We start from the raw sequence: 57,671 nt of genomic DNA, 5'->3' as shown, positions 1-57,671 counted from the left end.
ACAGCAGCCACTACCACTTCTCAAGAATTCAGCGATCTCAACAAGGTACCTCAAGGATTCCGGCAATACGTTCAAGATTTGGCAGCCTTAGGAGTTTTAACTGTAGAATCAAATGTGACAAAAAGCAATGGCAGCACAACGAACCAGTTTGACCCAGCTAAAGTTGTGACTCGTCGGCAATTTGCCCGTTGGCTTGTTGCAGCTAACAATGCGATGCACGCTAACGATGCAGCAAAGCAAATTCGTGTAGCATCAGAAAGTTCTCAACCAACTTTTCGGGATGTGCCAAAAACAGACCCTGATTTTCCGGCAATTCAGGGATTAGCCGAAGCAGGATTAATTCCCAGTTCTCTGTCTGGAGATTCTACAGCAGTTTTGTTTCAACCTGATGCACCTCTGTTGCGCGAGCAGTTAATTCTTTGGAAAGTTCCGCTTGACACACGCCAAGCTTTACCCTCTGCCAATTTAGAAGCAGTCAAGCAAACTTGGGGTTTTCAGGATGCTGGGAAAATCGACCCGAAAGCGTTACGGGCAGTTTTGGCAGATTTTCAAAATGGTGAAAAATCAAATATTCGTCGCGTATTTGGCTATACAACACTATTTCAACCCAAGAAACCACTCACCCGCGCTGAGGCTGCTGCTGCTTTGTGGTATTTTGGTACTCAAAGTGAAGGAATATCAGCTCCCGAAGCTTTGAAGTTAGCACGTCCCCAGAGTTAGTACTGTGACTTTCTTGCTCGTTCCCATGCTCTGCATGGGAATGCCTTCCAAGGGAGGCTCCGCCTGCTGTATTCAGTCAGCCACAAAGAGGCACCTCGCAGGCTTTACTCCCAGGCTCTGCCTGGGAGCGAGAGGAAAACGGAATTTTTGACATCCTCCCCACGCCTAAAGGCGGGGGATTCCAAGAATCACTTCTTGGGCTTTCTGTTTCCACGAGTTGACTTGCTTGAAGGAGTTTCCTCACCCAAGTATTGGTCAGTCTCATCCACAGACGTTAACGTTCCCGTGTGCCCCACGGTACGAAGTCCTCTCTCAAGTATGTTTCGTGCAGCGTTCCAATCCCTATCTTGGGTATGCCCGCAATGGTGACAAGTATGCGTCCTAGTACTAAGAGACTTCTTGACGACCTTCCCACAATTGGAACAATTCTGGGAAGTGTAGTGGGGTGGGACAGCAACCGTGACCACGCCAAATACTTTGCCGAAATACTCAACCCAACTCCGAAACTGAGTCCACGCTGCATCAGATATCGACTTGGCGAGGTGTCGATTCCTCACCCTTACGGGTTCGCCAGTCGCTTCAAGTCGGGGAACCCGCCCAACGCGCTGGCGAACCATGTTTCGCACCTTCAAGTCCTCATACGCCACGAGGTCGTTAGACATCACTACGCACCTTGCCGTCTTGATGGCAAAGTCTTTACGCTGGCGACTTACCTTGAGGTGTTTACGAGCAAGTTTGTTTCTAAACTTCGCTCTGTTTTTAGAACCCTTCTTAGTCTTGGACAAACAACGTTGAAGTCGCTTCAAAGACTTTTCAGACTTGCGGAGATGACGCGGATTTGCAACAGTCTGACCGTCAGAATCGGTGTAGAAGTGATTCAAGCCAACATCAATGCCAACATTGTGGGCGGTTGCTTCCCGTTTCTCCAAACGTTCCTGGTCGATACAAAACTGCGCGTAGTACCCATCTGCTCGACGGACAACCCGCACCCGCTTAAACTGCTTCAACTGGTATTCGTGCAAATCGCGGGTTCCCCACATCTTGAAAGTCCCCGCTTCAAACCCATCGGAAAAAGTGATATACCGTCTATCAGAAGAAAACTTCCAGCCACTGGTCTTGTATTCAACACAACCGTGTGTTTGTTCTTTCTTAAAGCGTGGATATCCTTTCAATCCTTGCTTATTTTTCTTGCAGTTGTCGTAGAACCGAGATATTGCCGCCCAAGCTCGCTGTGCACTAGCTTGACGAGCCATAGAGTTAAGGTTAGCAGCAAACTCGAATTCTTTTGCAAGCACAGCACAATATGCACTCAAATCATATTTGTCGATGTCTTTGTTGTCCATCCAGTATCTCAGGCAACTGTTCCGAACAAACCGGGCAGTACGGATAGCTTCATCCAGCTTTCCATACTGCTCCTTTGTTCCTTCCAATTTTGCCTCAAATACCAGCATCTTTACGCTTAACTCTATAGCGTAATTCTAGCACAGATATCTTGACGGGGAATAAATTCCCCATCGGGTTTCATCCCCATGCATAAATGCAGGGGCTTTCACCCTTCGATTCTCGGTAATGCCAAATTCGCGGCGTCACCTCCTATTCACCAGCTGTATCGAAATTAAGGGCGGGCTGGACAGCCCACCCCACAATTGCAACTGCAAATTACAAAAGAGTAGGCTGAAAGCCCCTGCCCTTCAGGGAGGGGATGAAAGCTACAACGCAGGATTTATCCTGCATTCATCTAAAGTAGCTATATCTTACACAACTGTGTAAGATATAGCTAGAATGTTTTTATGGCAGAACTATCAATCACTTTAAAACTTCCTTTTTATCGACTTAACCAAGTCAAAGCCAGCGAGTTCGAGCGACTTACCGTCCTCAACACTCAGGTGGCAAATGACTTGCTTAAGATAGACAAGGCAGAACGTAGAAAGATAACTAGTTCTGCCTTTAAACACGTGGAAATAGGTTCAGCTTGGATTAACCAAACTATTCGCAATACTAACGCTAAGACAAAGGTAAAGCACTTTAAGCGAATGTGGTTAGAGGTAAATAACCAAAACTTTGAGATATCCAAGCAGGGTGATTTGTACAGTGTTGCGTTTAACCTACTACGAGGTAGAAAAGGACGTATTCCTCTATCTGTCCACTGTGCGTCGCATGCTGAAGTTCTAGACAAAATCATTGCTTGTGGAGTTAAACTAGGCTCACTCAAGCTTTGTAAGTCTAAAAAAGGAATTTGGTATGCACTTGTTTGTGTGTCGATGGAAGTTCCCGATGCAATATCAGTTGAACGTTGGATTGGAGTAGATAGAGGACAAAACAATATTGCTGTTGCTGCACTTCCTAAAAGTTTTGGTAAGTTTTGGAAAAGCGGACGAGTCAAATCGTTGAGACGACAGTTTCAACGTACTCGCCGCAAGCTACAAAGCGCCAAACAGCTTAAAGAAGTCAAGCGATTAGAGCAACGTGAAAGACGTATCATGACTCATATTAATCACGTCATTTCTAAAGAACTTGTGCAATTTGCGCAGGATTTTGGAATGGGGTTGCGGTTTGAGGATTTGTCTGGCTGTCGTCAGACGATGAAACAGAAGAAAAAAACAAAATCTGATGCTGCTTCCAATCGTGATACTTGGGCGTTTTATCAGCTAGAAATATTCACTCGCTACAAAGCGATTCGTTCTGGCGTACCTGTTCAATCAATTCCCGCTCCATACACGAGCAAATCGGATTATCGCAATGGTGTGATTGGTAAGCGTAATGGAGATTGGTTCAAAGGTTTTGATGGGTATCGTTGCAATGCTGATTGGAACGCTTCCCAAAATATTGGTCAATGGGTAGGTTTTTCATGCCCTCTGAGTCTTCAGGACGCTGTAACTGCAATGGTTGCAGTTGACACAGAGGGTGGGGTCGATGACAGTCCCTTAACTGGTGAAGCGTCTAAGGCGGCGGCTTTAGCCCCGTCTTAGACAACCACTAGAATCTCTGTGGCTTTAGCCCAGAGAGTGTCAATGTATAATCAAAACTAACTAATTCGCTACCTCAGCCATCTCAATGATGCGCCCTTCATAGTCCTTGACTAAAAAATTCAATGGCTTTTGGTTACGGATCTTGAATTTTAAGCCCCGCGTTTCCACGCGCATTAAAATCATTTCTAGGCAGTCCCGGTCAAAGCAAACGTGGCGTTGCTGACTTTTACTACCTAAACTCGCCCCCGTAATCACGTGCAGCTGAGTATTTTTCTTTAACTGATACCAAAGTCCTTCGCTAGCATTAGACATTCTGCTGCTGGAAAAGCTGGGAGTGCTAGACAGGTAAAGCGGATCAACTCCCGTTGCACCTAAAGTTTGCTCGTAGTTGTAGTAGTAGTGCAACGGCACTTCAGCTGCTGGCAAATCTAGCAGTCCTTCATACAACTGTCGTGCAACCTCTAAATCTGACACCATAACAGTGTGTACTTTCGGCGCACTAGTGAGAAACATCCACATCGCACCAGCATAGGCTGCTAGTAGCATCACCATGATGCCTTGGGTGGAAAAAAGGCTATCTAACGGTAAGGAAGGTAAAAAAGAGCCTAGGATGAAAGGCTCGTGCAGGAACTGGGACATGCTAACTGCTATAACCATGAACACATCAGAAAATGTATGTATAAAGAGACCCGCTTTAATCTTGTAGATTATGACTTAGTTTAAGTCTGTGTTTCTAGTGTATCAACAGCAGTAAAATATGACCGCTAGTATCAAAAGACTAGCAGCAAGATATTATGCGACGGGCAACCTAATTGCCTTTGCCAAAATAATTTTAGCAACATAGCCTGATTCGGATGGTGCAAATTCCTCATTTTCCTGAAGCTCATCACCCACTGATTAAGTCACTGTTTCATCACAGTGACCAAGAACTGCTGACTCTTTTTCAGCAAAACCCGGATGCAGGTAGATACTTCACGGCGATTTTTTGTCGCTACAACCCGATAGTCTATACGTTGATTCGGCATTCAGCGCGATCGCCTGTGCAAGCTGATTATCTTTTTGCTTTAACCTGGCGACATATCTACTACGAACTTGGTGGACTCGATTTAAACAGCACTCAATTTGCGAAAGACGGTTTGACTGTTCAAAATTGGCTGATTAATATGACAGCTTATTGTATCAACGAGATTCAACTCCCTCCCACGGAAGCGATTCATTATTCTCTCAAGGCGACTTCTCCACCACTGTGGTGTTATGTAGAACAGGCATTAGACCAACTGCCTGCTATATTACGATTGATGGTTTTGATGGCTCAAACTTTCCACTGGAGCGAAACTAGAATTGCCGCCTACTTACAAGCCGAAGGAGAAGCCATCACCCCAAGCGAAGTAGTAAATTTGCTTCAAGAAGGTTACCGTGCGCTAGAAGAGAAATTACCAACAGATATCCGCACTATTTACTTAGGTGAAAATTTTCTTCAGCCTGGTGCTGCGTAATAGTATCTAATAGCGTGTTTAGATTTGGTAAAGTTTTAAATTTTCTGTTAAATTTTCTGTTAAATTTTCTGTTAAACCTTTTACCCAGGCTTCTGTTAAATTTTCTGTTAAACCTTTTACTTAAACCTGAAATCACAAAGGGCATCTATCAGTAGGGAATTTCCAAAAAATAAATTATCAATCTTGTGCGGTGGGCATCTTGCCCGCCCTAACTAAATACGAGGCAAGACGCCTATCTTCACAAGAGGTAGCTGGATACTTTTTTATTTGGAAGTCCCTAAAGATATAAGCGTATGTCCCTTTGCTCAGAGCTTGTACCCAACAAGAGCCAGAGGCTCTAATATCTCGTTACCAGGTTGAACCTGGTAACGAGAGTTTGGAGGCTTCGCCTCCTCACTGTTGCAACTCTTGCAAGATTTTAGTTTGGAAACTTGGTGACTAATTCAAGAAAACTTGACCGTTTTGTTGAATACTCATTGCTTTTGTATCCATTTGCAAATCGGTTGTTTCATCCAACCTGACTTCCAAAACTCCAGCTTGAGAAGAAGGTTGTGTTCTCACCATCAATAGTCCGTTATCCTGCCGTTGGAATGTCACGGTTGTTGGTGTAGCTAAACGTTGCAACAGCACTTCTGACTTACCTGGTAAGGTTCGCGGTGCTGTATCACCAATGGCTTGATAAGTGATAGGCGCAGCTGTATCGTTCACCAGCCTGACAGTGACTCTGCCATCTCTCAGCGCAATTATGCTGCTGGGGGCTTGGCGTTGTTCTGGCGCTGGTGGTGTGATCACAGAACTTTGTCTTTGTTGAGTGCTAGGGTTACTTTGAGATTGTGAGTTTGTGCTGACAGTATACCCACCTGCAGGTCCTTGACTGGTATACGTCCGAGTTTCTGACTCGGAACTGTTTACGTCTTGTCCGGAACTCGTTGACTGTGTCTGGCTGCTATAGTTGTAGGTTTGGGAGCTACTATCAGAACGGTTGTATGGTGTTTCACCGCCCACACCCTGCCTGATCTGTTCTTGTGTTGGATTAACAGAAGCACTACCTGGAGTCACACCCCCTTGCTGTGCTGATTGTCGAGTGAAAGCATTGGGTGGACATCCTGCTGGAGTGAAGACATTACTATTGTGGGGTTCTTCGTAGAAAATGCTGGGACAAGGGTTAGTTTTGGAATTAGCTTGTTGCTGGGGTTGCCGAGGTGCTGATTGCTGAGCAACTGCTACTTGAGAAATTGCAGGCAACCCAATCAGTAATCCTCCGCAAATAGCCCCTAAAAATTTAGCAGATTTACTGAATTTTTGATATTTCAGGTTCATGTTGACCTCCTGATGAATAATCTAAATTAAGAGCCAAAAATTTTTAAACGCGAAAACTTTTGCAATAAACAACAGCTTCATTTGGGCAAAATGAAGACTGATTTGCCTGTTGCCAGATTCTGCTTGCTTTTTAATAAAGTTTTAAAACTTAACAATTAAAATATAACAATTACTAATAATTTCGCACTCTAACTATAGACGTGAAAAGTAATAGCAGATTGGATCTACATTTCTGCCACAAGTCGTATATAAATAGATATTGTTTAATAAATATTTTTTATAATTAAGATAATTAACTGAAAAGTCAGGAGTCACAAGTTAGAATTTAACTCCTAACTCCTAACTCCTAACTCTTAAATTTGTTAAGCTTCTTCCCAAAGTTTGCGAACGTGATCAGGCAACCAACTAGCAATTTCCTCAATTCTTTCTGGAGATAATTCGTCTTTCGTAGCAGAGAATACTGCCTTAACCACCTCTTCTCGGTCTACATTGGGCTGCACTCCACCTTCATTTGCTACCCGAAATAAAAACCGATCAGAATCAATCTTAAAAATGCCAGGACCTTGCCAAGGTGGACGAACCCGACTTAAGAAGCCCACAATCGGATTTGTATCTTTCCAAAGGTCTACAATTGTGTTTTGCAGCGCTTTATCATCACTTATTTCAGCTGGTTTGTCGGCCAGTTCTTCGGCAACTCGGTCGGCAGCTTCCGTGGTCATCAGGTCGCGCATCACACGGTAAACTACTTCTGTGACGTCTCTGGCGTCGAACACATCTCCCAGTTTGCCTTTGACCATTACCTTTTCTAAAAATGGTCTATCTTTTGCATCGATAGGAGATGATTGTGCTTTATCTAAAGTTTTTGGAGTATTTGCCTCCATTAATCCTCCTCAAAGCATTTATTGATTTTTATATAATGTCTGAAGCTCAAAGTGAATAAGTGCAAATAGCAAACTAGCAGTTTGTAGAACTCGTTAAGAAAGTTTTAAAAGTCGTTATATCAGACTGCTAGAATATATTTTTTGCTTTGCTCACTTGATCAAACATTGCCACTAAATTAGTAGGTAAAGATACTCCCCTGCATCTGCCAGAGGAAACAGCCCTAAATCTACCAGAAGAAACATTTGTTAGGTGTTATACAGAACAAAGTTCAATTAAGACTCAAGAGTAACGGGTAAAGTGACGGTGACAGTACTCCCAATGCCTTGAGTACTTTCTACTTGAATTTGACCGTGGTGTTTTTCGACTATAGCTAGGGCGATCGCCAGTCCTAATCCCGAACCAGTTGCACTTTGTGTTGCTTTAGTTTGAACTGTGTGAGTACGCGCTGGATCTACCCGATAAAAACGGTCAAACAAACGGGGTAGTTCCTCCGCAGGGATACCAATTCCGGTATCCCTCACCTTAAGAAGCAAATGGGCAGTGTTGTAACGCAGCCCAGAAACACGATTTGTTGCCTCGATACGTGCCAATTCCACATCTACGCGCCCTCCAGATGGGGTGTATTGCAAGGCATTGCCAATCAAATTTGTAAATAGCCGCACCAGTTGATCCCAGTTGCCTACGACTGTGAACCAGTTATCAAGTAATTCCGGATGAGTTTCTTCAGCAGGAGGATCAATGAAATCTAGAGAGAGGATAATACCCTTTTCTACGGCTAACAGTTGTTGTTCTTCAACCACTTCCATTAACAAAGCGTCAACAGGACAAGGAGAAAAACTTTCTTTGCTGATACCACTATCCTGTCTTGCCAGAAACAGCAAATCGTTGACTAACTTGCCCAAGCGTTGCGTCAGCCGTTCTACCACTTTTAATTGTTGCCGAAAGTGCGAAGGAATATTGCCGTCTGCCTCTGCTAATTCCAACTCACTCAGGGCGACTTGCACATTAGTTTGAATCAAGGTAATTGGACTTCTGAGTTCATGAGAAGCATCAGCAGTAAACTGTTTAAGACGTTGATAAGACTCGCGCACTGGTTCCATTGCTTTACCTGAAAGAAACCAGCCACTTGCTGCAACAGAAAGTACCATCAATCCAGTACCCCATGCTAAATCTAAAATCAATTGGCGACTGGGTTTTGTGACTTCAAACCAGGGATGGCTAACACGCAAATATCCCAATACTTGCCGACCAATTTGCACTCGTTCTGTCACTTGTCGTAGTAGCAGCGGGGGAGTGGGGGAGAGTGAGGGAGTGAGGGAGTGAGGGAGTGAGAGTACTTTCCCTCCTTCTGTTCCTCTCTCCTTCTGTTCCTCTTCTTTCCTGACGATTTTGACAGTCTCACCTGTCTGGTTGGGGTGCAGTGGAATATTGAGAGGTTGTGAAAAAGTAGACCAAAGCAATTCTCCAGTAGGGCTAAACCATTCTAGGTCTATGCGGTCATCTTCTGCTGTGTCAGTATTGTCACGAAAACTGGCTTCTACATTTACACCGAGTTGACCCAAGCCTGACTTAACAGGTTCGATGACAAGCGATCGCTCTACCACTTCCACAACATGATTCAAGGTATCATCAATCCGCTCAACCAATGTGCTGCGGACGTACAAGTATACCCCACTAGCAAAGAGCAGCAGTAGTATAGCGGTTATGGCTGTGTACCATAGGGCAAGACGGCGACGAGTAGCTTGAAACATAGATGCTTCCGACTTAAAAATAACAATAAGATTTATGATTTCAAGAATAACCTTGCTGTAGCGGCAAAGTAAGAGAATGTTTCGCAAATAAGGAGTTAGGTATATGGATACTGACGAGACGATTTTCACTACCAATTGGGTTACTGTCAAGAAAACACCCAGAGGATTTGATTATTTAGAAAGAAAGGGGAAAGACTCAGTTGCAGTATTTCTGTTGAGAAGAAATGACGTTTCTCCTGTAATATATGAAGTTTTAATTAGACAGCTACCTCTTTGTATTGATAGCACAGAATTTGACGGACAAATGAAGCTTTTTCCTTGTCCTATCACTGGCGCATTAGATGAAGGTGAATCGCCAGAAGAAGCAGCAATTAGAGAAGTTTATGAAGAAGCAGGTTTTTCTGTTAAGGTTTTATCACTTGGTAAATACATCGTTGGGACTCAAACCAATGAAATTTGCTATATGTATTATGCCGATGTAACTGGTATAGAGCCAGATATCGCTCAACAGGACGGTACTTATCATGAATCTATTAGTAAAAATGAATGGCGTCCTTTCGAGTATTTAAATAATTGTGATTATTCAGCTTGTCAGATAGGCTATTTCAGATTGCGAGATATTTTTTATATATAATATATTAAAATTTATCATTGACACAAAAAACAATGGTAATCTCTGATTGATAAGAAACTAAATTTTACAGTTCGAGCTATGACAGCAGGAAACCAAAACTCAATTAAAGAGAATCGAGATTACCTTATAAAGCAAAGTGAAATGCTACAAGCCATCATTAATCGTATGGCTAGTAATTCGCTTGCTGTAAAACAACTGGCATTAAGTATCTGGACTGCTTTGATGGGATTTGGTTTTACTAATAAAAATCCACCTTTGTTTCTTCTAGCAATCATCTCCTTTTACAATTCTAGGCTTACTGGATATGTATTACCTCTACCTAGAAAGGCGATTTCGGGGTAATTTCAACCGCTTGACTGAGTTGTTGTGCGGTTTTGATGATAGTGCGTTAGATAATATACAGCGATTGAAGGTAAATTTTATAAAGCTGGAACGTTCCTGAACTAAGAGTCCATCTAGCCGTTTTGACTCGGGTGTCCGTATCGTTCAACCTAACTTTCCCAATCCGTCCGCAAATTTCCCTTTCTCTTTGCCTTGAGATAGAAGCAAAGCATCTTTTCCTCTACTATGTTTAGTATGCTATCCCAGCTCTGTCGGGCTACACCTGCCTGCATCCAGGTCATCATGCCAAAATCAAAGAAGAACGCACATCATCAAATCAATCTCAATGACCCTCAATACTATCTCAACCGAGAGTTAAGCTGGTTAGAGTTTAATAGAAGGGTGTTGCATGAAGCCTGCGATTCACGAACACCGCTCCTAGAACGCCTCAAGTTTTTGGGAATTTTTAGCTCTAACCTGGATGAGTTCTTCATGGTGCGTGTTGCAGCACTCAAGCAACAGGTAGAAGCGAAGGTTAGTCAGTTACCTTCCGATGGTCGCACGCCACAACAACAACTCGATGAAATTAGCTCAACACTGCGTCCGTTAGTAGCCAAACAACACGAACAGTTTGAGAAAGTTTTGCGACCTCAGCTAGCAAAGCACGGTATACATATATTAGATTACATAGATTTAAGCGAAAGACAGAGAAATTATTTAGACAAATACTACGAAGAGCAAGTCTTTCCCGTCGTGACTCCCCTTGCTGTTGATCCATCGCATCCTTTTCCCTACATTTCCAATCTCAGCCTGAATTTGGCTGTTGTAGTCAAAAACCCAGAAACAGAAGAAGAATTGTTTGCCAGAGTCAAAGTTCCCACAGTTTTGCCGCGATTTTTGGCTTTACCGCCAGATTTGGGAATTCATGATGACGGAAAACCAGCAGTGTGGACTGGGATACCTTTGGAACAGGCGATCGCCCATAACTTAGAGTCCCTCTTTCCAGGGATGAACATACAAGAGTACCATACCTTCCGGATAACCCGTGACGCTGACCTGGAATTAGAAGAAGATGAAGCTGATGACTTACTGTTGGCTATAGAACAGGAACTGCAAAAACGGCGCGTTGGTGGATCTCCTTTACGCATAGAAATACATTCTCAAACTCCTGAATCCATCAGAAAACGACTGTTGGAGGATTTGGAATTAGAAGAAAATGATGTTTACGAAGTAGACGGTATCATAGGACTGAAGGATTTGATGTACTTCATGTCATTGCCCGTCCCAGAACTCAAAGATCCACCGTGGCAATCTGTAGTACATCCCCGCTTACTAAGGATTAAAGAGCCAAACATAAACCCAGATGTACGGGAGATAGAAGAAGGAAAAGATTTTTTTACAGTCATTCGGGAAAAGGATTTATTCGTACACCATCCCTATCAATCCTTTTCGAGATCTGTGGTGCGGTTTATTACCCATGCTGCCCATGACGCGAATGTGCTAGCAATCAAGATGACTCTTTATCGGACTTCTTTTGACTCGCCGATCGTAAATGCCTTGATTGCGGCGGCGCAAAATGGCAAGCAGGTGTCAGTACTGGTGGAACTTAAGGCGCGATTTGATGAAGAGAATAATATCTACTGGGCAAAGCGTCTGGAAAACGTCGGAGTTCACGTAGTTTATGGTTTAGTCGGGCTGAAGACTCATTGCAAACTTATTATGGTGGTGCGGCGCGAACAAGACCGCATTTTTCGCTATGTGCATATTGGCACTGGTAATTATAACCCGAAAACAGCCCGACTGTACACAGACTTGGGATTGTTCAGTTGCAATGAAGATTTGGGAGCCGATGTTACAGATGTTTTCAATTTCTTGACAGGATACTCACGGCAAAAGTCATACCGAAAACTTTTGGTTGCACCTGTGACGATGCGCGATCGCTTTGTTTCGATGATTCACCGGGAAATTGAAAATGTTCACAATGGCATGAGTGGGCGGATTGTTGCCAAAATGAATTCATTGGTAGACCCGGAAATTATCTCGAAATTATATGAAGCTTCCCGTGCTGGCGTGCAAATTGACCTGATCATACGTGGGATTTGCTGTTTACGCCCAGGGATCAAAGATATTAGTGAAAATATTCGCGTTATTAGTATCGTTGGTCGCTTTTTAGAGCACTCCCGTATTTTTTATTTCTATAACAATGGGCAGGAGGAAATCTATATTGGCAGTGCCGACTGGATGCGGCGTAATCTGGATCGTCGGGTAGAAGTCATTACCCCAATCATAGATGTAGATATTGCTAAGGATTTGCAAGAAATCTTAGGAATTATGTTAGCAGATAACCGCCAAGCTTGGGAGTTACAGCCAGATGGCAGTTATATTCAAAGAAGTCTTGGTGAAGACAGCCCAGAAGCCAGTTCACAAAAAATTCTCATGTCTATGGCTTTAACCTCGAATGGAATCGCCACTTCAAATATAGTAAATACAAAAAAAAGTTCCTTATATCTTGACGGCTAGCTTTTTATAAGTTTTCTTAAAAGCTCTCATTTTTCTAAATTATCCAACTCGTTGCCATAGGTTCAATACAATTTATTCAACCATTGGATAGAGTGAGTGCAGGCATCTATTCCCATAAACTGTAAAGGTTATCATAAGTCGTTATTCTTTTACATGGATGTTGATGTTGTCCTGTGAGCCTTCTACATTGCGTGTTCTAGTGGTTGACGATCACGAACTGACTCGTTTAACCCTAAAATTAGCCTTTTCTAGCCAGAAAAATCTTCAAGTTGTTGGTTTAGCCAGTAATGGTCAAGAAGCCGTAGAAATGGTTAAACGCTGTCACCCCGACGTGATAGTACTAGATTTACATATGCCAGTCATGGACGGTTGGAGCGCCTCTGGTCATATTAAAGCAATTGCTCCAAATACCCAAATCATTGCTTACTCGTCAGTCGAAGACACTAAGTGTCAGGAAACCAAAGAAATCGGTAGCTTGGATGCTTTTTGTAAAAAAGATACACCAACAACCGAACTCATTGCTTTGGTTAAAAAGTTAGGACAGGGTGCAGCTAATCGTTCAGTCGCGGGATAAATGATACAGCAAAGTAGCTTGGGAAATCTAAAACAAGGTCAACTCAATGGACTAAAGAATATTGAAGTGTTTAGAGGCGTCGGTAAAGCCGTAAATTAACGGTTTGCCGACGCAGTTTTGTATCAATTGTGTTGCTTATTGAGACTCAACTAAATTTCTGTTTGTCCAAAGGTGCGTCTAAACTCATCAATAAGCTCATCCATTTCTTCCAAAGCCTGATTCACGTCAATTCTCAAAGTTCCCAGGTTTGGTTGTTCTAGGAGATTCAGTAAATACTCTCGTTGACTTTGAACTTTAGCTACTCGTTGTTTTATAGTTTGTGCATCCATTGTTATCTTCCTGTCTTGAACTCTCCTCTACTTTAATCTACGGTAAGCCGCCTTTTGAAGTGTAGCGCAAAGCAGCCTTTGAATCACCTATGATCTTCCCTAACTTGTTCGTGATCACCGATGATAGAAAAACTAAGGTACTAGGAATTCATCACGAACTAAAATCATGTTACGCCAATTTTCTTTGGGAACGCTAGGTATAACCATCGGCGGTATTTTAACTATCATCGGTTTTGCTGCCTACGCTGCTGACTATGCCACACTAAATCTTGCAGGTTTTTTTTACGGAATTCCTCTTCTACTAGGAGGACTTGCACTCAAAGCTAACGAACTTAAGCCTGTACCCTTCAGTGAACCTACGACGCCACAAGTGTTAGCACTGAGAAATCAGCAAGCAACTTCTACTCAAAATCAAATTCGCCTAGACATTACTCGATATTGCTACGGTCAAGACGGGCATTTAGATAAAGCGCTTTCATTTCTAAAGCTTGGTTCCACAGACAATGATATACCAGTTGTCACAGGGTTGCGAGAAACAGAAATCAATGGAGCTTATACTTTAATTTTGGAATTTGATTCGCCATTACTACCAATTGACGTATGGCAACAAAAGCAGGAAAAAATGACCAGTTTTTTTGGTCCTGGAGTAGAGGTAAAAGTGACACAGCCAGAACCAGAAAGAATTGAACTGGCGCTGATTACGAATAAAAAATAGTTATGATTAAGAAGAATGCAGAACGCAGAACTCAGTAATTAGAATATCCCCACAAGGAGAACCCTCTTGATTTGAGAAGGAAAACTTTCTTTTTCTCTCGCGTTTCAATTCGGGGGCACGCCTACCAATACTCAGGAACCAGAGTTCTTAATTCGTAACGAGAAAACGCGTTTAGTATTCTGACGAATGATTCTGATTCCTGAGTTCTTTCTTGGTCATTAGTTTTTAGTTGTTTACTAATGACTAATGACTCATCTTTACTTTTCTAGACGAACTGCGTACCATTGCAAATACTGCCCAGAACCAACATCCAACTCGCAACTCGTGTCGATTAAATATTTTGCTTGCGCCTCTGTTGAATCAAAAGAGCGTAAATCGAGTGGCAAATCCTCAAATTGAAATTTTTCTAAAATTCCCTTGAGCTTCTCTAACAACTCTGGAGCAGAAAGAATTTGTTCTGGTTGGTTCGTTTCTAAAAGAACAAAATAATCCTGCTGATACATTAATGAATCTGGCATATACAAACAAAATTTGATGAATTTTAGATATGTTTTTTTTAAGAAAAGATGTCTTTTATAACTTTTTATCTGTTTTGTAAAATGATTAGCATTTATACAATAATATAGCAGTCCTATTTGATTTGTGAAAAGAAAAAGCTCAGATACCCGACTTCGCCAAAGTTGTCGGGTATCTTGGTGTTCACCTGCCTCCTATGAGTGTTGTGTTCAATGCAAGGTGTTGGAGGGCGATCGCGCTTTTCTGCCCCTGAGTCCTATGCCTTCGGCACGGCTTCGCCGAACGGACACGCTGCGCGTTCGCCCTTGGCGTGCGCTTTGCGCTTACGCGATCGCATGACTGCGGGCACTTCGTTGCCATCGCCCTGTGTCGCTTGTGTTGCAAAGTGGATTTAGAAATCGAATGTTGTGCGAAGCACACCCACATACTGCGTATCATTTCTGCTGTTGTTTTCCGGGTTAAGAATTACCCACAAACCAGGAGTTACCGAAATGTTGTCGTTCAGTCGCCAGCGGTAGAATGCTTCGATGTGGTAAGCGTTGTCTTCTTCTTTACGGACATCGCTGCTAGACACGCGTGGTGGCACACCAAAGAGAATTCCCGGCAGGTTGCCTCTACCTCCCACATCCGGAAACGACACGCCGATCGCCCCAAACCACACATTGGCATTGTCACCCTTGTTTACCAAGAGGGAATCTGTTCCACCCGTACCATTGGAAATGTCACTCAAACCAGAGTTCTCAGCAGTTGCCCAAATATATCCACCCCAAGCATGGATTTGGAAATTCGGCGAAAAGCGATAGTATCCCTGCGCACCGACAATGTTGCCGGAAGTGGCAATGCGGTTCCCAAAGGGAGAGCCTGCTAAGGCGCTACCTGTGCCGCCTGTAAGACCAACGTTACCACCAGGGGTATAGCTATGGGAGTAAGCGATGCCAACCGCCCCTTGCTTGCCGTGATACACCAAGTGCGCTAGCGCATTGTAACCGCCATCAAATACCCCATTTTTTTCAAATGGAAGATTGGGGTTATCCGCCAAATAGCCCAGAGTCAAAATCAGGTCTTTATTGATGTTCCAATTAACAGCTGCACCACCGCCGCCTCGCCGGAAGAGGGGACTGTATTCCCCAAATAGTGAGGGAATCCCGTTTCCGTCATCTGCGATAGAGGCAGGAGTTACGGTTTCTGTGATGTCGGTGTAGCCGATGCCTGTGGGACCTACTACAAAGGAAACAGAATCGCTTACGGGAAAGAAGTAACGGACGTGGGGAATAGAGACATCGTTGTTGCTGTCAGTATCGAAGTTCAGTCGCGTCATCCCGGTGCCCGTCACTGAGGCAATCTGACTTGTGCCATTGGAATTCAAGAAGTTCCCGAACTCCAGACGGACTCGCAACAAATCTTTGCCTGTGAAGCTGCTTTCAAAGTTGAGACGACCTCGATCTGCAAAATAGGTTTGGGAGCGATCGCGATCGCCACCTACTCTGTTACCAAAGGTATCGCTAACGGCGGTGATAATTTGAGCATTCAATTTGGTCGTGGTAGAAAACTGCTGCTCCTCCAGTGTTGCTGTACGTGCCTCCAGGGTATCTATCCGCCCGCGCAGAGTTGCCAGTTCTGGCGCAAACTCCTGTTGCAATTTTTGCAGTGTTGCCAAATCTTCTTGCCTGACTAAATCAGTAGTACCCGCTGCAATCAATTCGTTGAGCCGATTTAAAGCCGCATTCAAACCGGCAGCAAACTCATAGCGAGTGAGCGATCGGTTTCCCCGGAATGTGCCATCAGAATAACCAGCAATGACACCATAACGCTCAACTAAAGACTGTAATGCTTGGTATGCCCAATCAGTAGGTTGCACATCTGATAACTGAGAAACAGAAGGTATTTGAGCCATTGCCTTATTGTTGACGGCGTTCTCTGACACCTTTGGGGAATTTGCCACTGGCATCAGGCTGGCAGAAATATCAGTTTGTCCTAAAAGATTGTCAGCTACAAGCTCTTTAGTGTTTGCATTAGTTGCAGAGTTAGAGTCAACTCTTTGGGCTAATTTAACGAAATTAGTATTTTGTTTATGAACAGTAATCGGGTTATTTACAACTTCAATTCTTCCATCAATGTCTTGAGCACATAACGTCTCAATACCAATTAAATTGATTGTCAGGCTTGCCACAATCAGTTGCATTATTTTATGCGTTTTTATCATTTTTTTAGCCTTGACTTAATAAGTCTTATCTTGTTTCTAATAGGACTTTTTAAAAAACTAGGCTCAAAATCGTCTCAATTTTAGAAGGGGCGAAGCTTTGATATCAATTTCGTCTATTGTCACGCTCGTTTGAGTCACTTTTGCCCCTGTTGACGCCTTTGCCTTATTTACAAAGGCTTTGAGGTTCCAGAAACTTCTAAAGTCCCACTAAACATTCACCGAGTAAATTACCACTTACACTCCAACAGAAAACTTCACCTTCAATGACTAGTTGGCAGTTACTGAAGATGAGGTTTACTATTGATTTCGCTTGGCAAAATCGCTGGAGAAATGACTATCCAGTGAAGCTATCAGCAAATTCGAGACTCAATAAATCTAGCTTGATTCCGTTACATTTCTTAATTTTTATTGTTATATTTTAAAGAGTTCTATTTGCTTTTCTACTTAAGATATAAAAAAAATTATATCTTATGAACATCTAACTTTAGAGTGATAGAAAACCGATTGTTTTTATATTTTATTTATATTAAACAAACGTTAGTATAGGTTGATTAAGACAAACCGTTAGTCAAAAAATTGGAGCAAGCGATAGGTTTACTTGCTATTTCCTACCATGTCATCTCCAATCACTTAAACGTGTAGACAATTGTCTATAACGTTACAAGCTGACAAGTGCATTTAACTTGCACTTTTTGTGGGCTAGATTCCTTACACCGAACAATTCCAGCAGGAAAATTAAATATTGGCTACTGATCTAGCCAAAAAACGATGGAGTTGTTGAGTGCAGGCTTATGGTACATAAGCAGGAAACCTGGCTCTCAAACTCCTGCCCTATATCAAGCTGTATAAGTAAGTCGGCGCAAATAATCATCACTGGTTTGTAGTAGCGCTTTAGCGCTGTTCGCGCAGCGTGGCGTCAGCCATAGCGCTACTACGAGCCAAATACAGAGATTTTACTTTTCTTTACATAGTTTGGTTTTTTCTTGCCGACTTACTTATAGCGGGCGGCATTGCTGCCAAGATTCTACCCCTCATCCAGCAAGGGAATTTCATGGAAGCATTCCTGCAGAAAGGGCAGATGAATTCTCTACTTAAGCAGATTCCTGTTCATCTGATCTGAAATCGAGAAGTTGAACTCATCCGAGTTGCTGTGTGTGCTGACCAACTAACCTCTAGCTAAAACGTCTTGAGGATGAGCTCAAAGAGCGAGTGCCTGTCCTTTAGGACTTACGGGGACGCTGCTTTGTGCAATTCGTTAGCTCCTCCCGAATGAGGCACGGGACACGCACTCGCGTTCGTGCCACCCTGAATCTTAGCTCAGTCTCAAGCCAGTCTAGTAAAGATTCTTACCATATCTACCAGATATAACCATGTCCTCCACTACTACTCGTCGTAAATCCAACACCTTCTATGTCATCCTGATTGCTGGTGCTGCCGCTCTTGGGGGTTTTTTGTTTGGTTTTGACACTGCTGTAATCAACGGTGCGGTTGCTGCTCTGTCCAAAGCCTTTAACGCCAACAGTGTACTGACTGGTCTTGCTGTGTCCCTGGCTTTGTTGGGGTCTGCGGTAGGAGCCTTTTATGCCGGGAAAATCGCAGACCGTTATGGTCGAGTCAAGGCAATGGTGGTAGCTTCGGTGTTATTTACCATCAGTGGCATTGGCTCTGGGATTGCTTTCGGAATCTGGGATTTTATCTTTTGGCGAGTATTGGGTGGGCTTGCAGTCGGCGCTGCTAGCGTCATCGCGCCAGCTTACATTGCCGAGTGTTCTCCCACCCATTTACGAGGAAGGTTGGGATCTCTCCAGCAACTAGCGATTGTGGTTGGTATTTTCATTGCACTGCTATGCGACTACTTTATCGCTGTATCAGCAGGTTCAGCTGAGTCGCCATTTTTGTTTGGAATAGCCGCTTGGCGGTGGATGTTTTGGACGGAAATCCCTCCAGCTGTGCTTTACGGGATGGCAGCTTTAATGATTCCCGAATCGCCCCGGTACTTGGTTGCCCAAGGACGGGAGCCAGAAGCTACTAACGTTCTGACCAAGATTTTGGGAGGTGACGTGCGCTCAAAAATCGAAGAAATTCGGCAAACAGTTATGCGAGAGCGCGAGCCTAGGTTTTCTGACCTCTTAGGGAGAAATGGCGGACTCCTGCGTATTGTTTGGATAGGAATAGGCTTATCTGTACTCCAGCAATTGGTTGGTATTAATGTAATCTTCTACTACAGCAGTATTTTGTGGCGCGCAGTCGGGTTTTCAGAACAAAATTCCCTAACAATCACGGTGATCACAGGAGCCGTAAACATTATTACTACGCTAGTGGCGATCGCCTTCGTGGATAAATTTGGTCGCAAGCCGTTGCTCATTCTAGGGTCAATCGGCATGACTTTGACCTTGGGGACGTTGGCTTCTCTTTTTGGAACCGCTCAACTCGATGCTGCTGGCAACCCTACTTTGAGCGGTTCAGCGGGTATTGTGGCTCTCCTCGCAGCCAACCTCTATGTGTTTTGCTTCGGTTTTTCCTGGGGACCAGTGGTCTGGGTGCTGTTAGGAGAAATGTTCAATAACAAGATCCGAGCTGCTGCACTTTCAGTCGCTGCTGCAATGCAATGGGTTGCGAATTTCGTCGTTTCCACGACATTTCCTCCCATACTGCAATATTTTGGGCTAGGTGCTGCTTATGGTCTGTATACAACGGCGGCGGCTATCTCGTTGTTTTTCGTTCTCTTTTTTATTAAGGAAACCAAAGGAATTGAGTTAGAAGATATGTGATTCGCATCGAACTTGTGGGACTTCGTAAAAAGCTGGGACGAAATAAGTCTAAAGATAAAGCAGTATATAACACTCACTCCTAATGCGTGGCAAACATTAGACAAGATTGCGGAATGTGAGTTCCATCTGTGTCCATCTGTGTCCATCTGTGGTTAATTATTCTTTTTTTTGGAATGAATGCAAGAAGTCTATTACAGTAAGTGAGCGTGAACTCATTAAGCGCTGGGCGAGGGAGTGACAAGAACTGGGACACCCTCAGTGGAGAATCTCCCAGTTCTTGTCCGCCATGAATCCCACACTCCCCAAAGCGGGTGAGATGTGGAGCTTCTAGCAAGCTAGCTAAAGTTCTGGTAATCTCTGATCAAAAGCCGATGGCGGGATTTGAACCCGCGACCGCTCGATTACGAATCGAGTGCTCTACCACTGAGCCACATCGGCAGACATTAAAAGATAATAGCTCATGACACAACCAAATAGCAAAAATCGTATGAAATCAGAACAATATGCCCGTCTTAAGGCAGAAATAGCAGCCCCCTATCGTGGCTTACGGCAATTTATCTACATTGCTTGTGGTGCTTCTGGCTTTATCGGCGCACTCATCTTTTTTTCTCAGCTACTTGCAGGACGCGATGTTGACAGCGCTTTGCCTAACTTGGCACTTCAAATAGGAATTATCACTTTAATGGTTTTTCTTTGGCGTTGGGAGCAGCGCAGACAACGACGCCCCTAAAGCCCTTTCAGAAAAATCAATTACAAGCTTTTGCGATGGTGCAAAGCGTCCGCTGAGTCCTCCGGTGCCGCCAGGCTTACGCGATGGGATCTTATGCCTTTAGAGAAGTAAGCTAATAAAAATACTGTTATCCCCATCATACCAAAGTTCCAGTAAGTCGTAGTTAGAGCGGTTGTGCCGATAATAAGCAAGCAAAATAAGCTGTATTTAACCTTCATTCGTACTTACTTTTTCTATTTTTCTAAACAAAAGATTCAAGCTTTTTCCACCAAAGGTCTGCGTTTGGAAACTAAGAAATGAAAATTAATGGCTGAGACACTTGCAGATAGGAAGTGCATAATTGACTTTAAAAAACAATACCTAAGATAGGCTCGGGTTTTGATTTAGCTCACTGACAAGACGTTTTGGAGAACTTTCGTGCATATCCACAAGTTAAAAAGAGAAGTACTCTTGGCTCAGCCTAATTTTACTTATTCCTACCTCTCTTCTCTATCAGCCTTAAGCTCACGCACGCATTCTTGTGCAACACCCACAACAAGTCCCAAACTGGCACCAATTAAGGTATATCTATTGTGCAAGTCTTGGTAGTACTGACCTTCAAATTTAAGTTGATTAAAGCCACGCTGACCAATTTGAGCAGCAGCTAAACCGATAACTGCGCCAATTAGACCAGTCATAACACCTGAGAAGATGATTAACCTGATATTCATAGAACAGTAAATACTAAACAGTGAACAGTTAGCAGTTATCAGTTAACAGTCAACACGTGGTTGTTTACCCATAACTGATAACTGATAAGAGGACTAGTGGTGCAAGAAGAAAGAGTAAAACAGAAAGGCAACAGTGATCGTAAACAAAATGTGGTTTATCCAATCGTCTAAATTCCATTTTTTGAACATCTGTGTTACCTCTATAGACAAACGTTAATCTTCTTCTACCCCATGACATTATTCTACATTCAAGGCTTTTTCTGGAACTGGTAACTTTACAGTTAATAATGTTAATAATGTCGAAGTCGCATGACCGATTTCAGCCAATATGAAAAAAGAACAGCCTGAGTGCTCAACCCAGGCTGCGTGACGAACTCAACACCTCACTCCTCTTGTGGACTAGCTTGAAATGTAGAGAGAGCTTGTTCCTTGTCCTGCTGAGACTGTGGATGCTGTGTCGAGGTGGGCTTGCCAGGTTTACCCGGTTTCAAGAAGCCCTCTTCTAGGTTCTTAATCACGACATACAGCACTGGAACTAAAAACAAACTTAAAATTGTCGAAATCAGATAACCACCAAACAGCGCTGTTCCCAAAGACCAACGGCTGATTGCCCCAGCGCCAGAAGCTATCACCAAAGGCCAGAAACCGACTAAACCAGCAAAAGCAGTCATGAGAATTGGTCGCAAGCGTTCCTCACAAGCGCGGATTGCAGCCCTAGTAGCATTCATCCCTAACGCTGCGGACTGGTTAGCAAATTCCACAATCAGAATCGCGTTCTTACTTGCTAGACCAATCAGCATCACCAGCGCGACTTGGGCATAGATGTTATTGTTAAGCGTCGGCCAAACACCACCTTGCTGGAAAACATTGGCGCGGAACACGACTGCACCAAGTGCGCCTAAGATTGCCAGAGGTACAGTAATCATGATGATCGTGGGATCGATGTAGCTTTCGTACTGCGCCGCTAACACCAAGAAGACCATGACAAAGGCTAAGCCAAAAATAATCGGTGCAGCACCGCCAGAGGACCTTTCCTGAAAGGCGGTTCCTGTCCAGGCAAAGCCAAATCCTGGTTGCAAAACTTCGTTGGCAACCGCTTCCATTGCTTGAATTGCCTGTCCGGTACTATAGCCTGGTGCTGGACCTCCTTGAATTTTGATTGAGGGATAGACGTTGAAGTGAGTGATGACAGGCGGATAGGTAAATCTTTCCATTTGCACCACAGAACTCAGTTGGACGAGATTGCCATCCTGGGAGCGTACGTATAAACGACCGAGGTCTTCAGGATTGGAGCGCACTGTCCCCTCTGCTTGGGCGTAAACGCGATACAGCCGTCCACCAAGCACGTATTGGTTGACATAGCTTGCACCGAGGTAGGTCTGCATGGTGCTGAAAATATCACTGACCCGGATGTTTTGTGCCTTGGCTTGGTTGCGGTCGATGGAGATTTGCATCATCGGGGTATCAAAGGTGAATTGGGTAAAGACACCTCCGAGTTCCGGTCGCTTTTGAGCCGCTGCGATCACGTTTCGGGTATTCTCGATCAGCGCTTGTATGGGCAGGGCTTGTCTGTTTTGGATATACATCTCGAAGCCACCTGTACTACCCAAACCATCCACGGGTGGGGCATTGACAGCGATCGCTACTGCTCCCGGAATTTTTTCGCGCAACCCTTTATTAATTTTTTTGAGAATGCCAAAGACGGAATGCTCAGCACCATGACGCTCTTCCCAACTTTTTAGCTTGACGAAAAACAGTGTCTTGTTGCTAGCGTTCCCCTCAAAACCAAAACCAGCGTTACCGACAACATGCTCAACTTCAGGCAGTGGCAGCACCACTTCCTCAGTAATTTTCTTAACCAGATCAACGCTGTAGTTGAGAGATACACCTGGTGGCGCTTCGACAATCGCAAAGAAATAGCCTTGGTCTTCTTCGGGGATAAATCCCTGGGGAGTTGTCTGGTAAATCCAACCTGTTGCTACTAAACCCGCAACAAACACTGGAATCACCAGCCAGCGAATCCGGATCAGGAATTCCACAATTTTGACGTATCCCCCCTTGAACCAATCAAACACCCGGTTAAACCAGCGGAAAAACAAGCCCAAGGGACCGTGGACTTCCTGCTGTCGCCGCATGATGATGGCTGACATACTCGGAGAGAAGCTGAGGGCGTTGAAAGTCGAAATGGCAATGGAGAAAGCGATAATCAGGGCGAATTGCTTGTAAACGATACCAGTTGTGCCAGGAAAGAAGGTCACGGGGATAAATACTGCCATCAGTACCACAGATGTGGCGATGATTGCCCCGGTGAGTTCCTGCATTGCATCTAGGGCGGCTTGCATTGGTTTCATGCCCTGCTCAAGTTTGGCAGCGATCGCCTCCACCACGACAATCCCATCATCCACCACCAGACCTGTTGCCAGGATGATCCCGAATATTGTTAACTGATTTAAGGTAAACCCAAGCACATACGCAATTGCGATCGCTCCAATCAGCGATACGGGGATCGCAAGCGAGGGAATGATGGTCGTCCGCCAGTCTTGTAAAAAGATGAAGATGACGAGGAACACCAGCGCGATCGCCTCCGTCAGGGTTTTGAAGGCTTCATCGAGAGAAGCTCCTACGAACAAAGTATTATCTAAGCCGATCGTCGCCTTTAATCCTGGCGGAAAATTGGGTTGCAACTCCGCCATTTTTGCTCTGATGGCGTTTGCCGTATTCCAGGCATTCGTGCCGGGCAGTTGGTAGGCTAACAAAATGACTGCTGGTGAACCGTCAAATAGCGTCGTTGCGCTATAGTTTTCCGCCCCAACTTCGGCGCGACCGACATCTTTTAACCTGATCAGCGTGCCATCCTTGCCTGTTTGCACCACGATGTCTTCCGCTTCTGCGGGAGTGGTAAACCGACCGTTGGCTCGCAGAGCAATTTCATACTGCTGATCGGTTGGGGTAGGCTGCTGACCAATTCTCCCCGCACCAACTTGAATATTCTGTTCCGAAATGGCATTAAGCGCATCCTGTGCCGTCAAATTTCTGGCAGCCAAGGCATCGGGATCGAGCCAGATACGCATAGCATATTTCCGTTCCCCGACAATTCTGATCGAACCTACGCCCTCGATCCGTTTGATTTCATCAAAAATTTGTCGGTCAACGTAGTTACTTAGGAAGACGTTATCGTAAATAAATTTACCATTTTGGTCTTTTTCTGAATAAAAAGCATAAGCCAGAGTAATCGTTGGAGACTGCTTCTGGGTTGTCACACCAATGCGGTTGACTTCCTCAGGTAAGCTGGCTTCGGCGATCGCCACGTTATTTTGCACGAGGACTTGTGCCGTATTCCTATCCGTGTCCGTGGGAAAGGAAACGTTAATTGTGGTGTTGCCATCATTCGTCGTCTGCGAGGACATATACACCACCCGCTCCGTGCCGTTGATTTCCCGCTCTAGCACGGTGGTGACGTTTTCTTCTGCGGTTTTGGCATCAGTTCCGAGATAATTAGCAGTGACGCTCACCTGCTTGAGAGCCATTTCTGGTAGCTTATCTAAGGGGAGGAGGGGAATACAGATTCCTCCGACCAAGAGAATAAGTACAGTACAAACTGTCGTGAAGACAGGTCGTTTAATGAAAATATCCGCAATACTTAGGAGCATAGCCTAGGAGTGATAAGGATCAAGTTGAGAGTGCGATAAATAGCTATTGACCACTCGCTGCGCTCAAACTCAAAATTCTAAATTTAAATAATTTTTTGAATTTTGAATGAGCGAATTTTGAATTTTGAATTCCCCGCATGGTGATCTAAGACTCAGGTTGAATCGGAGAACCATCTTTGAGAATCTGAATTCGCGTCACTGCAATTTCATCGCCTGGCTTGACTCCATCAATTACCTGGTAGCTTTGACCTTGGATGGGTCCCAGCTTCACTGGCTGACGCCGCACAGTCTGTTTTGACCCTGTTTTCTGAGCTACAAAGACAAAGTCCTGCGCCCCGACAGGAGGAGGTACAGCAACTGTGGGAAGCAAAACACCTGGACGTTCGCTCCAAATGACTCGTGCGCGGACAAACTGCCCCTCGCGTAAGCTGCCCCCCTTGTTGGAAAAGCGAGCTTTGGTTAAGACCGCTTGGGCACCCGTGTCTACTTCTGGGGAGATAAAATTGATATTTCCGGTAATCAAGCGTTTTTTGGTATTGGGATCAATGAGTTCGACTGGCAGCCCGCGTCGCAGTTGTGAAAAGTACTTGTTCGGAATAGAGATTCGCAGGTAAAGATTATCGTTTTGGGTAATAGTCGTTAGGGTTTGACCAGTATTAACGTAGTCTCCCACCTTAAGCGGAAAGTCACCCACCTCTCCAGTAATTGGTGCCAGCACGCGTTTAAATTGGAAAGACACGCGAGCACCCGCTGTATCTGCCTCAGCCTGTCGGACGTTAGCTTCTGCTTGTTTTAAGCTGGCTTTGGCAGCTTGTACCTGTTCCTCAGTAGCATGCAGCGTTGCGATCGCCGTGTTTAGGTCTCTCTGGGCAATGTCTAACTGCTGTTTTGCTTGTGCCCCAGCAGATACCAGTTGCTGCGCCCTTTGGAACTGAAGTTTTTGAAGTTCTACGTTTGCCGCATCCCTCAGCCGTTGTGCTTCTTGTGCTTTCACTTGCGCCTGTGCCGTTCCATAAGCAGATTTGGCTGAGTTAACTCTAGCAATGGCGCTATTCAATTCCGGACCGGTGCGATCAGGACGGAGCAGCACAATTGGCGTTCCTTGCTGCACTCGATCTCCTGATGAGACGGGAATCGACTCTATCCGACCTTGGATCTCCGGTTGCAGTGAGACTCTCTGTTGAGCTTCCAACCTACCCACGAACTCTGTGACGTCTTGCACTGTGGTAGACTTCAATAACTGCAACTTGACCGGAGTTGGTGGCGGTTCGCTAGCTGTGGCAGTGGGTTTGCTCTTACCGCAGGCGCTGGTGAAAAAAGAAGCTAGAAGCGCTGGAAATAATAATTTACTTGCGAGTAAGACATCAGCTTTTTTAAACATATTTTTAACCTCAAAAGAATTTAACTGAGGTGAAGGCAAAAATGGGTACTTCTTGCAACTATGCGTGAATTCTGAATGTTTAAGTTTTGCTCTTCTCGAACTTTGGTTGCCCAATTGCTTGGATGGCAACAAGGTTTCCTCTAGTTTAAAGACTACAGACAAGCAGACGATTAAAGAAATAATTCGTCATTTTTGAACCAAAGGGAGAATTCCACCACCGTGAAGGATGACAGCCAACCGGTGCAGCCAATGTGTAATCTAGGTCATCGCACTTTAGCCATTTCCCGTCCACCCGCCAGCCTACAACCTCGCCGAATTTTTCAATCACTGTATTATCTTGATTAATGGTGGTATCGAACGAACCACCAACACTTTGATATGTCTGTATTTGTACACTGAAACCAAAGCGACCCTGGCTATATTTTGTCCATAAACCGTCAATCACCCGGAGTTCATCGCAGGGAAACTCCCTCATATCATCCGGAGTGATGGCTGCCAAGTCCGGCTCTTTTGTGATTGTTTGGATGACCCGAATCGTTTCCCAGTCTGCTTCTCGCAGGTTTCCTGCTGCTAACAAATCCTGCAGCTTTTTGTATTTGTGGATATCGGCAACCAGTAGGAAATTGTCCTCTGACTTAGCAATGCGCGAGCTGAGATTTGATAAGAGCTGATTTAATTGTTGTAGCTGCACCTCAATCGCACTTAAACGAGTCGTGACTTCAGATTCATGCACTTCATTAGACATTGAATTCCTCACAAAAAAGGGGTATTTTCAATTTGATTTATAAATAGCTAAATTACATTGCTTGATAGGTAGCGTTATTATAACGGCAAGATTTGATAATACCGAGTTTTTTAATTGCGTTCGTTCCAAAGGGGCGCGAGAAAAGCGCGATTGGCAATGCCTGTGCCCCGAATCGCGATCGCCATGCAGGGCAGATCCTGCGGAGCATCGCCTTCTGATGATTGGGTACCAGTAGACAAGATTGCATGAATCAAGAAAAGAAGGCTCCCTTGCGTTGAGTAAACCAGCAAACAAATTGCATCGCCAGCCAAATCGTTTTCTCCGATGACGATAGCGCTGTGCCAAGATGTAAAAAATCTTCACACCAGCGGTTTATGTGTTTCCTAACAGGTATTTTTATCTAGTTGTTTCTATCTTCACACTATTCGTGCAAGAGGTCTATTGTTAAACAGCGCTTTAATGTTACGACAACCTCCTTAAGGGGAGAATCAGCAGAAGCCAAAGCAGGTGGCACAGTCGGTTGATGCGCAAAAGAGTATTCATCTTTGATGACCAAGGCTGGTCGAGCAACTGTCAGCCAGAAATTTTAGCAACTGTGACTGCTAATCAGGTTTACAGGCTAGGAACGGGAACTTTGTCTTTCCACACCCTAATCACAATAAAGTAGAGGTTTGGCATGTCATTGTCTTGTCCATTCTTGTGGTTCTTGTCACATTCTTGCTATTTCTTAAGGGAGATTTTGGGTATGACTCTTGTGAGGTGTAGCCCTACCTTATTTGCTGAAGACCAGTTGAGCGAGTGAAAGCTTTCCTTGTTTAGCTTCCATCAAGTTCTCAGGTTTAACTAGACAAGATCGTCATTTTTAGCAGTAAGTTAAAATCTGATTCAGCCGTTTCGATGCTCTTCACATCCTGTTTCTTCCCTCAATGCGTAAGTCCTACAATAGTCTGGGTGAAGTGGATGGCAAAAATCAATCAAGCGAAGGTATAACTTTTTCAAGGGTGTACTAGAAGACACACTTGCAAGTGTGGTTGTGTTCTGCAACGTGACCATGCTGCCGCAATCAATATACTTCGTAAGGGCGTCGCACTTGTGGCGGCTGTGGCAGGCGGAAAGTACGCCCTCCGACTAACGTTCACGATTTAAGATAACCAATGAAGCCTGCCCTCTGCCCAGGAAGAACCCCGTAAAAGAAAAGATTGCTACCTCTGGGCAAGGGGGATCTTGCCTTCTAAACGGAAGGCAAGAAACGCGCTTAGGAGTTGGAACCCCTATTGAGCTTGGAGCAATCCTGGTTGAACAAGTTCCGACCTTGAGCCTAGAATCCCATCCGATGAACGCGGTGGGAGTGTCAATAAGATTGGTTTTGTATGTACATATAACTAATAAAATTAATATTTGTTCATTTTATGAAATATATAGAGATAAAAAATAAAAAAAATATTAGGAAATCTGAAATGAGCGCGAATTTACTGAGAAACTATATATTGTTCAAACGGGGTCAGCTTATATAAAGACCCTGATTATAAGCCTCAAACATTTAAAAGGGGTCAAACTATAAATTTAAAGACCCCAATGGAGCGTGAAAATCATAATATACCAAGCGCCAGACTCACAACTTGTCAGTCATGGCGCTTTTAACTTTTTAATTAAGGTATTCTTACCAAATACGGTGAAGGAATGGCTTGGGCGGTCCCTTTACTAACCAGTGCTTGGTAAACAAAGGCAGCAACTTCTGCCCTAGTTGCCTGACGATTGGGATTTAATTGCCCAACTGCGGGGTAATTTACCACGAGTTGCCGTGCAGTGGCTGCTGCTACTGAATTTGTAGCATAGTTGGGAATCTGGGAAGCATCGCTGTATACGGAAAGGACATTCTGAGTATTCGCAGATAAACCCAAACCGCTTGCTAAGGAGACTAGTACCTGCACTCGCGGAATTTGTTGCTCTGGTTTAAAGGTTTTGTCAGGATACCCAGAAACAAAGCCACCTTGGTAGGCAGATTGAATCACCTGGAAACCCCAAAAATTGCGGGTGACATCATTGAAGTTAATGGCTTGGCGTTGGGCTGCTGGTGCAAAGGCTTTGCTCACAATGGCAGCAAATTGGGCACGGGTGACAGGTTCATTCGGTTTAAAAGTCCCATCGGGAAATCCAGCAATAATATTCTTAGAGGCTAGAGCTTCGATGTAGCTTTTTGCCCAATAATTTGCTGCCACATCTTTAAAGGCAACTGGACCGCCTGCTGGTGGTTCAACAGTGGCGGCAACAAATTCGACTTGACCAAGTATGCGCTTCGGGTCAATATCATTGCCAATAGCGACAATAGTATTATTCCCCTTGCTGTTGTTCACGTCGTGGCGAGTGTTACTGCGGATCAAGTTACCGCCGGGATTTTCAGCGGTCCCAAGGTCAGGTGAAGCATTAGTAATCACGACTATGCCATCGCGCTTGTTCTTTTGAATGACATTCTTACGCAGTACAGGCTTAGCTGATTCGGAGATAAACAGACCATCTTGGTTTTCGATGATCTGGTTTCCTTCTACTAGGGGTGTAGAAGTACCACCTATTGCCAAACCAAAACCAGTATCCTGAAACAAATTATTCCGAATTTGTCCTTGGGCAGATTTAGCTACTGAAATCCCGTTGCCTTTGTTTTGAACAAAAACACTATTTTCAATTTTGGGATTACCTTTACCCGTGACAAAAATACCTTCTCGTATACTGTTGGTAAACGTACTATTTATAATTGTGGGATTAGTTGATTCCACCCATATACCAGTGCCACGGTTTTCTGGGTTGGTGACTGTTACTCCTGTGATAACGGTATCGTTATCGGCACGAATAGTCATATTTTGGCGGGCAAAAGTGGGACTAATGTAAATGCCACTACCTGTAATCAATACTGCCTGACCTTTGGTCGATTCGTCACCCCGTAACGTCACACCTTGTTTTATAAAAAGTGGGAAGGTTTCTCCACTTTCTTGGTTATAAGTACCAGGAGCCAGTTGGACAACTGTACCCGGTTGAGCCTGATTAAGAGCGTAGGTGATCGTTTTGTATGGCGTTGCTTCCGCGTTACCGGCACCAGCACTGTCTGTACCAGTTTGTGGATTTACGTAAATAACGCTTGCAGTTGCGGGAGCTTGCGGCGTAACAGTTTGGGCAATAGCTTTGGTGTGGATAGCACCAGCATTGACCTGTGAACCTGGTAGCATAAACCCACCAGAAACCACTAACAAAGCGGTTAATCCTGCAGGCATTGTGAGAAGGCGTCTACCAGTTTGAATGCGAAAATTTTTCTTTTGTGGAGTACCAAATCCCTGATGTGTCATCTTATCTGTGATGTGCTGAAATAGTGTTAGTTGAATAAGGTGTCAATAACAGCAGGCGTTGCTGTAAAACTCATGCAAACTATAGCCGAAGACCAGTAGATTGGGATCTGGGTTCCCTATGTAAAAAACAGAATTTCTTACACTCATTCACATTTAGTTTGCATATTGAGGTGGGTTTGAGGGTGTAGCGTGTAGGCGATTGCGCGGAGCGCAGTGCCCTCGTGCCCAATCGCGATTCGGGGCAGTGGCAGAGCCAATCGCACTTTTGGGATATTTGATGCTTCCCTAACCCAAGATCCCGTACCCTCAACCCTTTCTTCTACACTCAAGACCCTTCATCCGTACACAACTGAAAAACAAACCCAGTTTCTTTAAGAAGAAACTGGGTTTGTGGAAGTTATATAAAGCTGCAACTTATTGCAGTCAAATGTCGTCTAAACAAAAGAAAACTATTACCGAAATTAACGTAATGCGCTATCGATTGTTGTCACTACGTCGCGCGTTATTTTTAGTAATTACTATCTGTCTTCTACTCTCTAGTATTCCTGTCAAGTGATTCACACACCTTCCCAGAAAGCAAACCGACAAGCTTTACGCTCCTTTGTTGGTACTTTCTGCTAACGTTGATAAGGAAATGACACTAATAGAAATTATGCAAAATTACCCTACTTCAGCAGTTGAAGTTGACGGGGAACGTTTGGAAAGTGCCTATCGTCAACTGGCTCGCTTACAAGGAAACCTACAAGATTTGCTTGGTTTTTAGTTATTAGTCTTACTTAAGCGATTTGTCTTTTGTTCTGACTAATAACTAATATGCTAATGTTTCTAATGTTTCTCGCAAATACCGCTGTACCTGTTCGTCAAGGCGAAGCTTCTGAAATTGAGCATCGCGTTCTAATAGCCAGCGCTGGAAACCGGAACTAGCTGCGATCGCGCACTTTAAGCTATTCCAATTTTCAGTATTACCAGTAAATGGGGTATCGCTAGAAGCTTTAATTCCAGCCATAGTTCCTTGTTCCTCAGTTTCAAAGGTCAATATATGAAGCAAACTTTAAAGAAGCCGCTCCTCTTTGAGCGTAAAATGCTACTCATTTTTCCAGGGTAAACTTCTATGGCTGCAAATTCTGTCTCATTAGTCACTAAAACTTGCGCCTACTCACGGAAATTTCACATATACTTCACAATATACAGATAAATTGTAGCAAAAAAGCTTAAATCAACTAAAAGCTAGGCTAAACCTAGCTCCTATGGAATCAACTAAATAACACTTATGAGTAATGGTTAAGCTTGCTCTTGATACCACCACAGTTGAGGTCTTGATACTGCTGCCATATGAGCAGCACGCATTTTTAATTTTTATTACCTAAACAAAAAATTTTTTACTGTTTTATGACTTAAACAAAAAATTTTTTACTGTTTGTTTATTAATCAGATTTTTTTAAACCAACGAACGCAATAGCAAATATTTGCACAAGGTAGCGCCAACAGGAAAGGGTACAGGGTATTAGGAGGGGGACAGAGTGCAGGGAAGTAAAACTTATCTATCACCTGTCACCTGTCACCTATCACCTGTCACCTATCACCTTTCATTAACTCCCTGTCTAGTAGATGAAAGAGTACGGCGCTTGGTCACCATCTGGAAGCCTTCGATGATGTCACCTTCAGCCCATTCATTGTATTTGTCAATGCCGATACCGCATTCGTAACCTGAGTTAACTTCGCGGACGTCTTCTTTCATTCGCTTGAGCGAGTCAAGGACGCCTTCATAGATCACCTTACCGTTACGACGCACTCGCACTTTGCAGTTGCGGGTGAGTTTGCCAGACTGCACGTAACAACCGGCAACAGAACCACGACCAACTGGGAAGACAGCACGCACTTCGGCTTGACCCAAGTGTTCTTCCGCCAACTCTGGCTCCAATAGACCTTCCAAGGCTCCTTGGATATCTTCTATAAGTTTGTAGATGATGTTGTATTCCCGCACATCTACACCAGCCTCATCGGCGGCTTGTCTTGCGCCACTAGCGTAAGTGGTGTTAAAGCCAACAATGACGGCTCCACTAGCTGCAGCTAAGTCGATATCGGTTTGGGTAATTTCACCAGCAGTTGCCATCAACAAGCGGATTTGTACCTCGTTTTGGGGAATTTGCCGCAGCGATCCCACAATGGCTTCTACGGAACCTTGTACGTCTCCTTTCAAGATCAGGTTGAGTTCTTTCAACTCGCCTTCTTGAGCTTGAGCCGAGATACTTGTCAAGGTAATGCGTCCCTGCATGAGGCGGGATTGACGCTGTTTATCGGCGCGATCGGAAGCAATTGACCGTGCTTGTTTTTCGTTGCTGAAGACCTCGAATTCATCGCCTGCTGCTGGTACATCACTTAAGCCCAACACCTCAACAGCGAATGAGGGAGTAGCCGCGTCGACTCTTTTACCTCTATCATCCACCATTGCCCGGACTTTACCGAACGCTGAGCCCGCTACCAACAAATCACCAACGTGTAGGCTACCATTCTGAATCAGCAGGGTCGCAACTGGTCCCTTTGCCTTATCCAGGTGAGCTTCAATCACGGTTCCTTTCGCGAGTCGGTCTGGGTTGGCAGAAAGTTCTTCTATTTCTGCTACCAAGAGAATCATCTCTAGGAGTGTATCGAGGTTTTCACCCTTAATGGCGCTAACGGGAACCATAATGGTGTCGCCACCCCACTCTTCTGGCACCAGAGCGTATTCCGTTAATTCTTGCTTCACACGGTCAGGCTGTGCTTCTGGTTTGTCAACTTTATTGATGGCAACCACGATAGGAACTTCAGCCGCTTTGGCGTGGCTAATCGCTTCAACGGTCTGAGGACGGACGCCATCATCGGCAGCGACAACCAAAATAGCAATGTCGGTCACTCGCGCTCCACGCGCCCGCATAGCTGTAAAGGCTTCGTGACCAGGGGTATCCAAGAATACTACTTGTTGAACCTTGCCATCGTGTTCCACATCTACGTGGTAAGCTCCGATGTGCTGAGTAATACCACCTGCTTCGCCAGATGCCACTTTTGTTTTGCGAATCGAGTCAAGCAGCGTCGTTTTTCCGTGGTCTACGTGACCCATAATTGTCACAACTGGCGGACGGCGATGGAGGTATTCCAGGTCTGCCACGTCTATCATTTCGGTGACTTTGCGGGCTTCTGCTTCTCGTTCGACGGTTTCGACTGGTATTTCCAACTCGTTGGCTACCAAGGTAATTGTGGGAATATCCAAATTTTGGGTGATACTCACCGCCATACCTTTCATGAACAGGATTTTCACAATCTCTGTGTCCGCCATCGCCAAGGCTTCAGCCAGTTCTTGCACTGTCATCGGACCTGTGACTTCCAGTATTTCTGGACGATCGGGCTTTTGTTCCGTTTCGCGGCGACGGTTTTGGTTTTGCTCGCGAGAGGAAGGCGGCTTTTTACCTTTAGCAACTGGCGCGACAGCTGTGGCTGCTACAGGTTGTGTTGGCTTGGCTGCCTTGGGTTTGGGCGGACGGGCGATCGAGAGGCTGACTTGGATGGTCGCTGGTATGTCCAGTCCCTCTTCTTCTAGTAAATCTTCGTCCTCAAACTCATCAACTATCGGCTTGAGACGTTTGCCTTTAGCGGCTACCTTAGCCTTAGCTGACTCTTTAATTTCATCTATTTCTTCTTCCTGCCACTTCTTACCGCCTTTATTAATTTGACGTGGCGGTGTTGGGCGCTTGAGTTCAAGGACTTCATCAGTCGTAGTCGTCGTTACTGCATCATCGTCTTCCTCCTCTTGCCCTGCCTGCGGTTTGGTCGGTGAGACGACCCGCATCGGTTTTGGAGGAGTCGCAATCAGCGATGCACCCGCAGCTACTGGCTGTTCACCAGAACGTACTACTGGTCTTGTGGGTCGTTGCGAGTCTCCCACTATTGCAGGTGCAGAAGGTCTATTCCCCCTTGGCTCAGGTCTACCCGGCGATGGACTAGAACGCACAGGTTTTTCAGGTTTTGCCGATGGAGCAGTCTGTGCTTCCCCTGTTGTCGGTTTGTTGACCTTTTGCGGCTTAACTTGGTCGCGATCGCGTTTGAGGACCGGTTTTTCGCTGACCGTCGGTTGGGGATCATCTGCTGGAGGGTTCGTGTCGTCCACACCAGCAGGTCTTGTCGGCGGGGCAGACAGTTGCGGTTTTGGGGGTCTTTCCGCTTTTGGTTTTGGTACTGCTACTTTTTCTGGTTTTTCCGCTGCGACTTTTTCAACCGGCTGATTTGTACTGCGTGCTTTGTCTTTATCCGCGTCTGTCACAGCACTTTGTTGAGGTGTGGTCTCAGACTGATTCCGGGGTACAGGTCGAATTGGTGCCGTCGGCTTCATTGGTGAGACTGGGGTAGCGAAGGGATTAGGGGGTGAAGGAGGATTAACTTCAGAAGCAGCTTGTATATTGGTAGCAACCGACGCCTCTGGGGCGTTAGAGATGGGGTTTTTCAAAACTTTAGGTTTGCGAATCTCCAAAATTTGTTGTTTATTAGGTGCAGCTGGTCGGTTACGTCCACCATCTTGTGATGAATTTGGTCTATGGCTGTTTGCGCCATTATCCCTTTGCGACGTCACGCTTGTCGCCGCAACTTTTTCTGCTTGAGTCCGAATGCGTTCTGCCTCGGATTCTGTAATCGTGCTGCTATGACTTTTGACCGCAATATTGAGCTGGTCGCAAATTGCTAATAGCTCTTTGTTATCCAAATTCAATTCCTTTGATAATTCGTAAATTCTAACTTTGCCGTTGTTCATCCACTCTTCCCCTTTAATTTACAGTTTTAGCGGATGGTTGCCTGGTTGGCGACATCTCCATCCTTCGATTACTGTGTTAGGTTGCCGTTTCTGATGAATGCCGGTGTGCCTCCATTCAGGAAAGAGAGATGTTTCGGGTTATTGCTTGCATCCCCACCAGAAAAGATGGTTGACGCCGTGCGCTTGAGCGCTACCAGGTTGCCATTCTGTACTTTGTTGTTTTGCTGATTCTGAGTCTTCCACGACACAATCGAGTCAAACTTGTTAGGAGTCCTGCTTCGCCCCTTTGGATGACCAAGAGCAATGCTAACGACACCCTTTTACTATTTTGGCACTACATGAGCGATAAAAGAGGGTGTGTTCATAGCACGATTTGTTCGGCTGTCAACACAATTCCTCTGGAAATTACCGCTACAACGTAGTTTTATTTTAAATTAAGTTTGTTTTTGGTTATTGCTTAGAGATAGGCGCTGCCACAATATGTGGTACAGTGCTTCTGGCACTGATGCACGTAGCGATCGCCCTAGTCTATTTTTTTTTTGAGCCGCTACTAGACAGCTCTGTTGCGGACAAATATAGGCAGAACGCCCCATGCCCTCATCTAATTGTACCTGTCCTGAAGGAAACACGCGGACAATTCGCCAGAACTCTTGTTTTAATCCTACTTGCCGGCAGCTCATACAACGCCGATAATTTGGTTTCATAACTGAGTCGTCTTGAAAAAAGTCGCCCTGAGTGCTACTTTTGAGTCACTTGAAATGACTCTACGCAAGCAAAGGTTCTCCTACGGGCAAAAAACACCTCTAGCCAAAAAGCTCCTCCTTGCTCGGGATTGAGTACTGGGGAAGTGCTGATTGCTTTACTCTTCGTCGTCATTATTATTGTCTTCAAAAATTTCCTCCTCCAACAATTCTTCTTGATTTTCATCATCGAATTCCTCTTCGTCTAAGTCATCTACTTCTGGTGTATATTTTGCTCTTGCAGCTGCAAACTTAGCATCTTCTCCTGCGTAATCATACTTAGCTTTATCTTTGATATCAATTTTCCAACCTGTCAGGCGAGCAGCTAAACGGACATTTTGTCCTTCTTTACCGATCGCCAGACTCAATTGGTCTTCTGCTACCAGTACATGAGTTTGTCTGGTTTCGGGATCCATCAGCCGAACTTCATCTACCCGTGCGGGGCTAAGAGCATTGGCAATGTAGGTTGCAGGGTCTGGAGACCAGCGAATCACATCTATTTTTTCGCCGCGCAATTCGTTGACTACCACTTGAATCCGCGATCCCCGTGCTCCAATACAAGCACCAACTGGATCTACATCGCGATCAAGAGTGTCTACAGCAATTTTAGTCCGAGGTCCGACATGACGGGAAGGGGGATTTGCCTCTCGGGCAACAGCCACAATCCGCACGACTTCATCCTCGATTTCTGGCACTTCGTTAGCGAACAAATAAACCACCAAACCAGCATCGGCTCGAGATACCAGCAACTGCGGTCCCCGTTGCTGACCTTGAGAAACTTTTTTGAGATAGACCTTAAAGGTAGCATTTGCCCGATAATTATCATTAGGCAATTGTTCGCGCTTGGGCAATTCGGCTTCCACTTCCGGCTGACCAAAGCTACTGCTGACCGCCATAATCACCGATTGTCTTTCAAATCGCAAAACTCTTGCTTGTAAAACTGTTCCTTCTAAGTCCTGGAACTCTTCTTGCACCATCTGGCGCTGTTGATCCCGGAGTTTTTGCGCCAAGACTTGCTTGGTTTGCATCGCCGCCATCCGACCAAATTCCCCTTGATCCGGGGTGACATCCAGCACAACTTCCTGTCCTAATTGCGCTTCGTCTCCTCCCATGTCCTGAACTTGTTGCAGAGCAATTTCATGGTCAGAGTTGCTGACTTCTTCAACTATTGTTTTGGTAGCAACAACGCGAAAACCTTCATCATCAACGTCTAGTTGGACATCAAAATTGTCAAAGTAATCTTCATCGAACTGTTTTCGCTCTAAGTTTTGGGCACGACGATAACGTTCGTAACCTTTAAGTAGTGCTTCTCTTATAGCTGATTGAACTGCAATACGAGGTAAATTACGCTCGCGACTTATATTTTCGATTAAATCTTTTAATCCGGGTAGAGTAACCATTGACATAAGCAATCTCCTTATAGCGCTATGCAAAATATGATCAGCTTTTAGCTGTTAGCAGTCATGAGTCATGAGTCATGGGTCATTAGGAACCATAAAAGACAAATGACATACACACCCCTAGGGGGATTTCCCGTAGGGTAGGACAAATCACGAAGAACAAAAAGCTAATAGTTAGTAGCTGATAGCTCTTTTATCGCCGCTCATCCAGCTGCACTCTGGTAATCAAGGAGCGAGGGATTTGGACGACACGACCTTTTTGGTTTAAATAAACTGCTGTCTCATCCCGGCGAATCAACTGACCATTCCACTCTTGCTGTCCTTCGTAGGGTGGCGAAGTCTGGACAATCACAGAAAATCCCTTGAAGGAAATAAACTCTCGGTCGGTTGTCAGTTGTCGCGAAATACCAGGACTGGACACTTCCAACACATAAGCATCTGGAATAATTTCCGTCGCATCTAAGGTAGCTTCTAAAGCACGGCTCATTCTTTCGCAGTCATCCAACCCAGTGTCCTGTTGAGGATTGCGAATGTCTACCCGTAAAATTGGCGGACGTTGGTTCGTGTGAAAAACCACGCCAACAACTTCTAATCCCAGTTCTTCTGCCACTGGGGTCGCCAATTCAATAATTTGTGGGACGAGAGGGTGAGTCATGCGGCTATTCCAACAAAAAAAGTGGGCTATTACCCACTTCCTGCGATAAAGATATCTTCCAAGAAGTCTACAGACGAACTTGTATAAGTTCGCCTTTGATCTAAGTTTAGCGCATTTTTTTTGGACCGAGAAGCAAAAACCGATTTTTAATCAATAGGTTGTAACTCTTTATTCTACACCTTAAAATCACGGGATAGCTGGTAGCCCCGCATTCTTAAATCGGGGCTCAAAACTGACACGAGCAATTTTAATTGCCGTGTTATAGCAGTGATGAGATACATAGATAGCAATATCTAGGAAGCAAATGCTTAAACTGCAATGTTTTTTCCAGAATCCACGGTTGAAAGTACACTGGATAATTTCTGGATAAAGAATCAGGAAAGTTTTCATGTAGGGATTTGTCCCAAGGACGGAGCTGTTCTTTTTGGAGACATGAAAGCGTCGATTTAAACCGCGAGAGTAGTAAGCGAGTCTGAACCCCCGTGTCCTGATGAGCCAGTCCTGAAGGAGGGTTTCCCGACAGCAGGGAACTGGCGTTGCCCGGTAGAGCGGTTCTCCTTTAAGCTGGAAAAGGTTAGCCAGATAGCTATTTTGTGCAAACAAAATCCAGCAAAAAGCTAATCCCAACTTAAGCGCCAGAATCCCCCAAATAAAATTTGGGGGTGTGGCTCAATTTTTCATCCCCAAAACAGTGCTCTCGCTTATTCCCGCAGCAGGAAACGATCACTAGTCTCGAAAAGTAACAATCAGCTTCCTTCTCTACGCACCAGTGCAGCAGAGTTTTTGTCTTGCACAGGCTGAACTGACGGCTGTCTTCGTAGCTGCTTGGTTTGTTCCAGAACTTTCCACACATCCTCTTGTGACAGGCGTTGGACGTAGTTGAGCTTAACTTCCTCTAAAAAGTCAATAAGTAAATTCTGAATTTCTGAGAGGACGTGTTTTTTCTGCATTTCTGTTCCCAAGGCTTCGCTAAAGCGTTCCAAGAGTTGACTCGAAAGTTTGGCTCCAACTGGGTCCTCTGTTGCGCTCTTGATCGCACTGTAAAGATTAGCCGTGATTTGGGTTGCCAGTTGCTCGCTCAGCTGAGTTTGCATCACCTCCACCCCCGGTAAGGAGTGCAGGTTGCGATACATGGGAGCGCCTCTCAACGCGCTTTCGATATTATGGCGCAAAATAGCAGCTATTTCGGGTTGGATTTTTGGCAGCACTTGGTAAACAATTGTTTTTACCAAAATAGATCCAATTGCTTCTACTTCATTAATATTATTGATATCTATGTAGGAACGCAGGTTTTCATTTTGTGACAGCCAATGTTTTAGCTCACCTCGTTGAATAGACCCCTGAACCTGGTTAATAACCCGCACTACGACAATTTCTGTAATTTCTTCGGCAAAATTCGCGACAATTCCTTGATGAATTTGCTGCCGTAGTGGATGGAGATTTAATAAACGTGCGTGGTCGAGGCGAATTAATACAGGTATAACTCGTAAATATCGCCAAAATGGTAGCACCAAAAACAAGTCGTACCAACGCCACAAAATCGCATTTGACCAGCTAAAACCAGGGTGCTGACGTTTGATATAGAAGCTACGTGCCAGTAACTCTACAGCAAATAAAATCACAAATGGTAAGTCAATTATCCAAAACTTATCAATGAATTCACCATTTTCTCCAATACTTCGGTAGTAGTTGGTGATAATTAAAGGACGAATTGTTTTGTTAAAAAAATTAATTTCTTGGTTCCACCCACGTTTTGATAAATACGCCTGACTCCAGAACGTGGAAAAGGCTTGCTTGGAAGATTTTACGCCTATGCGATCGCGCATCCGATTTTTGATTTTTTCCAAGGTACCACTTTTATCAACCGCCGCAAACGGGTTACTGTCAATCATCTCACCACTAAGACGGCTGAGTTCCTCTAGTTTTTCTGTCACCTGAGGCGATCGCAACCCTGTTTGACTCACCTGTTCTGTCAGTGCGTCTACTGTTGCTAGATAGTTTTCCGTTTCTCGATGAGGTTCAATCCCTTTAATTGGGTCGTAGAGCTGAGTCAATTGGGGCAGATTTCGTATGTAAAAATTTCGCCAAGGAACATAACTTAAATCAAATAAAACTAAGCCTAAATTAACCGAGGCAATTATTGCCATCAATCGCTCAAACCATAAGTTACGTTGCGTTAAAGGTTTTACGTTAGCCATTGGCTTTTAAATAAGTAAAGTAGAGATTTTGAATACAATATCTCTAAATTACGTGGTTTTAGGTCTTGCCAACCTATACCTGCTGTTTTAAAATAATATATTTATATATAGATGACAAAATTTATTAAATATGGTATCACAGCCAACTAACTAGAACGCCTACTTCTACACCAGAGGCGTTACCTACAGTGACTCCTACTTCCACACGTGGAACATCACCGACAGCAACGCCTACACCAACACCAACAAGATAATGAACTGCCTTAACTCAACTGGCTTGGGCTAGGTTCTTCTAAAGGTCTACCCTTGGGAGTAGGTAAAATTGGGCGGCGGTCATCGTAAGGCATGGGAATGTATTGTACGCTGGGGCGTCCGCCTTGTGGTTGTGGGTATAAATCCATGAGGTCGTAAATAACACGGGGCAGTCCGACTGTTATGGGCAGCCCTATTTCCGTTGCTTCTTCAACGGTGATTGGGTAATCGTGAGTCACGCGCCCAGTTGTTAGGGCATCGATAATATTTTCGATGTTTTCTGGCTGGACTTTTTGTGTGGGTACTGTATCTTTCAACAGAGTCCGCACAAAGCGCTGTACTTGGTCGATCGCTTTACGCGATAGATCTGCCATAATCAAAGTCTGGTCGTCAACTTCGCCAATGGGCTTCTGTTCAACAACTTTAATGATGCTGGCTGCTGGGAAGTTACCGAGTTGCGGATCAACCGGTCCAAGAACAGCGTTGGCATCCATGACAATTTCATCGGACGCTAGGGCAAGCATTGTGCCGCCACTCATCGCGTAGTGGGGTACAAAAACAGTGACTTTGGAGGGATGGCGAATTAATGCTCTAGCTATTTGTTCTGTTGCTAAGACTAAACCACCGGGAGTATGCAAAATTAAGTCAATTGGAACATCTGGCGGAGTGAGGCGAATTGCCCGCAGAATCTGTTCTGAGTCTTCAATGGTGATGTAACGTGATACGGGAATTCCCAGAAAGCTGATAGACTCTTGGCGGTGAATGAGCAAAATCACCCGGCTTTTACGTTGCTGCTGAAATTCCTGTAGAGAACGCACGCGCCGGTACTCTATCTGACGTTTCTGCCACAGCGGTTGCAGGGAAGAAAGAAGGAGGAAAACCCAAAATAAATCACCTATACCGAAGCCCATATGCTATTCAAAATTAAAATTAATATGCCTAACTTAGGTAAACCTCCTATCTGCTTGCTTTAGTAAAAGCATGTCAGCTAAGGATAGATTGCCAAAATTAGGATGACCGTCCTTATTGTTTCAATTCTTAGAAAATATTGAGTCTATCTAGAGAGTTAGAAGGATTGAACCGCAGAGGCATTAAGGGCGCAAAGGATGTGTCGAGTGGCGGATATTTTTTTAAGTAATCATCAATACATAAATATTAGATGCATTGCCTCAATTAGGGCTGGCATCGCCAAATTTTGATAGTATCGTCATCGCTGCCGGTGACAATAGTCTGCCCATCTGGACTAAAGGCAACGGATCTGACATAGTTGGAATGACCGCAAAGAGTGCAGATTTCTGTGCCTGTACTTATCTGCCAGATTTTGATAGTTTTATCCCAACTACCGCTTGCAAGAAGCTGCCCATTCGGGCTAAAGGCAACTGAACACACTGCCTCGGAATGACCTATGAAGGTACGAATTTCTTCTCCTGTAGTCACTTGCCAAAGCTTGATTGTCCTATCAGCACTGCTACTAGCCAAAAGTTGTCCATTAGGACTGAAGGCTACGGAGTGAACGAAAAAGGAATGACCTGTGAAGGTGCGAATTTCTCTGCCTGTATTCACTTGCCAAAGCTTAATTGTGCTGTCAGCGCTTCCACTAGCCAAAAGTTGCCCATCCGGACTAAAGGCTACTGACCATACTGAGTCCGAATGACCTGTGAAGGTGCGAATTTCTCTGCCTGTATTCACTTGCCATAGCTTAACTGTGCTGTCAGCACTGCCACTCGCTAAGATCCACTCTAGTCCTACAGAAGCTTTGCTCGATGGTGGCAATCTCCGCAGGTCAGTTTCTTGTTCTTGATCCGAGGGGTTTGGGGATATTGGACTAAAGGCTACGGAATTAATCCAGTTACCATGACTAGTTAGTGTGCGGATTTCTCTTCCTGTACTGACGTCCCACAGTTTGATGGTTTCATCCCAGCTTGCACTAGCAAGCAAGTTTCCGTCTGGGCTAAAGGCGACGGCATAAACAATGTTGGAATGACCAGAAAACCAACGACCAAGGGTACGCAGTTGTTTACCAGTTTCTAATTGCCAGAGTTTGATTGTGTTGTCATTGCTACCACTAGCTAGAGTCTGCCCATCCAAGCTAATAGCAACGGCAAGAACCATGCTGGAATGACCTCTAAGGGTACGTACGCATTGCCACCTTTGAGAAGTCACAACAGATGGTGTGAGTGATTGCGGGTTGGGGTGTGGGAAGTGCTGAGTTGGGAGTGGTGATTGGGGTGTTATCACCTGTGTGGGGGGAACCTCATCGATCTCACCATCCAATAAATCCAGCCACTCCTGTACGGACTGGGGGCGGAGATCAGCTTGCAAATCCATCCCCCTCATAATTGCTTGATTGACTGTGTCGCTGATATTAGGATTGAAGTGTTTCGGTGGTTCTAGGGGAATGTTGCGGCGTCGTCTGTCATCAGCATTCCTTGGGATTAATCCGGTAATTAAAGTATACAAGGTAGCAGCTAGCGCATATACATCAATGTATTCTCCCCGTGGTGCTTCCAAGTCATACTGTTCTGGGGGAGCAAAACCAGGAGTGCGATACACTGTATGTCTTTGGATAACATTGGGGATAAATTCTCTGGCAATACCAAAGTCAATGAGCACAGCTTCTGATTTGCCAGCGCGAATCATGATGTTACGCGGTTTAATATCCCGATGCAGCAAGCCTTTAGAGTGAATGACCTTCAAAGCGTCGCCAATTTGCCGGATATACAAAAGCGCTTCAACTTCTGATAACACCCCCATACGCCGAAGGCGGTTGCCTAAGTCTTCACCTTCGATGTACTCTATTACCATGCAAGGCAAATTTCCTTCATCAAAAATGTTTTCTATCTGCACTATATGAGGATGGCGACACACGGCAAGCCGAACAGCTTCATCGCGGAAGTCTTGCTTTAATTTGGTTTGATGAGGTTTCCAGGTAGAGTGATTGAGGATGTCTTCTCTAAGGGTTTTAATCACCCGCAGTTCATCCCGTTCATTTCTGGCAAGATAGGTGATACCAATTCCACCTTCGCCTAGTTTTCTTTCGATGATGTAACGTCCCCCAAATAACGGCTGTCCTGGATTCCAGACCATTAGATTAATTGCTAAATTATGCTATTTATTTTGCCACGGTATGAAAGCTGGGTCAGAGGCGAGTAGGCAATAGGGACAAGATAGGAAAGTGGGCTTTATGACTTTTTCTCTTCCCCTTGTCCCCAAGGCTATTTGTCACTTTATCCCCTTATTTTATTCTCCCACTGCCAACAGTCGTCTTACTCAACTCAACAAACAGCCGACTAGCAAGTTGGTAGCATCTTAAAATTGGTTGAACAAATCAACTTTAAGACTAGCTATGTTTTAATTATCAAACTGAGGGATAAAGTACATAAAAAAGTTCTAATTAGCAAAAGTCAAAGGTTGTAGGCTGAGGAATACATAATTCTTCAAACTAATGACTAGAAAGATGCCTTGATTAATTTAATAATTAAGGATAATTTGCTAGTCATCTAATTTTTTCAAAAATGTTAGGATAGAATCCGGAATCCTACCATGTTATTTTGTAACTACCTATATTCCTATGTAAAGTAAGATTCACCCTCAGCCCATCCATGCAACGGGTCATGCATGACTTCAATTATTTGCTCCTTGTACTTTTATTTTCACATGATCTGGGGTTATGTTAAAAAATTTGAAATTGAAACAAAAATTTACACTCTTGCTACTCGTAATTCTTGTAGTAGGTTTAAGCTTAAGTGGATTAGTTCTTTCTGCTTTGCTGAGGCAGAACGCTACAAATGAAATTGCCTCAAGAGCTTTAACACTCATCGACACAATGACTTCTCTACGTCAGTACACACTTACCCAAATCTATCCAGAACTCTCTGATAAACTGGAAGAGAAGTTTCTGCCCCAAGTTGTATCCGCATACTCAGCACGAGAAGTTTTTGAAATTCTACGAAAAAAACCAGAATATCGGGACTTCTTTTATAAAGAAGCAGCAACAAATCCTACAAATCTTCGGGATAAAGCTGATAGTTTTGAAGCAAACATTTTAGAGCGTTTTATAAAAGAAAAAGATTTAAAACAGGTGAGTGGATTTCGCTCACTTCCTGGTGGCGACATATTTTACATTGCACGTCCACTAACAATTAGCCAACCAATGTGTCTTCAGTGTCATACTACTCCTGAAGCCGCGCCGAAAACTATGATTGACCGTTTCGGCGCAGTTGGTGGCTTCGGGTGGAAGTTGAATCAAATTGTCGCTGCTCAAATCATTTCATTACCAGCAAGCAAAGTCATTGAAAAAGCCCATCAATCTTCTTTATTAATAGTAGGACTTGTGTCTACTGTTTTTATAGCAATAATCCTTTTAGTCAACGTCTTTTTGAATCGACAAGTTATTATTCCTCTCAAGCGGATAACTCGTATAGCCGAGGAAGTTAGCACGGGGCATATGGATGTTGATTTTGATCAGATGTCTAATGATGAAATTGGTAATCTTGCCAAAGCTTTCAAACGGATGAAGTTAAGTTTAGAAATGGCAATGAAAAGAATCAGACGTACTCACGGAGGAAATACAGGAGGAGCAGCAGGAAATTAAGCTTTAAATAAGAAGAACGCAGAACACAGAACACAGATTGTAATTGGCTAGGGATGGGTGCTCCTAGCGATTTTGTTGAGCACCAATTCCTAGATTTTGGTCGGAGGCTTAAACTCTTCTACTCTTGATTGAGTTCGTACAAACGTCATACCGCTAACTACAATTTCCGGGTTGAGAATTCTCCTAAAAAAGACAACTGTGTTCTGAGTTCTTTCTTGTTAATATGTATGAACGCAACTTGGTATGACTCATGAAAACAAGCGTTTTCTAAATTCAAAAGCTGCTGCTGCATCGGCAATTTCTGCTGCCAAAAATTCAACAAATTGGTAGGGTGAGACGTGAGGAGTTTCAGCCAGTGTCTCTTCTACAACCAGACTTGCTATAGGTCCGATGTAGTAAGCTAGCTCTTGCTGACAACGTTGTATGAAAGCTGGATTGAGTGAGGATTGTTGTGGTTGTGTTTGTGGTTTAATTTCAGGAGTTTGCTGCTTTTGAGATGAACTTATAGGCGAACTCACTATTGTTTCTGGATCTTGGTTGTGTGAGTAGCCTCTGGCTCCAGCCTGAGATGGATTTGCGATCACAGTCGTAGGTAAATCAAGTATTGTTGATTGTGGTATAACTTGAGGCTGTCCAAGACGCTGTAATTCCGCGAGAACTTGCTTCGAGGATTGGTATCGCTGCTTTGGCGTATCGGCTAGCAATTTATCGAGTACTTGAGCAAAATCATTGCTGACATTAGTGTAAAAATGCCATCTCCACTCTAAAGAGTACTGATCCATGAGGAACGATGGATCTCTACCTGTGAGCAGTACCACTGCAGTCACACCTAGAGCATAAAGGTCGCTACTTGGAGAACACAATCCTAAGCTAATTTGCTCGCGGGGAGCATATCCCACTTTGCCCACAAGTGACATTTTGCCAACAAAAGTCATGTGGTAGGCATTGCTACCTTCGTTAAGGTCAGCTATCTGCTTTCCGACACCGAAATCAATCAGCACCGGCAAATTTTTGCCCTCAGGCAACATGATGTTGTCAGGAGAAATATCTCGATGGATAATGTTGTGCTGGTGAACATATTCCAACACAGGCAACAGATTCTTTAGCCACTGTATAACTTCGCCTTCCGAAAAAGCTCGTCCCTGGTTTTGCCGTTCTCGCAACAGGGCTGAATATGTTTTACCATCAACAAATTCTTGTACTAAAAACAGCCGACCATCTCCTTCAAAGCAAGCCAAGAAACGAGGAATCTGAGGATGTTCCAAGTGGTGGAGAATTTTTGCCTCTCTTTTAAACAAGTTGCGACATTTTTCTAGAGCATTCTCCCCTGATCCAGTGGGTGCAAATTCTTTGAGGACGCATGCTTCATTGAAGCGACGAGTATCAAACGCCAAGTATGTTCTTCCCAGTCCTCCGTGTCCCAACAGTTGTTGAATGATATAACGATTATCAATCATCGTTCCCGAGGCAATTTCTGGTTTGATTAAAAAAGACTGAGACATAACATTGCACTCCTAACTATCCTAACTATTTCGTTTATCAATAATTTTGAGGTTTTTAAGGTAAAAACTTTATTAGGTAAAAACTTTAATAGGCTTATAGAGCCTAGATTTTCTATCATAACTATATAACAATCCCAATATTTGCTTAGTAGTAGACTGTTACAAAATAGACCATCTCTTCCTTACGACTTTATTCATCGTCACGCCAACCTCTTGAGAATCTAATGACTTATCAGTAGAATTTACAAAAAAAACGCAAAGAAATGATGAACATTTATCAAGTGGCATTAGTTAACCGCTTGTCCACCAACCTTCTGTTGATTGGCAGATTGTTGATTGAGTAAGACGGCGGGTGTTTTCTTGACCTGCGCCTCAAGAGGTGTGACTTTTTCCACTAATTTAATGAACTGCTCGTAGTTAGGTACTTTTGCTAGAGGGACATAACCAGCGTCTGCTGTAATATCTCCAGGCGCTTGGCTCATCGCTTTTTGAATTTGCTGCTGTTGATTGCGCTCTATGGACGGTGCCAAGATAACAACTGCAGGAGGAATCCATCGGCTCGTGTGTAAAATTCTAAACTTGGTTGTACTAAACTCTCGCTGATAAAGCTCAAAATCTGTTTCCGATAATGCGCCAGCATCAACGCTACCGTCAGCGAGCCACTGTAGTACTGTTTTTGGAGTGGGAGCAAAACGGATTTGAGCAAGGGTTAAACCGTACAAATCGTACAAAGGAACATAATAGCCAGCAGCAGAACCAGCTGCTCCTAAAGCAACGGTTTTATTAGCTAGGTCTGCTATTGTTTTTATTGGTTTATCATCTCGGACTATAAGCAAAGAGCGTTGTCTACCACTGCTTGCCTCCATAGAGAACAGAGGAGTGTAGAGTTCTTTGCCGAGGGCAATTGCTGCTAAACCCGGAGGCGCAAAAACAATGTCCCAATTTTTGTGCTGAATTTGCTCTAGAGCTTGCAATTCATTGTAGGCTGGTTCGAGTTCTACAATCGACTGAGTTTGTTTTGCTATGTAGTCTTTGAAGCGCTCGTACTTGTCTAGAGAAATCGCTCCTTCGCCGTAACTTACCACACCTATAGTCAATTTTTCCGATCTAATGTCTTCTTTTTCGTCACTACATCCAGTTCCTAGTAACCCAATAAGTACTAGGAACTGGATGAGCAAAATACGTCGTAGAATAATGGTTTTCATTCTTCAAAGATAATTTAAGATAATTTATCAAACTAAAGACATTTTGATTATCGCTATTTCAAGTACTTAATCTGCTAATTCCGGAAAAAAATTAATTTTTCAGATATATTTTGTTGCTATTTGAAAATATTAGTTGACGAACCTGCATTGTTTCTGAACATCATTAGAAACAAACGCTAATCAACCAATTTAATGACTAGTACCGCAAGGCGGAAGTCACGCATTCAAAAGTCAAAAGTCAAAAGTATTATAGAATGGGCTTTTTAGGGATTTTAAATGGTGAACCAGCGCTGCAGGAGGGTTTCCCTCCGTAGGCGACTGGTGAACCCGAAGGGTTGCCCTATTTACGCCGTGACGTACTAGTGATTTGGACAAGCCATGCTTGTCACTCTTGAATCTTATTTAGAACAGAATAGTCAAGGTTAAACCCTTGGACTTAATCTTGAAAAAGATGTCCATCTTTGGGTAGCCCTTGAGACTCGGTATATTTAGAAGTACCAGTAGGCTGGGAAGTTTGCTCTGTTAAACAGGAAATCGTACAAAAAGAAGGAAAAGACTAAAGTTTAAAGGATGATCTCGTGCAACTGGAACGCTCGAGGGCGAGGCGATCGCGCAAAGCGATGCCCCTTCGGGGCATCGCTATTAGGCTATTTATAAACCAACGTGATTGTTAACCATCAGGTTGCCGACTAAGTTTTCAACTATCTAAGACGCTGTAGCGACAAAGATATACTGGAAATGACAACAAATTATTTGTTATTTGACATAAATTAATGGGCGATACTGGATTTGAACCAGTGACCCCTTCCGTGTGAAGGAAGTGCGCTACCACTGTGCTAATCGCCCAATTCTATTTAATATAACACATAAGAGCGGTAAATTCCAAAGTACAAAAAGCCAATGAAGACATAGGTGTTCTGTGGAGATGTCTGTTGCACAGCCTTTTTGCATAAGGCGCAGAGGGAAAAAATACGGTCAGGGGTTTGAATGGTTATGTCTTGTGTTGACGAACACGAAAAACCGCTATGATATTAAGTTTCAAGGGACGTAGCGCACGTTTTTGTCCACCAATGTTTGTTTAGCATAGAAACAGTGTCAACAACCCGAGTCTGAAGATACGCTTGCTTAAGCGCCTAGGTTTACAGACCATAGTTGACCAGACGCGCGTACCTTGAGTGCTACGTTATTGGCAAGAGTTAAAGTCCTACCAAGCAAGGAGAGTGCTAGTTCCTTGCTCTAGAACCAAAGGATTAAACAGATTTATTGGGTTAAGTCAGTGTCTTTTGGAAAGTACCGACCAATAACATTGTCGTTCGCGTAGCGTCTCCCCTTGGGAGAAGCTAACTTTACTCCCGAAAGGGAAGGCTCGAATGAGCAAAACCGTTATGCGTACAGGGTGAACGATTTGAAATGGTAACTGTCCCATTGAAAGTACATTACAAAAGTACACCGAATCCAGTAACCCCAAGGCGGTAATGGAACAAGGCGACTAAAGGAGCCAGTGCGGTGGGCGGCTCTGCCGACTTGTAGCATCTGGCGTTCGCTTGAGTCGTATTTCCTCTCAGGTCACGCATACACGCTCGTTTCCATACTTCCCACGAGGTTTTATGACAAAGCCTTGGTATTGGCGATCGCTCCCCTTAAAAAATCGTACTGGCTCTGATGTTTTTGCAGCCTTATTTCGCCATACCTCTACCTGTTTGCCTAAAATTGCCACTTTGTTAGAAAGTCCCCACGCAACATTTGACCGTCCCCAATTAGCTCGATATTCTATCTGTGCAGGCGTTCCTCGGATCGTCGATGGAGTTGTGCAAATGTGGACACCACCACTTGGACAAGTTTTACCGTTTCTGGAACAGTTGCTACAAACGAGAACACACGGAGACGCTCGGACGCCGGAACCCCGAGAAATTCCTCCTCACCTTCCCTTCACTGGTGGTTGGCTGGGTTGGCTAGGTTACGACATTGCATGGGAAATTGAACAGCTAGCGCGTTCCAAATATGATACTCTCCCGTTTCCAGTTGCTTTTTGGTACGAACCCGATTGTTTTACCATCTTAGATCACTGGGAGCAAATTCTCTGGCTAGCCGCCAGTGATTTTGCACAATTGGATGAGTTGGAGAACAAGTTGCAACACCAACAGGACAAAGAGAAAATCTTTCCCCCACTCCCCCCCTCATCCCCCCCACCTCCCCATTTCTGGACTTCTCAACAGGAGTATGAAACTGGGGTAAAGCGTGCCAAAAAATACATTCAGGCTGGAGACATCTTTCAGGCGAATCTTTCACTGCGGTTTGAAGCACAGACTGCTGCTTCTGGTTGGGAAATTTATGGTGCTTTGCAGCAGATAAATCCTTCTCCTTTTGCAAGCTATTGGCAAACCCCTTGGGGAGAGGTTATGAGCTGTTCTCCAGAAAGGTTGGTGCAATTACAAAGATGTCCAGACGGGAAATTGCACGTCTCGACAAGACCGATCGCTGGGACGCGATCGCGTGGGATCACTCCAAACCGCGATCAAGAACTAGCACAAGATTTACTGTGCAGCACCAAAGAACGCGCTGAACATATTATGCTAGTTGACTTGGAACGCAACGATTTAGGGCGAGTGTGCGAATGGGGAAGTGTTGCTGTTGACGAATTGCTAACAATTGAGCGTTACAGCCACGTTATGCACCTTGTCAGCAACATCAAAGGTAGCTTAAAATCTGATTGCAACGCCGTTGACTTGATTCGCGCCATGTTCCCTGGTGGCACGATCACAGGTTGCCCTAAAGTCCGCTGCATGGAAATTATTGAAGAACTAGAACCGATGCGGCGTAGTTTGTTCTATGGTTCCTGCGGCTATTTAGATTGGCGGGGTAACTTAGACTTAAATATCTTGATCCGCACCCTGCTATTATCTCCCTCTACAGGAGGAGACAGGGGGGATAAGGTAGACTTGGGGACAAGGAAGACAATAACGAATTCTCCTGTGTTTCCCCATCTCACGACTCCCCACACCCGTACGGGCGCAACGCCTTGCTCTCCTACAATCCCCACTTCCTACTCCCTACTTAACACCGTTTGGGGACAGGTTGGAGCAGGTATTGTTGCAGATAGCGATCCCGAGAGAGAATGGTATGAGTCTTTGCACAAAGCGCAGGCACAACTTAAGGCACTGGCAATGGTTATGAGTCAACAGTGCATCAGTCCTGAATCCTGAGTTTGTAGTTCAGAGTTATTAACTGATGACTCTTGATTTGGGGTTTTTTAGGATTTTCAGTCAAGATTTTGGCGAAATGTGTCCATTATCGTCAAAATTTTTCTATTCAACTGCAAAAATATTTATACTCATCCCTCGATATTAAATGAACTCAGACAACTCGGAAACTTACATAAATCATCCAACTTGGGGTTTGCTCTATAGGATTTGTATGGTAGATGAGAACCAAGAGTTGTTCACAACACTGTATGCCCAACGCTTATTCTTTTTAGTAGCAAGCGACGTCAAAGGTATGAAGTTTCAGCCTATTGGACGTACTGAGGCTAGAATGATGCTGGAAAATCGCTTGCGTAATTTGCGCCGTACAGGACAATCTCAGGAGTACGATCAGCTTCAGAGTGTTTTCCAACGCACCTTCCAATGAGCAGTTCGATTAACGAACGTATTATCGCCCTTCGTTCCTCCCTACCAGATTCAGTCCGGTTAATTGCTGTCACCAAGCAAGTATCCTCCGAAGTCATGCGCTGCGCTTATGCTGCAGGAATTCGGGATTTTGGCGAGAGTCGCATCCAAGAAGCAGCTAGCAAACAGGCTCAGTTGCAAGACTTATCAGATTTGACGTGGCACTTTATTGGACATTTGCAAAGCAATAAAGCCAAAAAAGTCATTGAACAATTCCAGTGGATTCACTCTGTAGATAATTTGAAGCTCGCCCAACGCTTAAACCAATTGGCGCAACAGCTACAAGTGAGCCCTCAGGTTTGTCTGCAAGTCAAAATACTGAGCGATCCTAACAAGTCGGGTTGGAGCATATCACAACTCTTAGCTGACTTAAGCGCCCTAAATGAATGCAAAAATTTACAAATTCAGGGCTTAATGACAATTCCACCTTTGGGATTGAATGATTCAGAGACTCTAAATGTGTTCAATCGCACCCATGAACTCGCAAAAGAGATCCAAGAACAAAACTGGTCTAACATTCAAATGCAACACCTTTCAATGGGAATGTCAGGGGATTATAAACTGGCAGTGCAAGCGGGTGCAACAATGGTGAGATTAGGAACCATCTTGTTTGGAGAGCGTTTGCTCGTTTAGCGAGGCAAACAGAGAAGTTTAGAAGTTCAAAAGTAATATAAGTTACAAAAATTACTGAAATTTTGAACTTCTAAACTCCTTATAAAATTTTGTCGAGAAAAATTTCCTAACATACTGGTTCAATCGGTCACAAAGGATATAGTATTGACAAAAGCAAAAGGAAACAGAATATTCACAGGAAAGCACTTCCCCAAGTCAACTGGTTAAGATATAATCTTGACTCATTGTTGCCTATAAAACATATACAGGTCTTACCACGAGCGTTTGTTCAAACGAAAACCTGTAGTAGATAGTACAAACAGCCAGAAAATAGCTGAATTGTCTGGTATGAGCAGGGGTAAAAATTAATTGAATCAGTTTTTGCCATATTGGTTAAAGTGATTGGCACTAGGAGCGCAAACCATGAACAATATATTTTCTAAACTGAGAGACTTCGTAGGTCTAAATGAGCAAGTAGAATACGAATATTATGAAGAAGAACCAGATACAGAAAATTACCAAAATCTGTATCAGGAACAAAATGCCCAACCAGCACAGCAAGAAGCTGCTGCTCAAAATCGACGGTGGCGCGAACCCATGAATACAATGGGAGATGTAAGTGCAACGGGATCAAAACCGATGAGTAATGTTATTGGTATGCCAGGAGCAATAAATGGGATCTCTGAAGTATTGGTGCTAGAACCACGCACCTTTGAAGAAATGCCCCAAGCAATTCAAGCATTGCGAGAGCGGAAGTCAGTAGTATTAAATTTGACAATAATGGATCCGGATCAAGCACAACGTGCCGTAGATTTTGTAGCAGGTGGCACTTACGCACTTGATGGACACCAAGAACGGATTGGCGAAAGCATCTTTTTGTTTACACCAAGCTGCGTGCAAGTTAGCACTCAGTCAGGAGTTCTTCATGAAGTACCTCAACCTACAGTTCGTCCTACACGTTCCACAGGACCAAACCCAGCCTGGGGAAATGATGGTAACAGAATGGCACAATAAATATAAATTAGTGATAAGTCAAGAGTCAAGAGTCTAAAGTCCAAAGACATTGACTCTTGACTTTTGAATTTTGAACGCCAGTCGCCGCCCAGTTGGAAACCCTCCTGCATAGCGCTGTCTCCTCTTGAGTTATGACTTATGAGTAATGACTACTAAATTTGGCTTGATTGGTGGCGGGGTAATGGGAGAAGCGCTCTTATCCCGCCTTATTGCTCGGAAAATTTACCAACCATCAGAAGTCCTAGTTAGTGAACCGCAAACCTCACGCCAAAGTTTTCTGGAAGACGAATACGGTGTAGGGATCACAGCGGATAATCGTCTGGTTTTCACACCAACAACGGAAGTCGTGTTTTTGGCAGTGAAACCTCAGGTGTTTAGTGCGATCGCTCAAGAATTGGCAGATGTCATCGCTATCGATTCAAAGCCACTGATAATATCCATATTAGCAGGTGTGACTTTGAGTCAGTTAGAGGCGACTTTTGGACACTTACCAGTGATTCGGGCAATGCCCAATACACCAGCAACTGTAGGGGCAGGGATAACTGCGATATCTCCAGGTGCTTATACCAAACCAAGTCACCAGGAAACTGCAAAGCAACTTTTTTCAGCGGTGGGAGAAGTAGTGGAAGTTTCAGAAAGCTTAATGGATGCGGTGACAGGATTATCAGGATCAGGTCCCGCTTACGTAGCACTGCTTGTGGAAGCGCTTGCTGATGGAGGAGTCGCAGCAGGGTTACCTAGGGCTATAGCCAATCAACTCGCCTTGCAAACTGTACTAGGAACAGCAAAGCTTTTACATGAAACCAAATTACACCCAGCAGAACTTAAAGATCGCGTCACCAGTCCAGGCGGTACGACAATTGCTGGGATTGCTCAACTAGAAAGAGCAGGGTTTCGCTCAGCTTTAATAGAAGCAGTCAAAGCAGCAACAGCCCGCTCCCAAGAATTGGGAAAGTGAGAAATTGGTGACTAGCGACTAGGGATTAGCTGTTTAATGAATGCTGAAATTTTTTGATGCGTAATGATTATTACCGAATCCCAAATCCCGAATCGCTAATAACTAATAACTAATAACTAAGTTGACAAAAGAGTCGCTAATATAGTAATCAGTTTTGGTTGCAAATGTGATTGAGTGAATTACCCTGCGCTGTCTCCAGAACTTGACCCAAGTTCTGTATTTCCTTTTCAACTGGATCAGTTCCAGAAAGATGCGATCGCTTCGCTGAATGCTGGAAGTTCCGTAGTGGTGTGTGCGCCCACCGGGTCGGGCAAAACATTAGTGGGGGAATACGCCATATATCGCGCCCTGTCGCGAAGAAAGAGAGTATTTTACACCACTCCCCTAAAGGCGCTCTCCAATCAGAAACTACGTGACTTTCGCGAAAAATTTGGCTTTGACCATGTTGGACTGTTAACTGGAGATGCCTCCATTAACCGAGATGCACCGATTCTGGTGATGACCACAGAAATTTTCCGTAATATGCTCTATGGCACACCGATAGGGCAAATCGGCATTTCATTAGTAGATGTTGACGCGGTGGTGCTAGATGAGTGCCATTACATGAACGACCGTCAACGGGGAACAGTTTGGGAAGAATCGATCATCTATTGTCCCCGTGAAATTCAACTTGTCGCCCTCTCAGCAACTGTTGCTAATAGTGATGAACTGACCGACTGGTTAAATCAAGTTCACGGTCCTACCGACCTCATATACTCCGATCATCGCCCAGTGCCTTTGGAGTTTCACTTTGGCAATGTCAAAGGGTTATTTCCTCTGCTCAATGATGACAAAACCCAAATCAACCATCGTCTGTTGAAAAAGAGGAAAAAAGGAGAAAAAAGCAAAGCTCATGTAAAAGCCGAGGCCCCCAGTATTATTCAGGTTTTGAGCCAGCTACAAGAACGGGATATGCTCCCTGCAATTTACTTCATCTTCAGCCGCCGGGGATGTGATAAATCCGTGGCGGATGTTGGTGATTTTCGGTTGGTGAATAACGAAGAGGCGCAGCAGTTGCGTCGGCAAATTGATGAATTTTTAACCCGCAATCCTGAAGCAGGACGTTCTGGACAGATTGCACCCTTGTACCGGGGAATAGCAGCACACCATGCTGGAATTTTACCTGCGTGGAAAGTGCTGGTCGAAGAACTCTTTCAGCAAGGGTTAATTAAAGTCGTGTTTGCCACGGAAACCTTGGCAGCTGGAATTAATATGCCAGCCAGGACAACAGTCATTTCCACCCTTTCCAAGCGTACCGATACCGGTCATCGCCTGTTAAATGCTTCCGAATTTCTGCAAATGGCGGGAAGGGCTGGTCGTAGGGGGATGGATGAACGGGGTCATGTGGTGACGCTGCAAACCCCCTTTGAAGGGGCGAAAGAAGCGGCGTATTTGGCAACATCCAAAGCAGACCCTCTAGTCAGCCAGTTTACACCAAGTTACGGCATGGTGCTAAACTTACTGCAAACCCACACCTTGGAACAAGCTAGGGAACTGATAGAACGCAGCTTTGGACAGTACTTGGCAACCTTGCACTTAAGACCGCAGTTCGAGTATGTAGCCCATTTGCAAACACAACTCGCCCAGCTTCAAGCGCAAATCGCTGCCATTGATGAAGGAGAACTGGCTGTTTATGAGAAATTGCGGCAACGCCTGCGAGTCGAACGCCAGCTATTGAAAACACTGCAAGAGCAGGCGCAGGATGCCCGACAAGAGGAATTGGGCATGATGTTAGACTTTGCAGTGTCGGGAACGCTTTTGAGCCTCAAGAGTAAAAACTTCACAATGCCTGCACCCATAACAGCGGTGTTAGTGGGGAAAACGCCAGCTTCTGCTCAAACTTGTTACCTGGTATGCTTAGGGCGAGATAACCGGTGGTATGTCACGACAGCCGCTGATGTCATGGATTTGTATGCAGAACTGCCGCGAATTGACCTGCCAGAGCAGCTGCTACCACCACCAGAGATGCCCTTAAAACGGGGACAGTCGCTTCCTGGTAACAAGGAAACAGCAGCAATCGCCCAACAGATTCCCGATCCCACGGAAGCTGCATATATGGCTCCAGAAGTCGCAGAACAACTCAGTCGCGTTGTTGCTGTGCAAGAGCAATTAGAAGCTCATCCCCTGCATCAATCAGGCAACGCTAGCAATATTTTCAAACGCAGAACACAGGTTGCTGAACTTGAAGCCGAAATTCAACAGATGCAGGCACAAGTAGAGCAGCAGTCGCAGCGCAATTGGGAAGAGTTTCTCAATTTAATTGAAATTTTGCAGCACTTTGAATGCCTAGATAACTTAGTTCCCACGCGACTAGGGCAAATTGCTGCAGCGATTCGGGGAGAGAATGAATTGTGGTTGGGCTTAGTATTTGCCAGTGGAGAATTGGATAACCTAGATCCACACCATTTAGCAGCTGCGATCGCGGCTTTGGTAACAGAAACTCCACGTCCAGATAGCATGGTTCGCTTTGATCTTAGTGAGGAAGTGCTAGAAGGTTTGTCACGATTGCGGGGAATTCGCCGCAAGATGTTTCAGTACCAACGTCGTTATAATGTGGCTTTACCGATATGGTTGGAGTTTGAGTTAATTGCCCTAGTAGAACAGTGGGCGCTGGGTATGGAGTGGGTAGAACTTTGCGAAAATACCAGTTTGGATGAAGGTGATGTGGTGCGAATTTTACGACGAACGCTAGATTTACTATCGCAAATTCCTCACGTACCGCATTTATCAAACTCCTTACAGCGCAATGCCCATCGCGCTATGCAGCTGATTGATAGGTTCCCAGTTAATGAAGTGGTGGAATAAGTTAGGAGTTAGGAGTTGGGAGTTTTAAGTCCTGAGTCCTAAGTCCTAAATACTAAATTTTCATTTCAAAGTTACAGTTATTGCGGCAAGGGAAACAGCTTAATACACCAAGTTTCCAGTGTTACGCAGCTGGCGTAAAGAGTTTATACAAGCTGGACAGTCGCAGCCAAACTTGGCGATCGCAGCATCACTTTCTTCTTCAGTAAATTCTACCGAAGCAATATTCTTAGCAGCCTGCCCTGTAGTCACCGTTGATCCACCAGGTGTAGAAGGAGATTGTTGCTTCCTCTCTGAATCCCGGATGCAGACTAACTTGTTGGCAGCATGGGGGCTAGCTATACACGTCTGACCATTTGTGTGGATTAATCCCTGTCCCTGGGTAGCAGCAGCGTGTGCGGGATGAATGGCTGCCAAAGTAGACATCAGCGATACAAAAATAGAGGAACTAGACAGCAAGTTAAGTATAAGTTTTCTGTTCATGGGTTTCCTTCGTGTCCTTAGCAATTTTACCTGACCGCTAAGATAATCTAATTCACTGTTACAGGTCAAGAGACTTTTTATCAGGAATACCAACAATTCTTCTTATTTTTTCAACCCAATAAACCTTTCCTTGGATAGCACAAAGCAAGCTAAATTTTCTTCCTACACTCTTGTCAAATTAAAGTTAAAAGAATGAGAATAATAACCAGAAATTTTTGCTTTTTATCTTGAGCGCGACTAGAGTCATGAGATAAGCTGTTTGAGTTGTGTGCCAACTTTCAGACAATAGGGTAGACAGCAAAGCGAGTCTTGGGGGCTAGGCGTTCCCAAGGAGTCCACGAATGAATTGGGGAGGCAGTGCTTTAGGATTCACCTTCGTGCATGCTCCCCTGCCGTGGGGTTCAAACCCCGACTCTTCACCCAGCCAGCTGAATTCATGCAGCAATTCTGACCAGAAAGAAAAAGGTACAAGCCCCTAAATTTATTTATGGAAAAAGAAAAAA

45 protein-coding genes and 2 tRNA genes (1 of these 47 running past the window's edge) are annotated in these 57,671 nt (G+C 44.4%); 19 read left to right on the top strand and 28 right to left on the bottom strand.

Annotation, left to right across the window (positions count from 1 at the left end):
• Nucleotides 1-720 carry the end of an S-layer homology domain-containing protein gene (locus AACT52_RS17820; protein ID WP_073632784.1) on the top strand. 729 nt of this gene lie to the left of the window's left edge, so only the last 720 of its 1,449 coding nucleotides appear in the window; its start codon lies off the left edge, out of view; it ends in the stop codon at nt 718-720.
• Nucleotides 721-908: 188 nt separating this feature from the next.
• On the opposite strand, the gene AACT52_RS17815 is transcribed toward AACT52_RS17820, so the two are convergent.
• Entirely contained in the window at nt 909-2,171 is a 1,263-nt protein-coding gene (locus tag AACT52_RS17815) for an RNA-guided endonuclease InsQ/TnpB family protein (RefSeq protein WP_073632782.1), read from the bottom strand.
• A 339-nt stretch (nt 2,172-2,510) separates the two neighbouring features.
• Between AACT52_RS17815 and AACT52_RS17810 the strand changes: the two genes are divergently transcribed.
• Nucleotides 2,511-3,689 (top strand): RNA-guided endonuclease TnpB family protein, encoded by a 1,179-nt coding sequence (locus tag AACT52_RS17810; protein WP_073632780.1) that lies wholly within the window; start codon nt 2,511-2,513, stop codon nt 3,687-3,689.
• Nucleotides 3,690-3,749: 60 nt separating this feature from the next.
• Here AACT52_RS17810 and AACT52_RS17805 read toward each other — a convergent pair whose 3' ends face one another.
• Complete coding sequence (locus AACT52_RS17805) at nt 3,750-4,346, bottom strand: glyoxalase-like domain protein (RefSeq protein WP_073632778.1); 597 nt, start codon at nt 4,344-4,346, stop codon at nt 3,750-3,752.
• 200 nt (nt 4,347-4,546) lie between these two features.
• Here AACT52_RS17805 and AACT52_RS17800 point away from each other — a divergent pair, with 200 nt between their 5' ends.
• Entirely contained in the window at nt 4,547-5,185 is a 639-nt protein-coding gene (locus tag AACT52_RS17800) for an RNA polymerase subunit sigma-70 (protein ID WP_073632838.1), read from the top strand.
• Nucleotides 5,186-5,623: 438 nt separating this feature from the next.
• Here AACT52_RS17800 and AACT52_RS17795 read toward each other — a convergent pair whose 3' ends face one another.
• The 3 genes from AACT52_RS17795 to AACT52_RS17785 form a co-directional block, all read right to left on the bottom strand.
• A complete protein-coding gene (locus AACT52_RS17795; protein ID WP_073632775.1) occupies nt 5,624-6,505 on the bottom strand; it encodes a hypothetical protein in 882 nt (293 codons plus the stop codon).
• Nucleotides 6,506-6,867: 362 nt separating this feature from the next.
• Nucleotides 6,868-7,386: a DUF2267 domain-containing protein gene (locus AACT52_RS17790; protein WP_073632773.1), complete on the bottom strand. Its 519-nt coding sequence runs from the start codon at nt 7,384-7,386 to the stop codon at nt 6,868-6,870.
• Between the two features lie 273 nt (nt 7,387-7,659).
• Nucleotides 7,660-9,138 (bottom strand): sensor histidine kinase, encoded by a 1,479-nt coding sequence (locus AACT52_RS17785; protein WP_073632771.1) that lies wholly within the window; start codon nt 9,136-9,138, stop codon nt 7,660-7,662.
• A gap of 103 nt (nt 9,139-9,241) precedes the next feature.
• On the opposite strand from AACT52_RS17785, the gene AACT52_RS17780 reads away from it, so the two are divergent.
• The 4 genes from AACT52_RS17780 to AACT52_RS17765 all read left to right on the top strand — a co-directional run bounded on the left by AACT52_RS17780 (nt 9,242) and on the right by AACT52_RS17765 (nt 13,187).
• Nucleotides 9,242-9,772 (top strand): NUDIX hydrolase, encoded by a 531-nt coding sequence (locus AACT52_RS17780; RefSeq protein WP_073632769.1) that lies wholly within the window; start codon nt 9,242-9,244, stop codon nt 9,770-9,772.
• A gap of 78 nt (nt 9,773-9,850) precedes the next feature.
• The gene (locus AACT52_RS17775; protein ID WP_073632767.1) at nt 9,851-10,114 is read left to right on the top strand and encodes a hypothetical protein; all 264 of its coding nucleotides are present in this window, start codon (nt 9,851-9,853) and stop codon (nt 10,112-10,114) included.
• A 282-nt stretch (nt 10,115-10,396) separates the two neighbouring features.
• Complete coding sequence (gene ppk1, locus AACT52_RS17770; RefSeq protein ID WP_073632837.1) at nt 10,397-12,613, top strand: polyphosphate kinase 1; 2,217 nt, start codon at nt 10,397-10,399, stop codon at nt 12,611-12,613.
• Nucleotides 12,614-12,770: 157 nt separating this feature from the next.
• A complete protein-coding gene (locus AACT52_RS17765; RefSeq protein WP_073632765.1) occupies nt 12,771-13,187 on the top strand; it encodes a response regulator in 417 nt (138 codons plus the stop codon).
• 149 nt (nt 13,188-13,336) lie between these two features.
• Here the strand turns inward: AACT52_RS17765 and AACT52_RS17760 are convergent, their stop codons facing one another.
• Nucleotides 13,337-13,516 carry a hypothetical protein gene (locus AACT52_RS17760; RefSeq protein ID WP_041037049.1) on the bottom strand — a complete coding sequence of 60 codons (180 nt, stop codon included), beginning with the start codon at nt 13,514-13,516 and terminating at the stop codon, nt 13,337-13,339.
• Between the two features lie 166 nt (nt 13,517-13,682).
• Between AACT52_RS17760 and AACT52_RS17755 the strand changes: the two genes are divergently transcribed.
• A complete protein-coding gene (locus tag AACT52_RS17755) occupies nt 13,683-14,231 on the top strand; it encodes a DUF2854 domain-containing protein (RefSeq protein WP_073632763.1) in 549 nt (182 codons plus the stop codon).
• Between the two features lie 257 nt (nt 14,232-14,488).
• Here AACT52_RS17755 and AACT52_RS17750 read toward each other — a convergent pair whose 3' ends face one another.
• Nucleotides 14,489-14,749 carry a chlororespiratory reduction protein 7 gene (locus AACT52_RS17750; RefSeq protein WP_073632761.1) on the bottom strand — a complete coding sequence of 87 codons (261 nt, stop codon included), beginning with the start codon at nt 14,747-14,749 and terminating at the stop codon, nt 14,489-14,491.
• A 210-nt stretch (nt 14,750-14,959) separates the two neighbouring features.
• Here AACT52_RS17750 and AACT52_RS17745 point away from each other — a divergent pair, with 210 nt between their 5' ends.
• Nucleotides 14,960-15,142, top strand: coding sequence for a hypothetical protein (locus tag AACT52_RS17745; RefSeq protein WP_143172822.1), 183 nt, complete (start codon nt 14,960-14,962; stop codon nt 15,140-15,142).
• Here AACT52_RS17745 and AACT52_RS17740 read toward each other — a convergent pair.
• On the bottom strand, nt 15,139-16,695 hold the full coding sequence (locus AACT52_RS17740; RefSeq protein ID WP_073632836.1) for an iron uptake porin: 1,557 nt from the start codon (nt 16,693-16,695) through the stop codon (nt 15,139-15,141). The two genes, AACT52_RS17745 and AACT52_RS17740, sit on opposite strands and share 4 nt — an antisense overlap.
• A 1,165-nt stretch (nt 16,696-17,860) precedes the next feature.
• On the opposite strand from AACT52_RS17740, the gene AACT52_RS17735 reads away from it, so the two are divergent.
• Both AACT52_RS17735 and AACT52_RS17730 read left to right on the top strand, forming a co-directional pair.
• Nucleotides 17,861-18,070, top strand: a complete 210-nt coding sequence (locus tag AACT52_RS17735) for a glucokinase (RefSeq protein WP_073632759.1) — start codon at nt 17,861-17,863, stop codon at nt 18,068-18,070.
• A gap of 250 nt (nt 18,071-18,320) precedes the next feature.
• A complete protein-coding gene (locus AACT52_RS17730; RefSeq protein ID WP_073632757.1) occupies nt 18,321-19,721 on the top strand; it encodes a sugar porter family MFS transporter in 1,401 nt (466 codons plus the stop codon).
• A gap of 366 nt (nt 19,722-20,087) precedes the next feature.
• Here AACT52_RS17730 and AACT52_RS17725 read toward each other — a convergent pair.
• Nucleotides 20,088-20,159: transfer RNA gene (locus AACT52_RS17725), tRNA-Thr, on the bottom strand.
• 22 nt (nt 20,160-20,181) lie between these two features.
• Here AACT52_RS17725 and AACT52_RS17720 point away from each other — a divergent pair.
• Entirely contained in the window at nt 20,182-20,451 is a 270-nt protein-coding gene (locus tag AACT52_RS17720) for a DUF3493 domain-containing protein (RefSeq protein ID WP_073632755.1), read from the top strand.
• A 476-nt stretch (nt 20,452-20,927) separates the two neighbouring features.
• On the opposite strand, the gene AACT52_RS17715 is transcribed toward AACT52_RS17720, so the two are convergent.
• From AACT52_RS17715 to AACT52_RS17645, 14 genes are all read right to left on the bottom strand, one after another.
• Nucleotides 20,928-21,128 (bottom strand): hypothetical protein, encoded by a 201-nt coding sequence (locus tag AACT52_RS17715; protein ID WP_233153985.1) that lies wholly within the window; start codon nt 21,126-21,128, stop codon nt 20,928-20,930.
• 416 nt (nt 21,129-21,544) lie between these two features.
• Nucleotides 21,545-24,811, bottom strand: a complete 3,267-nt coding sequence (locus AACT52_RS17710) for an efflux RND transporter permease subunit (protein ID WP_073632749.1) — start codon at nt 24,809-24,811, stop codon at nt 21,545-21,547.
• A gap of 145 nt (nt 24,812-24,956) precedes the next feature.
• Complete coding sequence (locus AACT52_RS17705) at nt 24,957-26,192, bottom strand: efflux RND transporter periplasmic adaptor subunit (protein ID WP_073632835.1); 1,236 nt, start codon at nt 26,190-26,192, stop codon at nt 24,957-24,959.
• A gap of 145 nt (nt 26,193-26,337) precedes the next feature.
• On the bottom strand, nt 26,338-26,937 hold the full coding sequence (locus tag AACT52_RS17700; RefSeq protein WP_073632747.1) for a GUN4 domain-containing protein: 600 nt from the start codon (nt 26,935-26,937) through the stop codon (nt 26,338-26,340).
• A gap of 110 nt (nt 26,938-27,047) precedes the next feature.
• Nucleotides 27,048-27,248, bottom strand: coding sequence for a hypothetical protein (locus AACT52_RS17695; protein WP_073632745.1), 201 nt, complete (start codon nt 27,246-27,248; stop codon nt 27,048-27,050).
• 1,338 nt (nt 27,249-28,586) lie between these two features.
• The gene (locus tag AACT52_RS17685) at nt 28,587-30,272 is read right to left on the bottom strand and encodes a DUF1565 domain-containing protein (protein WP_073632743.1); all 1,686 of its coding nucleotides are present in this window, start codon (nt 30,270-30,272) and stop codon (nt 28,587-28,589) included.
• Between the two features lie 808 nt (nt 30,273-31,080).
• On the bottom strand, nt 31,081-31,278 hold the full coding sequence (locus tag AACT52_RS17680) for a hypothetical protein (RefSeq protein WP_073632741.1): 198 nt from the start codon (nt 31,276-31,278) through the stop codon (nt 31,081-31,083).
• Between the two features lie 573 nt (nt 31,279-31,851).
• Nucleotides 31,852-35,049 carry a translation initiation factor IF-2 gene (gene infB, locus AACT52_RS17675; RefSeq protein WP_073632739.1) on the bottom strand — a complete coding sequence of 1,066 codons (3,198 nt, stop codon included), beginning with the start codon at nt 35,047-35,049 and terminating at the stop codon, nt 31,852-31,854.
• 434 nt (nt 35,050-35,483) lie between these two features.
• Nucleotides 35,484-35,753 (bottom strand): YlxR family protein, encoded by a 270-nt coding sequence (locus AACT52_RS17670; RefSeq protein ID WP_073632737.1) that lies wholly within the window; start codon nt 35,751-35,753, stop codon nt 35,484-35,486.
• Between the two features lie 155 nt (nt 35,754-35,908).
• Nucleotides 35,909-37,189: a transcription termination factor NusA gene (gene nusA / locus AACT52_RS17665; protein WP_073632834.1), complete on the bottom strand. Its 1,281-nt coding sequence runs from the start codon at nt 37,187-37,189 to the stop codon at nt 35,909-35,911.
• Between the two features lie 193 nt (nt 37,190-37,382).
• The gene (gene rimP / locus AACT52_RS17660; protein ID WP_073632735.1) at nt 37,383-37,844 is read right to left on the bottom strand and encodes a ribosome maturation factor RimP; all 462 of its coding nucleotides are present in this window, start codon (nt 37,842-37,844) and stop codon (nt 37,383-37,385) included.
• 746 nt (nt 37,845-38,590) lie between these two features.
• Complete coding sequence (locus AACT52_RS17655) at nt 38,591-40,042, bottom strand: hypothetical protein (RefSeq protein WP_198940952.1); 1,452 nt, start codon at nt 40,040-40,042, stop codon at nt 38,591-38,593.
• Between the two features lie 263 nt (nt 40,043-40,305).
• Nucleotides 40,306-41,205 (bottom strand): SDH family Clp fold serine proteinase, encoded by a 900-nt coding sequence (locus tag AACT52_RS17650; protein ID WP_073632733.1) that lies wholly within the window; start codon nt 41,203-41,205, stop codon nt 40,306-40,308.
• Between the two features lie 262 nt (nt 41,206-41,467).
• Nucleotides 41,468-43,381, bottom strand: a complete 1,914-nt coding sequence (locus tag AACT52_RS17645; protein ID WP_073632731.1) for a serine/threonine-protein kinase — start codon at nt 43,379-43,381, stop codon at nt 41,468-41,470.
• Nucleotides 43,382-43,964: 583 nt separating this feature from the next.
• On the opposite strand from AACT52_RS17645, the gene AACT52_RS17635 reads away from it, so the two are divergent.
• Entirely contained in the window at nt 43,965-44,888 is a 924-nt protein-coding gene (locus tag AACT52_RS17635) for a Tll0287-like domain-containing protein (protein WP_073632729.1), read from the top strand.
• Nucleotides 44,889-45,136: 248 nt separating this feature from the next.
• Here the strand turns inward: AACT52_RS17635 and AACT52_RS17630 are convergent, their stop codons facing one another.
• The 4 genes from AACT52_RS17630 to AACT52_RS17615 all read right to left on the bottom strand — a co-directional run bounded on the left by AACT52_RS17630 (nt 45,137) and on the right by AACT52_RS17615 (nt 49,169).
• Entirely contained in the window at nt 45,137-46,390 is a 1,254-nt protein-coding gene (locus AACT52_RS17630) for a serine/threonine-protein kinase (protein ID WP_073632727.1), read from the bottom strand.
• Between the two features lie 287 nt (nt 46,391-46,677).
• Nucleotides 46,678-47,595 carry a phosphate/phosphite/phosphonate ABC transporter substrate-binding protein gene (locus AACT52_RS17625; RefSeq protein ID WP_073632725.1) on the bottom strand — a complete coding sequence of 306 codons (918 nt, stop codon included), beginning with the start codon at nt 47,593-47,595 and terminating at the stop codon, nt 46,678-46,680.
• A 774-nt stretch (nt 47,596-48,369) separates the two neighbouring features.
• Nucleotides 48,370-48,441 (bottom strand) — tRNA-Val (locus AACT52_RS17620).
• A gap of 590 nt (nt 48,442-49,031) precedes the next feature.
• Nucleotides 49,032-49,169 (bottom strand): hypothetical protein, encoded by a 138-nt coding sequence (locus AACT52_RS17615; RefSeq protein WP_158054685.1) that lies wholly within the window; start codon nt 49,167-49,169, stop codon nt 49,032-49,034.
• 33 nt (nt 49,170-49,202) lie between these two features.
• Between AACT52_RS17615 and AACT52_RS17610 the strand changes: the two genes are divergently transcribed.
• The 6 genes from AACT52_RS17610 (at nt 49,203) to AACT52_RS17585 (ending at nt 56,688) form a co-directional block, all read left to right on the top strand.
• On the top strand, nt 49,203-50,798 hold the full coding sequence (locus AACT52_RS17610) for an anthranilate synthase component I (protein ID WP_073632723.1): 1,596 nt from the start codon (nt 49,203-49,205) through the stop codon (nt 50,796-50,798).
• A gap of 145 nt (nt 50,799-50,943) precedes the next feature.
• Nucleotides 50,944-51,222 (top strand): transcriptional coactivator PipX, encoded by a 279-nt coding sequence (gene pipX, locus AACT52_RS17605; RefSeq protein ID WP_073632721.1) that lies wholly within the window; start codon nt 50,944-50,946, stop codon nt 51,220-51,222.
• Nucleotides 51,219-51,893 (top strand): YggS family pyridoxal phosphate-dependent enzyme, encoded by a 675-nt coding sequence (locus AACT52_RS17600; RefSeq protein WP_073632719.1) that lies wholly within the window; start codon nt 51,219-51,221, stop codon nt 51,891-51,893. The genes pipX and AACT52_RS17600 overlap by 4 nt, the downstream gene beginning before the upstream one ends.
• Before the next feature lie 402 nt (nt 51,894-52,295).
• Nucleotides 52,296-52,886 (top strand): cell division protein SepF, encoded by a 591-nt coding sequence (locus tag AACT52_RS17595; protein ID WP_073632717.1) that lies wholly within the window; start codon nt 52,296-52,298, stop codon nt 52,884-52,886.
• A gap of 145 nt (nt 52,887-53,031) precedes the next feature.
• Nucleotides 53,032-53,844 (top strand): pyrroline-5-carboxylate reductase, encoded by an 813-nt coding sequence (gene proC, locus AACT52_RS17590; protein ID WP_073632715.1) that lies wholly within the window; start codon nt 53,032-53,034, stop codon nt 53,842-53,844.
• A gap of 174 nt (nt 53,845-54,018) precedes the next feature.
• On the top strand, nt 54,019-56,688 hold the full coding sequence (locus AACT52_RS17585) for a DEAD/DEAH box helicase (protein ID WP_073632713.1): 2,670 nt from the start codon (nt 54,019-54,021) through the stop codon (nt 56,686-56,688).
• A gap of 99 nt (nt 56,689-56,787) precedes the next feature.
• Here AACT52_RS17585 and AACT52_RS17580 read toward each other — a convergent pair whose 3' ends face one another.
• The gene (locus AACT52_RS17580) at nt 56,788-57,168 is read right to left on the bottom strand and encodes a hypothetical protein (protein ID WP_073632711.1); all 381 of its coding nucleotides are present in this window, start codon (nt 57,166-57,168) and stop codon (nt 56,788-56,790) included.
• Nucleotides 57,169-57,671 lie beyond the last annotated feature (503 nt).

The organism is Scytonema sp. HK-05, assembly GCF_963872035.1.
Classification (GTDB): domain Bacteria; phylum Cyanobacteriota; class Cyanobacteriia; order Cyanobacteriales; family Nostocaceae; genus Kalymmatonema.
The sequence above is the reverse complement of the archived record's forward strand: the minus strand, read 5'-3'. Positions and strand labels throughout refer to the sequence as shown.

Coding starts and splice junctions, on each gene's coding strand:
- AACT52_RS17815 (WP_073632782.1), bottom strand. CDS start 2,171: ATGCTGGTATTTGAGGCAAAATTGGAAGGAACAAAGGAGCAGTATGGA.
- AACT52_RS17810 (WP_073632780.1), top strand. CDS start 2,511: ATGGCAGAACTATCAATCACTTTAAAACTTCCTTTTTATCGACTTAAC.
- AACT52_RS17805 (WP_073632778.1), bottom strand. CDS start 4,346: ATGGTTATAGCAGTTAGCATGTCCCAGTTCCTGCACGAGCCTTTCATC.
- AACT52_RS17795 (WP_073632775.1), bottom strand. CDS start 6,505: ATGAACCTGAAATATCAAAAATTCAGTAAATCTGCTAAATTTTTAGGG.
- AACT52_RS17790 (WP_073632773.1), bottom strand. CDS start 7,386: ATGGAGGCAAATACTCCAAAAACTTTAGATAAAGCACAATCATCTCCT.
- AACT52_RS17785 (WP_073632771.1), bottom strand. CDS start 9,138: ATGTTTCAAGCTACTCGTCGCCGTCTTGCCCTATGGTACACAGCCATA.
- AACT52_RS17780 (WP_073632769.1), top strand. CDS start 9,242: ATGGATACTGACGAGACGATTTTCACTACCAATTGGGTTACTGTCAAG.
- AACT52_RS17775 (WP_073632767.1), top strand. CDS start 9,851: ATGACAGCAGGAAACCAAAACTCAATTAAAGAGAATCGAGATTACCTT.
- ppk1 (WP_073632837.1), top strand. CDS start 10,397: ATGCCAAAATCAAAGAAGAACGCACATCATCAAATCAATCTCAATGAC.
- AACT52_RS17765 (WP_073632765.1), top strand. CDS start 12,771: ATGTTGATGTTGTCCTGTGAGCCTTCTACATTGCGTGTTCTAGTGGTT.
- AACT52_RS17760 (WP_041037049.1), bottom strand. CDS start 13,516: ATGGATGCACAAACTATAAAACAACGAGTAGCTAAAGTTCAAAGTCAA.
- AACT52_RS17755 (WP_073632763.1), top strand. CDS start 13,683: ATGTTACGCCAATTTTCTTTGGGAACGCTAGGTATAACCATCGGCGGT.
- AACT52_RS17750 (WP_073632761.1), bottom strand. CDS start 14,749: ATGCCAGATTCATTAATGTATCAGCAGGATTATTTTGTTCTTTTAGAA.
- AACT52_RS17745 (WP_143172822.1), top strand. CDS start 14,960: ATGCAAGGTGTTGGAGGGCGATCGCGCTTTTCTGCCCCTGAGTCCTAT.
- AACT52_RS17740 (WP_073632836.1), bottom strand. CDS start 16,695: ATGCCAGTGGCAAATTCCCCAAAGGTGTCAGAGAACGCCGTCAACAAT.
- AACT52_RS17730 (WP_073632757.1), top strand. CDS start 18,321: ATGTCCTCCACTACTACTCGTCGTAAATCCAACACCTTCTATGTCATC.
- AACT52_RS17720 (WP_073632755.1), top strand. CDS start 20,182: ATGACACAACCAAATAGCAAAAATCGTATGAAATCAGAACAATATGCC.
- AACT52_RS17715 (WP_233153985.1), bottom strand. CDS start 21,128: ATGACTGGTCTAATTGGCGCAGTTATCGGTTTAGCTGCTGCTCAAATT.
- AACT52_RS17710 (WP_073632749.1), bottom strand. CDS start 24,811: ATGCTCCTAAGTATTGCGGATATTTTCATTAAACGACCTGTCTTCACG.
- AACT52_RS17705 (WP_073632835.1), bottom strand. CDS start 26,192: ATGTTTAAAAAAGCTGATGTCTTACTCGCAAGTAAATTATTATTTCCA.
- AACT52_RS17700 (WP_073632747.1), bottom strand. CDS start 26,937: ATGTCTAATGAAGTGCATGAATCTGAAGTCACGACTCGTTTAAGTGCG.
- AACT52_RS17685 (WP_073632743.1), bottom strand. CDS start 30,272: ATGACACATCAGGGATTTGGTACTCCACAAAAGAAAAATTTTCGCATT.
- AACT52_RS17680 (WP_073632741.1), bottom strand. CDS start 31,278: ATGGCTGGAATTAAAGCTTCTAGCGATACCCCATTTACTGGTAATACT.
- infB (WP_073632739.1), bottom strand. CDS start 35,049: ATGAACAACGGCAAAGTTAGAATTTACGAATTATCAAAGGAATTGAAT.
- AACT52_RS17670 (WP_073632737.1), bottom strand. CDS start 35,753: ATGAAACCAAATTATCGGCGTTGTATGAGCTGCCGGCAAGTAGGATTA.
- nusA (WP_073632834.1), bottom strand. CDS start 37,189: ATGGTTACTCTACCCGGATTAAAAGATTTAATCGAAAATATAAGTCGC.
- rimP (WP_073632735.1), bottom strand. CDS start 37,844: ATGACTCACCCTCTCGTCCCACAAATTATTGAATTGGCGACCCCAGTG.
- AACT52_RS17655 (WP_198940952.1), bottom strand. CDS start 40,042: ATGGCTAACGTAAAACCTTTAACGCAACGTAACTTATGGTTTGAGCGA.
- AACT52_RS17650 (WP_073632733.1), bottom strand. CDS start 41,205: ATGGGCTTCGGTATAGGTGATTTATTTTGGGTTTTCCTCCTTCTTTCT.
- AACT52_RS17645 (WP_073632731.1), bottom strand. CDS start 43,381: ATGGTCTGGAATCCAGGACAGCCGTTATTTGGGGGACGTTACATCATC.
- AACT52_RS17635 (WP_073632729.1), top strand. CDS start 43,965: ATGTTAAAAAATTTGAAATTGAAACAAAAATTTACACTCTTGCTACTC.
- AACT52_RS17630 (WP_073632727.1), bottom strand. CDS start 46,390: ATGTCTCAGTCTTTTTTAATCAAACCAGAAATTGCCTCGGGAACGATG.
- AACT52_RS17625 (WP_073632725.1), bottom strand. CDS start 47,595: ATGAAAACCATTATTCTACGACGTATTTTGCTCATCCAGTTCCTAGTA.
- AACT52_RS17615 (WP_158054685.1), bottom strand. CDS start 49,169: ATGCGTGACCTGAGAGGAAATACGACTCAAGCGAACGCCAGATGCTAC.
- AACT52_RS17610 (WP_073632723.1), top strand. CDS start 49,203: ATGACAAAGCCTTGGTATTGGCGATCGCTCCCCTTAAAAAATCGTACT.
- pipX (WP_073632721.1), top strand. CDS start 50,944: ATGAACTCAGACAACTCGGAAACTTACATAAATCATCCAACTTGGGGT.
- AACT52_RS17600 (WP_073632719.1), top strand. CDS start 51,219: ATGAGCAGTTCGATTAACGAACGTATTATCGCCCTTCGTTCCTCCCTA.
- AACT52_RS17595 (WP_073632717.1), top strand. CDS start 52,296: ATGAACAATATATTTTCTAAACTGAGAGACTTCGTAGGTCTAAATGAG.
- proC (WP_073632715.1), top strand. CDS start 53,032: ATGACTACTAAATTTGGCTTGATTGGTGGCGGGGTAATGGGAGAAGCG.
- AACT52_RS17580 (WP_073632711.1), bottom strand. CDS start 57,168: ATGAACAGAAAACTTATACTTAACTTGCTGTCTAGTTCCTCTATTTTT.